Below are 55,189 nucleotides of genomic sequence, written 5' to 3'. Positions count from 1 at the left end.
ACCTCACTGTCGGAGAGCTTGTCGATGCCGCTCTCGAGCTCGGCCGTGTCGACGGATGTCGAGACGCCCACATCGAGACCGGAAGCCGCCACGTCGGCGCTCACCGCCTCGGCCGCCGCGACGGCACTCCGGGCCTCCGCGCGCGCGGACGAAGCGTCTGCGGTGATCTTCGCCAGAGGCTCGGCACCGGACAGTGCGGGCGCGGCGACGGCGATGGCCGGGCTCATGGCGGCCGCGGCGGAGGTGGAGGCCAGACCGACGCTGAGCGTGATTCCGACCAGGGTGGCGGCGGTCACTCCGAGGATGGTCATCGGGCGGCGGGCGGTGACGGCGGCGCGGGCCGACGCCGCGTCGGAGGCGCGCCGAAGCGCACGGGTTTTCTGAAGCATTGGGTTCGACTTTCGGGTTGTCGTACGCCCTTGCAGGAGACTCATCGGGAGCTCGTCCCGGGCGCAAGCCAACGAGTCTGCACCATCAACCTGAGTGAAAACCATCCCTGACCTGGGATTTACATGAGAAGAGGGCCCCGCGCTCGCCTTTCGGCGGCACGAGGCCCTCTTCTCGGAGCAGGCTCAGGCTCAGGAGCCGGCGTCCTGACGCTTCAGGCGCGCGGTGTCGCGGGCGCGCGTGTTCGCGTCGAGGTTCACCTTGCGGATGCGGACGACCTCGGGCGTGACCTCGACACATTCGTCGTCACGCGCGAACTCGAGGCTCTCCTCGAGCGTCAGCTGGCGCGGAGGCGTCATCGACTCGAAGGTGTCGGAGCTCGCCGCACGCATGTTGGTGAGCTTCTTCTCCTTCGTGATGTTCACGTCCATGTCGTCGGCGCGGGAGTTCTCGCCGATGACCATGCCCTCGTAGACCTCCTGCGTGGGCTGCACGAAGAACGACATGCGCTCCTGCAGGGCGATCATGGCGAACGGGGTGACGACGCCCGAACGGTCGGCGACGATGGAGCCGTTCTGACGCGTCGAGATCGAGCCCGCCCACGGCTCGTAGCCGTGCGAGATCGCGTTCGCGATGCCGGTGCCGCGCGTCGTGGTGAGGAACTCGCTGCGGAAGCCGATGAGGCCGCGCGACGGGACGACGAACTCCATGCGCACCCAACCGGTGCCGTGGTTCGTCATGTTCTCCATGCGGCCCTTGCGGCCCGCAAGCAGCTGGGTGATCGCGCCGAGGTGCTCCTCCGGCGTGTCGATCGTGAGGTGCTCGAAGGGCTCGTAGGTCTTGCCGTCGATCTTCTTCGTGACCACCTGCGGCTTGCCGACGGTGAGCTCGAAGCCCTCGCGACGCATGTTCTCGACGAGGATGGCGAGGGCGAGCTCGCCGCGACCCTGCACCTCCCAGGCATCCGGACGCCCGATGTCGACGACCTTGAGCGAGACGTTGCCGATGAGCTCCTTGTCGAGACGGTCCTTGACCATGCGAGCGGTGAGCTTGTGGCCCTTGACCTTGCCCATGAGGGGGGAGGTGTTGGTGCCGATGGTCATCGAGATGGCAGGGTCGTCGACCGTGATGGCCGGCAGCGGACGCACGTCCTCGGGATCGGCGATGGTCTCGCCGATGGTGATGTTCTCGAAGCCGGCGATGGCGACGATGTCGCCGGGGCCCGCGGATTCGGCCGGGTAACGCTCGAGCGCACGGGTCTTCAGGAGCTCGGTGATGCGCGCGTTCTGGTGCGTGCCGTCGGCACGGACCCAGGCCACGGTCTGGCCCTTCTTGAGCGTGCCGTTGAAGACGCGCAGCAGCGCGAGGCGGCCGAGGAACGGGCTGGAGTCGAGGTTCGTGACCCAGGCCTGCAGCGGGTGCTCGTCGTCGTAGGACGGCGCGGGCACGTGCTCGAGGATCGCCTCGAACAGCGGCTCGAGGTCGTCGTTGTCGGGCAGCGAGCCGTCGGCGGGACGGTTCTGCGACGCGGCGCCGGCACGACCGGAGGCGTAGACGACCGGCACGTCGAGCAGCGCGTCGACATCGAGGTCGGGCACGTCGTCGACCAGGTCGGAAGCGAGGCCCAGCAGCAGGTCGTGCGCCTCTTCCTCGACCTCGGCGATGCGGGCGTCGGGACGGTCGGTCTTGTTGACGAGCAGGATGACCGGCAGCTTCGACTCGAGAGCCTTGCGCAGGACGAAGCGGGTCTGGGGCAGCGGGCCCTCGCTGGCGTCGACGAGCAGCACGACACCGTCGACCATGGACAGGCCGCGCTCGACCTCGCCACCGAAGTCGGCGTGACCGGGGGTGTCGATCACGTTGATCGTGATCTCCTTGCCGCCGGCGTGCTTGCCCTTGTAAGTGATCGCCGTGTTCTTGGCGAGGATCGTGATGCCCTTCTCACGCTCCAGATCGTTCGAGTCCATGGCGCGCTCATCGACGTGGGCATGTTCGCCGAAGGAGCCCGTCTGACGCAGCATGGCGTCGACGAGAGTCGTCTTGCCGTGGTCGACGTGGGCGACGATTGCGACGTTGCGGAGGTCAGAGCGAAGGGCGTGCGCCATGCAGGTGTCCTAAAGAGTGTGGGATTTTGCCGGGAAGCCGACGTTCCAGGATAACGCAAGCTCAGGGCGAGTTCCTGAAAACAGGTCGTAGCATCGAGATCGTGACCCGACCGCAGGCCTCCGGAGACCTTCCCGAGCTCTCCCCCACACCCTCTCGCGCGCGGCTGCGGTGGGAGATCTCGATCGTCCTGGCGCTCGGACTCGGGCAGTCCGCCGTGTACGCGATCGTGCAGCTCGCCTACCGCCTCACCGACGAGATCCCGATCGCCGATCAGGTCGCGAAGCTGAATCCCTCGCGCAGCGACCGGGAGATCTTCGACCTCATCTACCAGGTGCTCGCGATCGGGTTCTCGCTCGTCCCCGTGCTGCTGGTGTGCTTCCTGCTCTGGCAGTCGCGCCGACCGCACCTGGGCCGGCTGGGACTCGACGGCACCAGGACGGGGCGCGATATCGGTCGCGGCATCCTGCTGGTCCTGGCCATCGGCGTGCCCGGCATCGGCCTCTACCTCGCCGGTCGCGCACTCGGGATGACCGTGGCGATCGATCCCGCGGGCATCGACGCCTACTGGTGGACGGTGCCCGTCCTCCTTCTCGCTGCCGCACGGGCCGCACTGCAGGAGGAGTTCGTCCTGCTCGGCTACCTCTTCACGCGGCTGAAGCAGCTCGGCTGGGGACCGTGGTCGATCATCATCGGCACGTCGGTGCTGCGCGCGAGCTACCACCTCTATCAGGGCTATCCCGCGTTCTTCGGGAATCTCGCGATGGGTCTGCTGTTCGGCTGGCTGTATCAGCGCTCAGGGCGCCTGATGCCGTTCCTGGTCGCGCACTTCCTGATCGATGCGGCCGCGTTCGTCGGCTACCCGTGGGCAGCGGCGATGTGGCCCGATCTCTTCGGATTGCCGGGCTGAGCAGAGGATTCGGGGTCAACCCGCGTTCGCCACGAGGACGGCCAGCACCGCCCAGACGACGATCACGACCAGCGCGATCGTGGCCGGACGATCCCAGCTGCGGCGGATCGGGGCATCTGCGGTGTCTGACGCGGCTTCCCAGCGCTCCTCGATCTCGGTGAGCGCACGGATGCCTGCGGGCATCTTCTCCTCGCCGTCGCCCCCGCGAGCGGGCATCCGGAACGGGCCGGCCTTGGCCGGTCCCCCGTAGCAGGCGAGATCCGTCCCGTCATCGAGCGAGAAGATCAGCTGCCACCGCAGGTCGACGGCGCGCACGCGCTGCCAGCCGAACGTGATGCGGCGGAGCAGGTTCTGCACCACCACACCGTCGTCGTCGATGCGCACGGCCGAGGCGAAGGAGCTCACATACACGAGCCAGAGCACCAGCAGCACCCACGGGGCGAGCAGGAGCATCGGCCCCCACCCTGCCCGCAGAACGGCATCGCCCAACAGGAACAGGGCCAGAAGCGAGCCGATCACGAGCGCGGCGGGACCGGAGGGCGCACGAAATGTCCGTACGCCCTCCGACCTGTCGTCCGTCGTCACCGTCAGTTGCTCCCGAGGGTGATCGACGCACCGGGAATCGCTTGGAGCAGTCGCTCCGTGTACTCCTGCTGCGGGTTCGCGAAGATGTCGTCGACCGTGCCGTGCTCGACCACACGCCCCTGCTCCATCACGCAGACCCGATCCGCGATCACCCGCACGACCGCGAGGTCATGGGTGATGAACAGATACGTCAGGTCGAGCTCGGACTGGAGTTCGGCGAGCAGGTTCAGCACTTGCGCCTGCACCAGCACATCCAGCGCCGACACGGCCTCGTCGAGGACGACGATCTCCGGCTTGAGCGCGAGGGCCCTGGCGATGGCGACTCGCTGGCGCTGACCGCCCGAGAGCTCGTTCGGATACCGGTCGGCCACACTCGACGGGAGCGCGACCTGGTCCAGCACCTCGAGAACACGCTTGCGGCGCGAGGAAGTGTCGCCGACCCCGTGGACGCGCAGCGGCTCCGCCACCGTGTTTCCGATGTTGTGCAGCGGATCCAGCGAACCGTACGGGTCCTGGAACACCGGCTGCATCTCGCGACGCAGTGCCTGCAGCTCGGGCCGCGAGAGCGTGTCGGTGTCCCGACCGTTCACCAGGATCGAGCCCGACGTCTTCGTCTCCAGACGCAGCAGCATCTTGGCGGCGGTCGACTTGCCGGAACCAGATTCACCGACGATGGCCATCGTGGAACCCTTGGGCACCTGGAAGGACATCTTGTCGACGGCCGTGAAATCGGTGGAGCGGAAGCCGCTCCCCCGGATCTTGTAGACCTTCGTCACATCACGGAACTCGATCACCGGCTCGGCCGGAACCGCCTCGGTGTGCGCGATCGATGCGAGATCGACCGTGCCCGTGGCCTCCGTGAGCACCTCGGCGAGAGGGTCGACGTGGCCCGTGACCGCCGTCTGGATGCGCTTCGACGCCAGGCTCGGCGCCGCGGCGACCAGCCGCTGGGTGTACGGATGCTGCGGGTTCTGCAGGATCTCGAGCGCAGGACCCGATTCCACGATGCGTCCGCGATGCATCACGACGAGGTTCTCCGCCCGCTCCGCGGCGAGGCCGAGGTCGTGGGTGATGAACAGGACCGCAGTGTTGCGCTCCTTCGTGAGGGTGTCGAGGTGATCGAGGATCCGCTTCTGCACCGTGACGTCGAGCGCGCTGGTGGGCTCGTCGGCGATGAGCAGCTTCGGATCGGACGACAGCCCGATGCCGATGAGCACCCGCTGGCGCATGCCGCCGGAGAACTCGTGCGGGAACTGCCGCAGACGCCGATCGGCATCCGCCAGTCCCGCCTCCTTCAGCACCTGGATCGCCTGCTTGCGCGCGGCCTTGCGGCCGTCGGCCTGCCCGTTGGCGAGGATGGTCTCCTCCACCTGGAAACCGATGCGGTGCACGGGGTTGAGGCTGTTCATCGGGTCCTGGGGAACCAGGCCGATGAGGTTGCCGCGCACATGCTCGATCTCGGAGCGTCCGAGTTTCGTCAGGTCGCGACCCTCGAACTTGACGGCGCCACCGGTGACCTTCCCGCTACCGGGCAGCAGGTTGATGATCGCGTGTGCGGTCGTCGACTTGCCCGAACCGGACTCGCCGACGATCGCCATGGTCTCGCCCGGGTAGAGGTCGAAGCTGACACCGCGCACCGCAGGGACGAAACCGTCCTGCGTCTTGAACGCGACCTCCAGGTTCTCGATCGACAGGAGCGGGACATCGGGGTTGTATTCGGCGGTCATCGCAGTGCCCTCGCCTTCGGGTCGAGCGCGTCTCGCACCGTCTCGCCGAGCATGATGAACGACAGCACGGTGAGGGAGAGAGCGATCGACGGATAGATCAGCGGCATGGGGTCGGTGCGCAGACGCTGCTGCGCCATGGCGATGTCGTTGCCCCAGGAGATGAACTCCGGCGGCAGACCGACACCCAGGAAGGACAGCGTCGCCTCGGCCGTGATGGCCGCAGCGAGACCGACCGTGCTGAGCACGATCACCGGGGCGATCGAGTTCGGCATGACGTGCGAGAACATCGTCCGCACACGGGAGACACCGAGGGCCTCGGACGCCATCACGAAGTCGGCCGAGCGCACGCGCAGGATCTCGGCGCGCAGGATGCGCGCGACCGACGGCCATCCGAAGAAGCCGATCGCGAGGGAGACCACGAGGATGTTCCGGTCGTTGAGGAACATCGACATGATGACCACGGCCGCCAGCACGTAGGGGATCGCGAAGAACATGTCGCCGATGCGCATGAGCAGCGAATCGATCCAGCCGCCGAAGAAGCCGGCGAACGCACCGATCACGATGCCCATGGCAGCGATGATGATCGTCACCAGGATGCCGACCGACAGCGAGGTGCCTGCGCCGTGCACGACTCGGGAGTAGACGTCGCAGCCCTGGAAGGTGTATCCGAACGGGTGTCCTGCAGACGGCCCGTCGTTCGAGAACTTCAGGTCGCACTGGAACGGGTCGACCGGAGCGAACAGGTCGGGGAACGATGCGATGACGACCAGCAGCACGACGAAGACGCCGGCGGTCCAGAACATCCAGCGACCACGGAGGTCACGCCAGGCATCGAGCCACAGGTTGCTCTTGCGCTCGCTGACACGGACGGCGTCGACGGCCCCGAGGCCACCCTCGTCGGCCTCGGCCACATAATGCGCCATACGGCGGGTACGAGTGTTATCGGACATAGCGGATCCTCGGGTCGAGCACACCGTAGAGCAGATCGATGAACAGGTTGACCAAGACGTAGATCACGACGAGCACGGTCACGATCGAGACGATCTCCGGACCATCGTGTTGATTGATGGCCTTGAAGAGCTCGTTTCCGATGCCGGGCACGTTGAACACGCCCTCGGTGACGGTGGCGCCGACGATCAGGATGCCGAAGTCGGCAGCGAGGTTCGTCGTCACAGGAATGAGCGAGTTGCGCAGCACATGCACCGGGATGACGCGCCGCGTGGGGAGTCCCTTGCCGAACGCCATCCGGACGAAGTCCTGCTGACGCGTCTCGATGACCGAGTTGCGCGTGAGCCGGACCACGTAGGCGAAGTTCAGTGCGGCGAGCACGATGGCCGGGAGTATCAGATCCGACCAGGGCGCCCCTCGGCCGACCGTTGGTCGGAACAGATGCAGCTCGATGGCGAGGAAGTACTGCGCGATGAAGGCCAGCACGAACACCGGGATCGAGATGAGCAGAAGGCTCACCAGCATCGAGGCGTGGTCGAACAGGCTGTTCTTGCGCAGGCCGGAGATCAGACCGACGACGACGCCGAAGACGAGTTGGATGACGATCGCCAGCAGCGCGAGGCGCAGCGTCACCGGGAACTTCGCGGCGAGGATCTCATTGACGCTCTGGCCGCGGAAGGTCGTTCCCAGGTCACCCTGGAACAGGTCGCCGAGGTAGATCAGGTAGCGCGTGAAGAACGGCTGGTCCAGGTGGTACTGCGCCTGCAAGGCGGCGTACTGCGCATCGGTCGGTGTCTTGTCACCGAACAGAGCGAGAATCGGGTCACCCGGTAGCAGGAAGACCATCGAGAAGATCAGGAAGGTCGCCCCGAGGAAGACGGGTATCGCCTGAAGAAGGCGACGAATGATGTAGGCAGTCATAGCGTGAACTCAACCGCGCCGTGCGGGGCGACGCTTGCGCATCGCCCCGCACGGCGGGTTCAGATCAGAGCGGGAGTGTTACTCGCCGGCCTTGGTGATCTCGTACACGATCGGCCAGCTGTCCCAGCCGTACTCGACGTTGTCGACGAGCGTGGAGAAACCGGCGTTGGTCGAGCGGTACCAGAGCGGCAGGACGGGAAGGTCCGTGAACAGGACCTCCTGCGCCTGCTCGAAGAGCTTGTTGCCCTCTTCGACCGAGGGCGCCGTGGAGCCCTTCGTCACGAGCTCGTCGTACTCGGGGTTCGAGTAGTCGCCGTCGTTGGAACCGGCACCCGTGATGAACAGCGCGCCCAGGATGTTGTACGCACCCGGGTAGTCGAACTGCCAGCCCGAACGCGTCGCAGCGTTCAGCGTGCGGTTCTTGATCTCCTCGCGGAGCGTCGCCAGGTCAGGGAAGGACTGACCGGCGGCGTCGATGCCCAGCGTGTTCTTGATCTGGTTCGACACCGCGTCGACCCACGCCTGGTGTCCACCGTCGGCGTTGTACGCGATGGTGAACGTGCCGCTCCACGGGGAGATGGCGTCGGCCTGAGCCCACAGGTCCTTCGCCTTGTCGGCGTCGGCGTGCGTGACCTCGGAACCGGCGATCTCGTCGTTCCAGCCCGCGATGACCGGCGAGGTGTAGTCGACGGCGGGCGTGCGGGTGCCCTCGAAGATCACGTCGGTGACCTGTTCGCGGTCGATCGCATAGGAGATGGCCTGACGACGCAGGTTGCCCTCTTCGTCGTTACCGAAGTGGGCGAGGCGGGCCGGGATGGTCAGGCCTTCCCAGATCGCGGCCGGCTGGTCGACGGCACGGTCGCCCAGGTCGTCCCTGTACGTGGCCAGAGCCGTCGGCGGCACGCCGGGGTTGAGCACGTCGAGGTTGTCCGAGAGCAGGTCGGTGTATGCGGCCTCGGCGGTCGCGTACATGGCGAGGTCGACTCCGCCGTTCTTCGCCTTGCGCGGACCGTCGTAGCTCTCGTTCGGAAGCAGCGAGATCACGGAGTCGTGCTCCCACTTGTCGAGCACGTACGGGCCGTTGCCGACCGGAGCCTGGCCGAACGCCTCGGGGTCGTCGAAGAACGACTCGGGGAGCGGCGCGAACACCTGGTAGCCCAGAGTGGTCGGGAAGTCCGACTGCGGAGCGGCGAGCTCGACCGTGAACGTCGTGTCGTCGACGACCTCGAGAGCGAGGGAGTCTTCCTTCACGGCGTCGGCGCTGTAGCCGGAGAAGTTGGCGAACCACCACTGGTTCTCGAAGGCGGGGTCGGAGGCGGCGTACTGCCATGCCTCGACGAAGGACTCAGCGGTCACGGGGGTGTCGTCGCTGAACTTCTCACCCTCCTTGATCTTGATGGTCCAGGTCTGGTTGTCGTCCGACTCGATCGAGTCGGCGAGGTCGTTGGCGAGGGCGCCGTCGGCTTCGTAGTAGACGAGACCGGCGAAGATGTTCTGCAGAACGAGTCCGCCACCGACCTCGTTGGTCACGGCGGGGAGGAGCGGGTTCTGAGGCTCGTTGCTCTGAACCGTGACGATTCCGGTCGACGCTTCGCCGCCTTCTTCACCACTGCCGTTGTCGCCGCCGGATGCGCAGCCTGCGAGCGCGATAGCGCCGACGGCGAGCAGAGCGGTGCCCGCGAGGGCAGTCCTGTTTCTTTTCACTTTTGTCCTCCTGTGGACACGGGGATTCTGCACACTCACCATCGAGCGGGCAGGGATACCTGAGCGTAACCCGCACCTCTTCGCCCGAGACGCTCAGCTAACGAACTGTTACTGAGTGGTGACCATACGTAACAAGGCCGAAACACCGGGAAAAGAGAGACGGTGCCGCACCCCACAACAGGGGTGCAGCACCATCTGCTCACATGAGCACGAGACTCAGGCGAAAGCCTCCACCGGAGGGCAGGCGCAGACCAGGTTGCGGTCGCCGTATGCCTGGTCGATGCGACGCACCGGCGGCCAGTACTTGCCCGCGATGAGGGCGCGCACGGGGTACGCCGCCTCTTCCCGCGAGTACGCATGGTTCCACTCCCCCGCGATGAGCGAGACCGCGGTGTGCGGCGCGTGCACGAGGGGGTTGTCGTCGGCCGGCCAGCGACCGGCGGCGACCCCCTCCGCCTCGGCCTTGATCATGACCATGGCTTCGATGAAGCGCTCGATCTCGTCGAGGTCCTCCGACTCGGTCGGCTCGACCATCAGCGTGCCCGCGACCGGGAACGACATGGTCGGCGCGTGGAAGCCGTAGTCGATGAGGCGTTTGGCGACATCGTCGACCGTGATGCCGGTGGCCTCCTTGAGCGGACGCAGATCGAGGATGCACTCGTGAGCCACCCGCCCGTTCTCGCCCGTGTAGAGCACCGGGAAGTGGGAACCGAGCCGCTCCGCCATGTAGTTGGCGGAGAGCACGGCTGCCGCGGTGGCGCGACGCAGTCCGTCGGCACCCATCATCCGCACATACGCCCACGAGATCGGCAGGATCCCGGCCGAGCCGTACGGCGCTGCCGAGATGACTCCGCCGTCGAACGTGTACCCGCCGAAGTGCTCCGCGCTCTGGGCGAGCGGGTGCGAGGGCAGGAACGGCGCGAGGTGGGCCTTCGCCGCCACCGGACCGATGCCGGGGCCGCCGCCGCCGTGCGGGATCGCGAACGTCTTGTGCAGGTTGAGGTGCGAGACGTCGCCACCCAGGTCGCCGAAGCGCGCGTAGCCGAGCAGAGCGTTGAGGTTCGCGCCGTCGACGTAGACCTGCCCACCGGCGTCGTGCACGGCTGCGGTGATGTCGACCACCTGCTCCTCGTACACGCCGTGTGTGGAGGGGTAGGTGATCATCAGAGCCGAAAGCTCGTCGGCGTGCAGCGCGATCTTCGCGCGCAGATCGTCGAGGTCGACGTTGCCGAGCTCGTCGGTCGCGACGACCACGACCTTCATACCGGCGAGGACGGCCGATGCGGCGTTGGTGCCGTGGGCCGAAGACGGGATCAGGCAGATCGTGCGGTGCTGGTCGCCGTTGGCGTGGTGGTAGCCGCGGATCGCGAGCAGCCCCGCGAGTTCACCCTGCGAGCCCGCGTTCGGCTGCAGCGACACCGCGTCGTACCCGGTGACCTCGGCGAGCCAACCCTCGAGCTGATCGATGAGCTCGAGGTAGCCCTGCACATCGGCCGCCGGAGCGAACGGGTGGATGCCCGCGAACTCGGGCCACGTGATCGCCGCCATCTCGGTGGCCGCATTGAGCTTCATCGTGCAGGAGCCCAGCGGGATCATGCCGCGGTCGAGCGCATAGTCGCGGTCGGCGAGGCTCTTCAGGTACCGCATCATGGCCGTCTCGCTGCGGTGTGCGTGGAACACCGGGTGCGTGAGGTACTCGTCCTGACGCCCCAGGTCCGACGGCAGGGAGTTGCTGCCACGCTGAAGGAAGCCGAATGCACGCTCCTGCGCGCCGCCGAAGACCATCGCCACCTGATGCAGCTCGGTCACCGTGGTGGTCTCATCGACCGAGATGCCGATCGTGTCGGCATCGGCCACGCGGAGCAGGATGCCGTATCCGTCGCGCGCCTGCGCGGCGTGCTCGGCCGCACGCCCCGGCACCCGCACCGTGACCGTGTCGAAGAACGCGTCGTGCACGACCTCGGCGCCCGCCTCGGTGAGCCAGGTCCCGAGCAGGGCCGCCTTCGTGGCTGCTTCTGAGGCGATCGCACGGAGCCCATCCGGGCCGTGATAGACCGCGTACATCGCCGCCATCACGGCCAGCAGCACCTGGGCGGTGCAGATGTTCGACGTCGCCTTCTCACGGCGGATGTGCTGCTCGCGCGTCTGCAGAGAGAGACGGTACGCGGGCTTGCCGTCGGCATCCACCGACACCCCGACGAGACGGCCCGGCAACTGACGCTCCAGGCCCGAGCGGACGGCCATGTAGCCGGCGTGCGGCCCCCCGAAGCCCATCGGCACTCCGAAGCGCTGCGTCGTGCCGACGGCCACATCCGCGCCGAGCGACCCGGGCGACGCGATCAGTGTGAGCGCGAGCAGATCCGCCGCTGCGACGGCCAGTCCACCCGCGAGGTGCGCGGCGTCGAACACGGCGGACGGATCCCAGACCCGACCCGATGCGCCCGGGTACTGGACGAAGACACCGAAGAGATCACCGGGAAGCTCCTCCCCCGCAGCGAAGTCGACGGACACGATCTCGATCCCGAGGGCTTCCGCGCGGGTCGCGAGCATCGCCCTGGTCTGCGGCAGTGCGTCGGCGTCGACGGCGAACACGTTCGACGACGACTTCGAGGCGCGCCGCGCCAGCAGCATCCCCTCGACGACGGCCGTGGACTCGTCCAGCATCGAGGCGTTGGCCGTGGTGAGCCCCGTGAGGTCGGAGACCATGGTCTGGAAGTTGATGAGCGCCTCGAGACGACCCTGCGAGATCTCCGGCTGGTAGGGCGTGTACGCCGTGTACCAGGACGGATTCTCCAGCACGTTGCGCTGGATCACCTGCGGCGTGATGGTCCCGTAATAGCCGAGGCCGATCATCGGGCGGTTCACGGTGTTGCGGGACGCGAGGGTCCGCAACTCTGCGAGCGCCTCGGTCTCACTCGCTGCCGCGGGGATGCGAGACGGCGTTCCCCCCTCGGCTTCGGGAGACGGACCGGTGTAGATCGACGCCGGCACGGCCTGACGCATCAGCGCCTCGACCGGGCTCAGCGCGTCGTCCGCTCCGGCGGTGTCGAGACCGAGGGCGGCGAGCATCGTGCGCTGCGCAGCATCCGTGGGTCCGATGTGACGATCGGCGAAAGTGACCACTGGTGAATCAGCCCTCCGTCAGCGCGACGTAGGCGTCGCGGTCGAGCAGACCGTCGAGCGCACCGGCGGCGACGGTGACCTTGAGCAGCCAGCCGCCCTCGAACGGTGCGGAGTTGACGAGCGACGGGTCGTCGACGGCCGCGTCGTTGATCTCGACGACCGTGCCGGTGACCGGCGCGTAGAGCTCGCCGACCGACTTCGTGGATTCGATCTCACCCACGACGGAGCCGGCGGTGACCTCGGCGCCGACGGCGGGGAGCTCGACGAACACGACGTCGCCCAGCTTCTCGGCGGCGTAGTCGGTGATGCCGATCGTCACGGTGTCGCCGTCAGCGGCGATCCACTCGTGTTCTTCGGTGTAGCTGAGGGCGGCGAGGTCGGTCATTTGGTCCTCCGATAGAAAGGCAGGGCGGTCACGGTCGCGGGGATCCTGGTCCCCCGCACATCAAGGAATACTGCTGTTCCCTCTTCAGCGGAAGAAGGGTGCACGTAGGCCATCGCGATCGGATGGCCGAGAGTCGGGCTGAGGGCTCCGCTGGTGATCTCACCGAGCTTCTCCCCTTCGCCGTCGACGACGGCGTAGCCGGCGCGCCCGGCGCGCTTGCCCTCGGCGACGAGGCCGACCAGCACGGGGGCGTCGGATGCGCCGGCCTGCTCGACGGCGACGAGCGCTTCCTTGCCGACGAACTGGTCCTTGGCAGTCACGACGACGCGTCCGAGGCCGGCCTGGACGGGTAGTGTGTCGAGGCTCAGCTCGTGTCCGTACAGCGGCATGCCCGCCTCGAGGCGAAGGGTGTCGCGCGCCGCGAGACCGGCGGGCACGAGACCGTGCGGTTCGCCGGCCGAGACCAGCGCGTCCCACAGGGCGGGCGCGTCAGCCGCCGAGACGAGCAGTTCGAAGCCGTCTTCGCCCGTGTATCCCGTGCGGGCGATGAGCAGCGGCTCACCGAGGAAGCGCGCGTCGGCCCACGCGTAGTACTTCTGATCGGCCCACGGCGTGCTCAACTCGGTGAGGCCGAGGGTCGCCTCGAGGATCGCCTCCGCAGCGGGCCCCTGCACGGCGAGCAGCGCGTAAGAGTCCGACACATCTTCCACATCGACGCCGCGGTCGCCGAGGAAGCCGGCGAAGCTGCGGTCCTCCCCCGGCGTCAGCGGTGGCAGCTCGCGCTCGATGAGCGAGGGGAAGTCGCGGACGCGCTTCGCGAACGCGGAGTCGACGAAGCCGCGGTTGCCGGCGTTCGCGATCACGAGGTAGCGGTCGTCCGCCAACCGGTACGCGATGACATCGTCGACGATGCCGCCGTTCGCCGCCAGCATCAGCGAGTACTTCGCCTTGCCCACCGGCATCGCGGAGATGCGGCCGGCGAGTGCGAAATCGAGGAACTCCGCTGCCTTCTCACCCGTGACGAGGAACTCCGCCATGTGCGAGATGTCGAAGATGCCGGCGGTGTTCCGCACGGCGTGGTGCTCGGCGAGGTCGGAGGTGTAGCGCACCGGCATCTGCCAGCCGCCGAAGTCGGTGAACGACGCGCCGAGCGCCTCATGGCGTTCACGCAGCGGGGTGTAGCGGGGGTCGGACATGGAGTTCTCCCGGGCTGTGACGGGCGGAACGGCGGCATCGCCGCTCCTCGGAACTCCCCCTCTGTCATAGGCCTGAGAGCTTCACCCGTGCACGGAGGCGGGGTTTTCACCGTCGGCGGATCCGCAGTTTCGCGGGATCGCTTTTCAGAGTGGCCGGAACCGCGCGGTACGCGTACCTGAGAGATTGGCGGGGAGGCTTGCTCCTTCGGTGCCCGGCTGCGTTCGCCGGGGCTCTCCCGCGTGGTTCATTCGGCCTGTCTTCAATTGTGGGTTCAGTCTAGCCCGTCCGATCCCTGGCGCCGGGTTCCCGGGACGCGCGTTCGAATCGCGCGAATGGTCCCACTCGGGGCTCCGAGAGGACCATTCGCGCGATTCGAAAGCGGGGTGGCAGGGCGTCAGTGCGCGATGCCGAGCTCGGCGCGCACCTCGTCGCGGAGGCGGCCGAGGTTGTCGGGCTCGGGTGCGGCGCCCAGAAGCGTCTTGGTGTATTCGTGCTGCGGGTTGAGGATGACCTCGTCCGCAGGCCCGCGTTCCACGACATCTCCCTTGTACAGCACCATGATCTCGTCCGAGAAGTGCCTCGCGGTCGCCAGGTCGTGGGTGATGTAGAGGACGCCGAGGTTCTCCTCGCGTTGCAGGTCCGCGAGCAGGTTCAGCACCCCGAGACGGATCGAGACGTCGAGCATCGACACCGGCTCGTCCGCGACGATGAACCGTGCTCCGGGAGCCAGTGCCCGCGCGATCGCGACGCGCTGACGCTGCCCGCCGGACAGCTCGTGCGGGCGGCGATCGGCGTAGCTGTCCCCCGGCGTGAGCCGGACGCGCTCCAGCAGCTCCACGGCCCGCTCCCGCACCTCGCCACGAGAAAGCTCCGGATGGTGCAGGCGGATCGGGCGCTCGAGGTGATGCACGATCGTGTGGAAAGGGTTGAGCGAAGCGAACGGATCCTGGAACACCATCTGCACATCGGCGCGGTAGCGTTCCAGCGCCCGGCCGCGGGTTCCGGACGGTTTCCCGTCCAACAGGATCTCCCCGCTGGTGGGGGTCTCCAGCTTCATGAGCATCCGCGCGATCGTCGACTTCCCCGACCCCGATTCGCCGACCAGCGCGACCGTCTTACCCGCCTCGATCGTGAAGGACACGTCTTTCACCGCGTGCAGGATGTTCGTCTTGAAACCGGAGCGCAGGGGGAAGTCCTTCACCAGGTTCCGCGCCTCCAACCGCGCCGGCTGCGGCGTGGTCGTGGCGGTCGTGTTCGCGCTCATCGGACGCCCTCCTGGCTGACACCGGTGCGGACGAAGTCGCCCCGTTCGCCCTTGAGCGACGGGAAGCTCGACAGCAGCCGTTTCGTGTACTCGTGCTGCGGGGTCCGGTAGATCTCCTCCGCCGTGCCCTCTTCGACGATCTGTCCCTGCAGCATGATCGCGATCCGGTCGCTGATCTCGATCAGCATGGGCAGGTCGTGGGTGATGAAGATCACCGCGAACCCGAGCTTCTCGCGCAACCGCATGATCTCGCGGATGATCCCGCGCTGCACCACCACGTCGAGCGCGGTCGTCGGCTCGTCCATGATCATCACCTGCGGATCGAGGGCGAGCGCCATCGCGATCATCATCCGCTGCCGCATGCCGCCCGAGAGCTCGTGCGGAAAGCTCGTCAGGCGGTTCGGGTCGACGCCGACCAGGGTGAGCAGTTCTTCTGCCCGCGCGGTCTTCGCCTTCTTGCCCATACCGGGGCGATGCGTGTCGAAGATGTCGAAGATCTGTGCCTTGACCGAGATCACCGGGTTGAGCGAGTTCATCGCACCCTGGAAGACCATCGAGATCTTGTCCCACCGGAACGCCCGGAGGCCCTCGCCGTCGAGGCCGACGATGTCGATGTCATGACCGTCGCGGTCATGGAAGACGATCTCCCCCGCCGTCATCAGGGCAGGCGCCTTGAGGAGGCGGTTCATCCCATAGGCCAGGGTCGTCTTGCCGCACCCGGACTCCCCCGCGAGACCCAGGATCTCTCCCCGGTTCAGTGTCAGGGACACGTCGCGCACAGCCTTCACCGGCGGGTCGACCTCGTACTCGATCGACACATTCCGCGCCGTCAGAACCGGCTCGCTCATGCGGTGACCCCCTTGGTCTTCGCGGCCTTGCGCACACGGCGCGCGGCATCGGGCGCGTTGCGCAGTTTCGGGTTGATGACCTCGTCGATCGCGAAGTTGATCAGCGCGAGGCCGGCGCCGAGGATGGCGATCATGATGCCCGGCGGGACAAACCACCACCACGCTCCGCGGCCGAGTGCCTGACCGGACTGGGCGTCGTTGAGGATGGTTCCCCAGGTGATCGAGTCCGTCGGTCCGAGCCCCAGGTACGACAGCCCGGCCTCGCCGAGGATCGCGAAGATCAGAGCGAAGAGGAACTGCGCGGTCAGCAGCGGCAGGAGGTTCGGCATGATCTCGACGAGGATCACTCGGAGCGATCGCTCGCCTGCCACCTTCGAGGCGTAGACGTAGTCGCGGGTGCGGAGGGAACGGGTCTGGAGGCGCAGGACGTAGGCGGCGCCGGCCCAGGAGGTGATGCCGAGGAAGATCGCGACCAGTTGCCAGGTGCGCTGCGGCACGAAGGAGGCGATCACCATGACCAGCGGCAAGGCGGGGATGACGATCATCACGTTGGTGATGAGGGCGAGCCCGTCTTCGCGCCAGCCGCCCAGGTATCCGGCGAGGACGCCGAAGACGAGCGACAGCACGATCGCGATCACGCTGGCGATCAACCCGACCATGAGCGATCCCTGAGCACCGATCGCGAGCTGGGCGAACATGTCGTTGCCGAGCTTCGTGGTGCCCAGCCAGTGCTCGGCCGACGGCGGCTGCAGTGCGGGGTTGTCGGTGCTGCGCGGGTTCTGCGTGAAGAACGGCGCGATGATCGCGAACAGCACGATCGCGAGCACGAGGAGCGAGCCGACGATGAACTTCGGCGATGTGCTCGGCAGGATGCGCCGCTTGCGGCCTCGGCTCTGCGTCGCGAGCGAGACGGTGCTGGCCGGCGCCGTCATGGGCGCGTCCTCGACGGTCAGGAGACCGGCGGTGTTCTGCGGATCAGACATTCTGGCGCGCCCTCGGGTCGATGAAGCCATAGACGAGGTCCATGAAGAAGTTGGCGGCGAGCACCGTGATGGTGATCACCAGGAACAGGCCCTGCATCAGTGCATAGTCGTTGTTCGTGACGGCCTGGAACATCAGTTTGCCGATGCCCGGATACGTGAACACCTGCTCCATGACGATGGAGCCGGAGACGACGAAGCCGAGCGTGATCGAGAATCCGGCGATCGACGGGATGGCCGCGTTCCTCGCGGCGTACGTCGTCATGATGCGGCGGTGCCGGAGGCCCTTGGCCTCGGCGGTGAGGACGTAGTCCTCGGCGAGGGTGGCGACCATCATGTTGCGCATGCCGAACAGCCAGCCGCCCACGGAGCTGATCACGATCGTGATCGCCGGGAGGAGCGAATGCGCGAGCGCGTCGGTGAAGAACGCCCAGGTGGGCTCCGGCCCGTCGGGGAAGTCGAACACGTCGTAGCCCCCGAAGATCGGGAACCAGCCGAGTCCGACCGCGAACACCGACACCAGGATCAGCGCCAGCCAGAAGTACGGGATGGACTGCAGCACGGTGGTCGCGGGGATGACGTGGTCGACCCAGGTGCCCCGCTTCCATCCGGCCCAGGCACCCAGCGCGACACCGAGGACGAACGAGATGACGGTCGCGGTGCCGACCAGGACGAGTGTCCACGGCAGCGCTCCGGCGATCAGTTCGGTCACCGGTGTCGGATACTTCGTCACCGAGATCCCGAGGTCACCGCGGAACATACGGCCCCAGTACGCGAGGTACTGGTCCCAGAGCGAGGAGTCGTCGCCACCGAGCAGGAGCTTGATGTTGCGGATCGTCGTCTCCGAGATCTCGCCGCCGGCCCGCTGCATCTTGGCGATCATGATGTCGGCGGGGTTCCCCGGCATGAGACGGGGAAGCAGGAAGTTGAGAGAGATCGCGGCCCACAGCGTGAACGCGTAGAACCCGATTCTTCGTGCATAGAACTTCATGTCACTCTTTCCTGACTTCCTGCTTCCCGTCTCCTCTTGATTACTTGGCCGGCTGCAGCTGCGTCAGGACGTAGCCTGCCGCGATCGCGCCCCAGGACGGCGGGAAGGCGTAGAGGTCCTCCTCCGTCGGCCAACCCGTGAAGTCCTTCGTGTTGTAGAAGGTCTGGGTCGCGTTGATCACCAGCGGGATGTAGGGCAGGTCGCGGACGATCTCGGTCTGGATCGTGCCGTACAGCTCCTTCTTCTCGGCCTCGTCATCGGTGCTGATCGCGGCCTGCACGGCAGCGTCGACCTTCGGGTTGTTGTACCGGCTGAAGTTCCAGCGACCGGCCGGGACCTCGGTGCCGACGGGGCTCGTCGACTGCACCGCGGTGCCGCCGAACCAGTCACGGTAGATCTGGAACGGGTCTGCCACCGACGTGCCGATCATGCCGCCGACGATGAGCTGGAACTCTCCACCCTGACGGGAGTCGGAGAACTCCTGCCACTGCACGGTGGAGACGTTGATCTTGATGCCGGCTGCGGCCGCCTGCTCGGCGATCAGCTTGGCGGCATCGTTGTAGTCCGTCCAGCCGTCGACCGAGGTCAGCGTCAGCTCGAGCGGCACGCCGCCCTTCGCGTAGAAGTCGCCGTCCTTCGTGTAGCCGGCGGCCTCGAGGATCGCGTCCGCCTCTGCGACGTTCGCCTCCTGCGGGCTGACCTCGTTGGCGGGATCAGCGACCCACTTCTCGTCGCGGGGCAGCAGGGCGTATGTCGGAGAGATGTCACCGGTGAGCCCGACGAACGCCTTGTCCTTGATGGTGGCGCGGTCGATCGCTGCGTTGAGCGCCTGACGCACGGCGACGTCGGTCTGCGGACCGGTGCAGCCGAGCTCTGCGTTCGAGCACGTGTACAGGACGGTCGGGTCCTGAGGGGTGTTGATCCAGTCGATCTTCCCGTTGCCCGTCACATCGTCGGGGTTCGGGATGAACATGCCGGTCCAGTCGAGCTCGCCGGCGGCGAGCAGGTCCTGCGCGGTCTGGTTGTTGTCGACCGCGATGTACTGGACCTTCTTGACGCCGAGCTTGTCGGCGTCGCGGAAGTTCTCGTTCGCGACGAGGGTGTACGACTCGCTGGTCGTCTTCTCGACGACGTATGCGCCGGAGCCGACGGGCTCCTCGTTGGCGAAGTTCGCGAAGTCGGTGACGTCGGCCCAGATGTGCTCGGGGAGGATGTACGTCGAGCCGAGACGCTGGAACTCGGTCGTGTACTGCGCGGACGAGTACGTCAGCACGACGGTGGTGTCGTCGGTGGCCTCGGCGGAGACCAGGCCGTTGCCCTCGGGGTTGTTGGCCTCGTACTTGAACGAGAACGCGACGTCCTTCGCGGTGAGGGGCTCGCCGTCGCTCCACTTGAGGTCGGGCTTGATGGCGATCGTGATCACCGTGCCGTCCTCGTTGTACTCGAAGGTGTCGCCGATCAGGCCGACGGGCTCGGTGTCGGCCGTCTTGTTGTAGAAGAACAGCGGCTCATAGATGGGGCCGAGCGCACCGTGGAGCACGGTGGGCGCGAACGGGTTGTAGTTCGCGGCGATCGGCGTCTGGCTGCCGGCCCAGACGCGAAGGGCGCGGTCGCTGTCGGCATTGTCGTCGCCGCTGCCGCCGGTGCCGCAGGCGGTGAGGCCCATGGCGAGGACGGATGCTCCGGCGATCGCGGTGAGCGCGATTCTGCGCTTTCCGTTTCGGATCATTTCTCTTGTTTCCTCTCGGTGCTGCACTGCAGGAGGGATCGCTCCGGACGGAGCGGGAACCCCGACTGTGGGGTTCGTGGGGCCCGAGGAGCTGCCTGATCGGCCTCTCCCGGAAGGGGTTTGTTAGGACAGTAACCTAACAAACCCCGATGCGGGTAGACAACCCTCCCGGAGCGTGCCAGATAACGTTTCGGCCTCGACGCGAGAAAGCGTCACATGCGCGCACTAAGGGTCTCGATGACACTAAGATCGAGAGCGGAGGTTAAGGTGTCAATGACTCAAAGCGGGGAGATCCGGGTCGCCGTCTCGACGGTCATCCTGACGCTGCGGCGTACCGACGACGCACGCGCCGTCCTCGCGCTGCCCCTCGTCCTGCGCACCCGCGAACCCTTCGCCGAACAGTGGGCCCTCCCCGGAGGCTGGCTCACCGCCACCGAGTCGCCCGTCGACGCCGCGGCCCGCACCCTCGCCGAGACGACCGGTCTCGCCCCCAGCTACCTGGAGCAGCTGTACGCCTTCGGTGCCGTCGACCGCTCCCCCACCCGGGTCGTCTCGATCGTGTACTGGGCACTGCTGCGACAGGATGACGTGACCGCGCAGATCTCGGCCCACCGGGCATCCGGTCATGCGCCCGAGAACGTGCGCTGGTTCGACGTCGATCAGTTGCCCCCGCTGGCCTTCGACCACACCAAGATCGTCGAATACGCCCTCTGGCGCCTACGCAACAAGGTCGGTTACAGCCGGGTCGCCCAGGGCTTCCTGCCGGCCGAGTTCACGCTGGCGGAGCTGCGCGAGGCGTATGAGTCGATCCTCGGCAAGAACCTCGATCCCGCCAACTTCCGCCGCCAGGTGGAGTCGGCGGGGAATCTGCTCCCCACCGATCGCTTCCGCACGGGAAGCCACCGTCCTGCACGTCTGTACCGCGACAACACCGATGTCGAGTTGGCCGACCGCGGCCCCCTCGGTCCCGAAGAAACGAGCACCCGATGAGCATCACCTTCGTCCCCGCTCCCGCCGTCCCGCCGCTGGACGCCTCGGTGGACCACGCGATCCAGGCGATCGTCGCCGGCGCGTCCACCGACCCGACCTGCGCCACAGACCTGGCCGCCGGGCCGTGGGACTTCGATTCCCGCCCCGGATACGGGCCCGGGTCATCGATGGGAGACGTGATCCCCACAGGATCCCCTCGACAGGGCGAGCTCCCGGTCGCGTATCGGGAGGCGTCCGAAGACGAACTCGACGCACGCATCCGCGCGGCGAAGGCCACTCTCGGCGACCGCGTCGTGATCCTCGGCCACTTCTACCAGCGGGAAGAGGTCGTGCGGCACGCGGACTACGTCGGCGACTCCTTCCAGCTCGCCACGGCGGCCAAGGGCAGAGCCGACGCCGAGGCCATCGTCTTCTGCGGAGTGCACTTCATGGCCGAGACGGCCGATCTGCTCTCGCAGCCCGAGCAGGCCGTGATCCTGCCGAACCTCGCTGCCGGATGCTCCATGGCCGACATGGCCGACATCGACCAGGTCGAGGAGTGCTGGGAGCAGCTGGCGGACGTGCTCGGCGATCTCGACACCCCCGACGCCGACGGCCGCGTGCCCGTGATCCCCGTGACCTACATGAACTCCTCGGCGGCGATCAAGGGCTTCGTCGGCCGGCACGGCGGGATCGTCTGCACCTCGTCCAATGCCCAGACCGTGCTCGAGTGGGCCTTCGAGCGCGGCCGGCGGGTGCTCTTCTTCCCCGACCAGCACCTGGGGCGCAACACCGCTAAGGCGATGGGCGTGCCGCTCGAGCAGATGCCGATGTGGAACCCGCGGCGAGCGCTCGGGGGCTCCTCGGCCGCCGAGCTCGTCGACTCCCGGGTGATCCTGTGGCACGGCTTCTGCTCCGTGCACCGCCGCTTCACCGTCGGGCAGATCGACCAGGCCCGCGCCGACCACCCCGGCGTGCGGGTGATCGTGCACCCGGAGTGCCCGATGGAGGTCGTCGACGCGGCGGACGAGGCCGGCTCGACCGAGTACATCCGCCGAGCGATCGACTCGGCGACCGAACCCACGACGTTCGCCATCGGGACCGAGATCAACCTCGTGCGCCGACTCGCGGCGCAGTATCCGCAGCACGAGATCTTCTGCCTGGATCCGGTCGTCTGCCCCTGTTCGACGATGTACCGCATCCACCCGGGCTACCTGGCCTGGGTGCTGGAGGAGCTCGTCGCCGGTCGCACGCCGAACCGGATCACGGTCACCGGCGACGTCGCCGATCCCGCCCGAGTGGCGCTGGAGCGGATGCTCGCCGCGAGGCCCCCGGTGACTGCGGGCGCCCGATGAACATCCTGGTCGTCGGTTCGGGCATCGCCGGTCTCACAGCAGCGCTCCATGCGCACGAGGCCGGACACGCGGTGACCCTCGTCACCAAGGGATCGCTCGGCGACGGGTCCACCGGCCTCGCTCAGGGCGGCGTCGCGGGCATCTACGGGCCCGATGACTCGGCGCAACAGCACGCCGCCGACACGATGGACGCCGGTGCCGGGCTCTCGGACCCGGGAGCGGTCGGCGTACTGGTGGCCGAGGGGGCTGAGCGGATCGCAGAACTGATCGCCCGCGGCGTCGGGTTCGATCGGACGGCCGAGGGGGCGCTGCAGCTCGGACGCGAGGCGGCCCACCGGCATGCGCGTATCGTGCACGCCGGCGGGGATGCCACGGGCGCAGCGATCTCCGCGGCGCTGATCGCTGCCGTGCGGCGCGCACCGATCACCGCGGTCGAGCAGGCTCTGCTCACCGAGCTCGTCGTGGCCGACGGCACCGTGCGCGGCATCCGTGTGCTGCGTGACGGGGACACCACCGCGCTCTACTCCGACGCGGTGATCCTCGCGACGGGTGGCGCGGGCCGTCTCTACGCCCACACGACCAACCCCACCGGCGCCACCGGGGATGGCATCGCCGTGGCCCTGCGCGCAGGAGCGGCCGTCGCCGACCTGGAGTTCGTGCAGTTCCACCCGACGATCCTGGCGTCGGGTCCGGCATTCCTCATCTCGGAGGCCGTGCGCGGTGAGGGCGCGACCCTGGTCGACGACACCGGTCGACGCTTCACGTTCGACAGCCATCCCGACGGCGAGCTCGCGCCTCGCGATGTGGTCTCCCGGGCCATCGCCCGGCAGGCGGCCACACAGGGGCGACCGGTGCAGTTGGACGCCCGGATGCTGGGTGCAGAGACCCTGTCCAGGCGCTTCCCGACCATCGATCGAGTGACGAGGGAGCGGGGATTCGACTGGTCGCGTGAGCCGATTCCGGTGACACCGGCGGCGCACTACCTGATGGGTGGGGTCGTGACCGACCTCGACGGCCGCACGACGCTCCCGGGACTCTTCGCCGTCGGCGAGGTCGCCCGCACCGGCGTGCACGGGGCGAACCGTCTGGCGTCCAACTCGCTGCTCGAGGGCGCCGTCTTCGGTGCGAGGGCCGCTGCTGCCCTGGCGCTGCCCTGGCGTCGGGTGCCCGCGCCCCCTGCCGGTGTCTCGCACCCGATGGAGGACCGCGGATCCGACGCACCCGCCTTCAGCCGTGCCGCACTGCAGCAACTGATGTGGGACGAGGTCGGGTTGCTGCGCACCCACGACGGCCTCGCACACGCACTGGCCACTGTGCGCACGTGGGCCGCGACCCTGGCAACACCGACCACGACCACCGAGCACGAGGATGCCAACCTTCTGCTCGTCGCCGAGGCGACTGCCGCAGCCGCGCTGGACCGCACCGTCTCGGTCGGCGCCCACCACCGAGTCGACGCCGCAGCCTCCGCGGACGCCGCGCCGGCCCGCCCCCGCTCATGGATCCTGGAGACCGTCTGATGCTCACCCGCTCCACCCTGACCCGCGTCGTCGGCGCAGCCCTCGAAGAAGACGCGCCGTGGGGCGACCTCACCAGCACGACGCTGCTTCCCGCTGAGGCGACAGCCACCGCCGACCTCGTCGCGCGCGAGGCGGGGGTGTTCAGCGGCGGTGAGGTCTTCACTGCCGCGTTCGCCCTCACCGACCCCACCCTGGCCGTCGACCTCCACGTCGGCGACGGCGACGAATTCACTGCGGGTGACGTGCTCGCCTCGGTCTCCGGATCGGCGCGCGGCATCCTCACCGCGGAACGCGTCGCGTTGAACTTCACCCAGCGGATGAGCGGCATCGCGACGCTCACCGCGGCATACGTCGCGGCTGTCGACGGCACCCGCGCGCGCATCGCCGACACGCGCAAGACGACCCCGGGCCTCCGTGCGTTCGAGCGGCACGCCGTCGAATCCGGCGGCGGCCGTAACCACCGGTACTCCCTGTCGGACGCTGTGATGACCAAGGACAACCACCTCGCCGTGCTCACCCGCTCCGGCCTCGACCTCGCCTCAGCGCTGCGCGAGGCACTGTCCCGTCTGCCGCACACCACTCACGTCGTGGTCGAGGTCGACCGTCTCGACCAGATCCCGGCGGTCCTCGACGGCGGCGCCCACACCGTGCTGCTCGACAACTTCTCACTCGACGACCTGCGCGAAGGCGTCGCCCTGATCGGCGATCGGGCCACGGTCGAGGCATCCGGAGGCGTGAACCTCGACACCGTCGGCGACATCGCACGCACCGGCGTCGACGTGATCTCGGTGGGGGCGCTCACGCATTCCGCGCGCGCTCTCGACCTCGGCCTGGACCTGCGGATCGACTGAGCATCGTGCTCTACCTCGACCACGCCGCGACATCCCCGGTGCGACCGGAGGTGCTGGAGGCGATGCGCCCGTACCTGACGGGCGTGTTCGGCAACCCGTCCAGCCACCACACCGCGGGAGAGGCTGCGGCGAGCGCCCTCGACGACGCCCGTGCCCGGGTCGCACGTGTCCTGGGGATGCGTGCCGGTGATGTCGTGTTCACCGCAGGCGGCACCGAGGCGAACAACCTCGCGGTCAAGGGCGTCGTGCTCGCGGCGCTCGAGGCAGGGCGACGACACCTGGTGATCTCCCCCATCGAGCACGAATCGATCCTGGAGTCGGCCGAGTACCTGAAACGCTTCCACTCCGTCGACGTGACCCTCCTGCCGGTGGATACCGGCGGACGGATCTCTGCGGATGCCGTCGCCGCGGCGATCCGCCCCGACACCGCGCTGGTCTCGGTGGGACACGCGAACAACGAGATCGGCACCGTTCAGGATGCCGCGGCGCTGTCGGCCGTCACCCGCGCCGCTCGCGTTCCGCTGCACCTCGACGCCGTGCAGTCCGCCGGGTGGCTTCCCCTGCACGGGCTCGGCGCCGACGCCGTGTCGATCGCCGGGCACAAGCTCGGCGCCCCCAAGGGGATCGGCGCACTCGCCGTGCGCGGACGTGTGCCCATCGAGCCGCTGCTGCACGGCGGCGGTCAGGAGCGCGGGCGGCGCTCGGGCACTGAGAACGTCGCCGGGGCTGTGGCGCTCGCGACCGCGCTGGAGCTCGCGGAGCAGGAACGGGCGACCGTGACGGCGCGGGTGGGTTCGGCCACCGCGCGGTTCATCTCTCTCGTTCTGAGCAGCGTCCCGGAGGCCGCACTCACCGGCGACGCCGTGCGCCGTCTGCCCGGGACGGCGAGCTTCACGTTCGCCGGCACCAGCGGGGAGTCCGTGTTGCTGGAGCTGGAGCGTCGCGGGGTCATCTCCTCCAGCGGCTCGGCATGCGCCGCCGGCAGCGATGAGCCTTCGCATGTGCTCCTCGCGTGCGGCGTGCCTCCCAAGGTCGCCCAGACATCCGTCCGGTTCACCTTCGGTCGGGAGGAACTGGCCGAGGACGCACCCGAGCGGCTGTCTGCGCTCGTCGCGGAGTCCGTGCGCGCGGCGCGAGGCTGATGCACAGCCATAGACTCGGCTGGTGACCGCCGCCGCCCCGATCGTGACCGTGATCGTCCCCGGACGCGACATCGCCGCCTTCGCCCCCGCCGCACTCGACTCGCTGCGGGCACAGACCGAGTCTCGATGGCGCGCGATCCTCATCGACGACGGTTCGACCGACGCCACCGGTGCGATCTTCGACGCGGCGGCCGCCGCCGACGACCGGTTCACGACCATTCGCCATGCCGCATCCCGCGGCCTGGGCGCCGCGCGCAACATCGCCCTCGACCTCGTCAACACGCCTTACCTGGGGTTCCTCGACGGCGACGACGAGCTCCGTCCCCACGCGCTCGCCCGGATGACGGGCACACTCGAAGCGACCGGGAGCGACTTCGTGGCGGGCGCCTACGTGCGCTCACGCTCGCAGGGAGCAGCGTATGTCGCCGGGCGCGTGCAGCCCTGGGTGACGGCGGCGACCTCGCCGGAACGTCTCGGCACCACGCTCGTGGCTCACCCGCAGGCGGTGTCGAACATCGTCGCGTGGTCGAAGCTGAGCCGCACCGAGTTCTGGCGCGACCTCCGCTTCCCCGAGGGGGTCGCGTACGAGGACCAGGTGGTCGCTCAGCTCATGTACACCCGGGCGCGGGCGTTCGATGTGATCCCCGACGTCGTCGTGCAGTGGCGACTCCGGGCCGACGGCACCTCGATCACGCAGGGCAAAGCACAGCTGCCCGTGCTGAGGGACTACCTCGCGGCGTTGCGTGGCGGTATCCGTGTGCTGCACGAGGCGGGTGCCCGACGCTCGGTCGTCGCCCGGCTCGACCTGATCCTCGCCATGGACATGCCGTCCCTCCTCGACATCGCGCACAGCCACCCTGACCCGGCATACGCCGCCGAGGTCGACACCTTCATCGCAGAGCTGCGGGCACTCCCCGAGTTCGCCGATGCCTCCCCCGATCCCACCATCACCGCCGCACTCGCGTGGTGACGCCGCACCGCCGAACGAACGACACGGATGACCGCATGAACGATTACCTCGCCTCCCTCTTCTCGCTCGAGGGCCGCACTGCGGTCATCACCGGCGGCAGCTCTGGAATCGGCCGCGGCATCGCCACGGCACTCGCCCGGTCCGGTGCCGCGACGGTCGTGGTCGCTCGCGGCGAGGCCCGCATCGAGGAGACCGTCGAGGAACTCCGCGCGCACGGCTGCCGCGCGGCCGGAGTCGTCGGCGACCTCAGCACGCGGTCGGGCATCCATGCCGTCGCGGAGGCCGCGGCCGAGCCGTTCGGGGAGCCCGACATCCTGGTCAACTCCGCGGGCATCAACATCCGTCCGCCGTTCGTGGAGATCACCGAAGACGACTGGGACGCGACGATGACCGTCAACGCCCTCGCGCCCTTCCTGCTCGGTCAGCGCTATGCGCAGGGCATGGCGGAGCGCGGCTACGGCAGACTCATCCACATCAGCTCCCAGCAGGCGCATCGAGCCTTCGTCGGCAGTGGCGTCTACGGCGCCTCGAAGGGGGCGGTGGAGTCGCTGATGCGCTCCGAGGCCGAAGCATGGGGAGGGACCGGAGTGACCAGCAACACACTGGTACCCGGGTTCGTGCTGACACCGTTGAACGCCCGGCTGCAGCAGGACCCGGCGAAGATCGCCGAGCTGGCCGCCCGCACGATGATCGGCCGCAACGGGCTCCCGAGCGACTTCGCCGGCGCGGCCGTCTTCCTCGCCGGAGCTGGTTCGGGCTATGTCACCGGCCACTCCCTGTTCGTCGACGGCGGACTGTCCGTGCACTGACACCCGGAGCGGTTCAGGGTTCGGGCGGGTAGACCCGTTCATCGGGGCGCGGCTCGGCGAGCAGCGGCACCGCAGCGGTGATGGCCGCGACGGCATCGGCGCCGGCGGAGTCCGCGGGCGCACGATCCGCACGGCGGTCGGTGAGCGCGGCCCCGACTCCCCCGGTCACGGCCTCTTCGACCGCGGCCTCGGTGTCGAGCACGCGCGATGCCGCGACCTGCTGAGCGGCGAGTTCCGCATACAACCCGCCCCGCGCGAGCAACTCGGAGTGGGTGCCCGACTCGACGATGCGCCCTGCCTCGAGCACGTGGATCACGTCGGCACCCATCACGGTGGACAGGCGGTGCGCGATGGACAGCGTCGTGCGCCCCTTCGCCGCCTCGTCCAGTGCCTCCTGCACCACGCGCTCCGACACGGTGTCGAGGGCCGACGTCGCTTCGTCGAGGAGCAGCACCGGAGGATCCTTCAGCAGCACGCGCGCGATCGCGATGCGCTGCTTCTCCCCGCCCGAGAGCCGGTACCCGCGCTCACCCACCACGGTGTCGTACCCCTGCTCGAACCCGGCGATGATGTGGTGGATGTTGGCCGCGGTGCACGCGGCGATCAGCTCCTGCTCTGTCGCATCCGGCTTGGCATAGCGGAGGTTCTCGCGGATCGTCGCGTGGAACAGGTAGGTCTCCTGCGACACGATGCCCACGTGGTCGATGATCGACTCCTGCGTGAGCGTGCGCACATTGGCGCCCGCGAAGAGCACCGAGCCGCCCTTGGCTTCGTACAGCCGCGGCGCGAGGTACAGGATCGTCGTCTTGCCCGCACCCGAGGGGCCGACGAACGCCACGTGTTGCCCGGGCTCGGCGACGAACGAGACGCCGTCCAGCGTCGGTCGGGCATCGGCCGAGGCGTCCGGGTAGCGGAAGAGCACATCGGCGAACTCGAGCCGCCCCTTGGGACCCGGTGCCTCGTCGACGGTGATCGCATCCGGAGCGTCCTGGATCTCGGGCACCAGGTCGAGGTACTCGAAGATGCGGGCGAACAGCGCCGAAGACGTTTGCAGATCGAGCGAGACCCGCATCAGGCCCATCAGCGGCATGAGGAGCCGCGCCTGCACCGTGGTGAACGCGACGACGGTTCCCGCCGTGATCGCCCCGGTGCCTCCGGCGATGAGGTAGCCCGAGACGAGGTAGATGACCGCAGGCACGCTGGCCATGAGCACCTGCACGACCGCGAAGAAGCCCTGACCGCTCATGGCCCTGCGCACCTGAAGAACGACCTGGTTGCGGTTCTCGGCCTGATAGCGCTCCGACTCCGTGCGCTGACGGTTGAACGACTTCGAGAGCAGCATGCCCGAGACGCTCAGCGTCTCCTGCGTGATCGAGGTCAACTCCGACAGGGACTCCTGCGTCTCCCCCGCGATCCGCGCCCGAACCTGGCCCACCTTGCGCTGGACGAAGATGAGGAACGGCATCATGATCACGGCGATGAGGGTGAGGCGCCAGTCGATCAGGATCATCGCGACGAGCGAGGCGATGACGGTCACGACGTTACCCAGGATGCTCGTGACGGTGTTGGTCAGCACTCCGGAGACGCCGCCCACGTCGTTTTGCAGTCGCGACTGGATCACCCCGGTCTTCGTCCGCGTGAAGAATCCGAGTTCCATGGCCTGGAGGTGCTCGAAGAGTTTCACCCGCAAGTCGCCGGTGACGCTGTTGCCGACAGTGGAGGTGAGCCACGTCTGCGCGACGCCGAGGACGGCGGAGAGCAGGAAGAGCACCACCATCGCGGCGACGAGCCAGGCCAGCAGCTCGAGATGCGGCCCGCCGCCGGCGACCGGGAACAGCGCGTCATCGAAGATGCGCTGCACGATCAGGGGTGGGATGACGGCGATCGCCGCGCCGACGACCACGAGCACTCCCGTGAGGAAGATGCGCGCGCGGTAGGCGCGGAACAGGGAGACGACCCGTGAACCGAGGCCGCTGATCCGCGGCGCCTCGGCATTCAGCTTCCGCTGCGTATCCTCATCGACCCCGCGGAAGCTCGCTCCTCCACCTCGTCCACCGCCCATGCTCATGGCGCCAGCGTACTCAGCCCTCACGACATCGAGACCGCCCGGATCTGCCGACAGCGGATTTCTGTGAGTTCGGAATGAAATGTCGGCGACCGCCGTTACGCTGAAGGACTCTTGCGAACTCTCGCGATATCTCCATTTCTTCTTCGCCCAGGAGGCCGCCCATGTCTGCCGTCGATACCGGCTCCATCTCGACGACCCCCGCACCGGCAGCGGGTTCGATCTCGCGCAAGGACATGCGCGTCATCTGGCTGCTGCTCGTCGCCGCGTTCGTCGCCATCCTCAACGAGACCACGATGGGGATCGCGATCCCGCATCTGAACGCCGATCTCGGCATCCCGCCCGAGCTCGGCCAGTGGCTCACCAGCGCCTTCATGCTGACGATGGCCATCGTGATCCCGACCACCGGGTTCATCCTGCAGCGGTTCACCACGCGTCAGGTCTTCATCGCCGCGATGATCGCGTTCTCGCTCGGCACGCTCGTCGCGCTGGTCGCTCCCGGCTTCTCGATCCTGCTCGTCGGGCGCGTCATCCAGGCCGCCGGTACCGGCATCATGATGCCGCTGCTGATGACGACGATCATGAACGTCGTTCCGCCGCAGTCCCGCGGCCGCATGATGGGCCGCGTCGGCCTGGTCATCTCGCTCGCCCCGGCGATCGGACCCACCGTCGCCGGTGCCGTCCTCGAGACGCTGAACTGGCGCGCGCTCTTCGCGATCATCCTTCCGATCGCGCTCATCGCGCTCTTCATGGGCGTGAAGTGGATGACGAACCTCGGGGAGACCCGCCTCGTCCCGCTCGACGTGCTCTCCATCCCGCTCGCGGCGCTCGGCTTCGGCGGGATCGTGTTCGGCCTCAGCCAGTTCGGCGGCGAAGGCGGATCGGGCGAGACCACGGGCATCATCGCCCTGGTCGTCGGCGCCGTGTCGCTGGCGCTGTTCGTGTGGCGTCAGCTCATCCTGCAGCGTGTCGACGACGCACTGCTCGACCTGCGCGTCTTCCGCTCGAGCAACTTCACGTTCTCGGTGATCATCATGACCATCCTGGCGCTGTCGATGTTCGGAACGCTGACCCTACTGCCGCAGTACCTGCAGAACGTCGCCGGCCTGAACGCACTCGAGTCCGGCCTGATCCTGCTCCCCGGCTCGGTGCTGATGGGTCTGCTCGGCCCGATCATGGGTCGCGTGTACGACGCACGCGGCACGCGGCCGCTGCTGATCCCGGGCACGATGCTCGTGTCGGCGGCGCTGTTCTTCTACTCGACGGTCGGCGAGCACACCGTGTGGTGGGTGCTCATCATCGTGCAGGCGGCCATGTCCGTCGGGCTCGCGATGTCGTTCACGCCCCTGTTCTCCGCCTCGCTGGGTTCGCTGCAGAGGTCGTTGTACTCGCACGGTTCCGCTGTGCTGAACACGCTGCAGCAGGTCGGTGGCGCGGCCGGTGTCGCTCTGCTCACGGTCACCTACTCGGCGATCCTGCATGCGGGCGAGGGCGAAGGCCTGTCACGAGCGGCGGCCGGAGCACCGGGTGCGCGCATGGCGTTCCTGATCGCCGCGATCATCTCGCTCGCCGCGGTGGCGCTCAGCCCGTTCGTGCGCAAGCCGGCCGACGACGCCGGCGAGGGCTTCCACGGCGGTCACTGACCCCAGCGCTCGCACGCGACGGCGTCTGCTTCTTACTCGGCCTTCGGGGCGGGGAAGTGGCAGACGCCGTTGCTGCAATAGCCGGCGGCATCGCCCTCGAGCAGGTCCAGGGCTCCCGGGAGCGGCTGCAGCCCGATGGGCGCTTCCTGCTGCACGGTGTCCTCCGGCGTCTTCTTCATCCCTCGATCGTACGCCTGCTCCGAGGTAGTGGCTCCGAACCCGCGCGCGGGGTGCGGAGAGCGGCTCGACAGCCGTTCTCCCCTACGGTTGATCCATGGTCAAACGACTCCTCGCCCGCATGTTCTGGGCGTTCAGCAGATGGACGCTCACGAGCGAGGCAGCACCCACGCGCCCGACCGTGCTCGTCGGCGCCCCCCACACCAGCAACTGGGACTTCGTCCTGATGCTCGCCATCGCCTGGCGCCTCGGCATCGACGTGCACTGGCTCGGGAAGAAGAGCCTCTTCCGCGGCTGGCGCGGTCCGCTCATGCGCGGACTCGGAGGGATCCCCGTGGATCGTGCGGACCCCGCGCGCGTGGTGAACGATGTCGTCGGGCAGGTGCACGCGGGAACGGTCTTCGGCCTCGTCGTCACCCCCGACGGCACCCGTGGCGGCAACGAGTACTGGAAGTCGGGCTTCTACCGCATCGCGCGGGAGACGGGGATGCCGGTCACGCTCGGCTTCGTCGATCGCACCACGATGACGACGGGTCTCGGCCCCACCCTCGACCTGACCGGAGACGTCGCCGCGGACATGGATCGGATCCGCGCGTTCTACGCCGACAAGGCCGGGGCACGACCGGAGCGACGCACCGAGCCGCGGCTTCGCGAGGAGCAGCCCACTCCGGATCCCGACGCCCTGGGGTGAATCACCACGGCTGCCGCCCGCATCAGTCGGCCGGCTCCTCCGCGTGTGCGCGGGCGTAGTCGAGGTCGTCATCGGTCAGGCTCTCCACCATTCCCACGACCGCTCCGGTGATGACGCGGATCTCCTCCCGAACGTCCGCGTCGAGGTGCGGAGAGTCGCCGTCGAGCACAGAGCGGCGTGCGTCCCCTGAGAGTTCGGACCACCAGTCGCTGATCGGCGGGAGCGTCATGGTGCCTTCTTTCGATCCGTCGGTGCAAGATCCTGGACATCGTGCGAGCGTCGGCACGACACTGTGATCATGACATCGGACCCTCCGCGCGGCGAACACGAACTCGATGACCGCAGGGACGGACGTGACGAGACTGCGAACGAGCGCGCGGATCGCAACTGGGAAGAACTTCTGCAGGAACTCCGCGTGATGCAGACGGGGACCCAGATCCTCACGGGATTCCTCCTCGCCGTCGCCTTCCAGCCGAGATTCACCGAGATGGACGAGTTCCAGCGCGACCTCTACGTCGTGCTCGTCGCCCTGTCCGCCATCGCGACGATCCTGGCGCTGGCTCCGGTGGGGATGCACCGTGCTCTGTTCGGCCACCGCCGTAAGCCCGAGCTCGTGCGGATCGCCTCGCGGATCGTGAGGATCGATCTGATGGTGATCGGTGCTCTGACGATCGGGGTGACGACGCTGATCGTCGATTTCACCGTGAATCGCACGGCCGGGCTTGTGGCGTTGATCTCGGCGCTCGTGCTGGTCGTCGCACTGTGGGCAGCGTTGCCGCGAATCATGCGCGGCCGACCCCGCGCCCCCGGAGCCGAGACGAACTGATCCCGGTCCGAGGGGCAGGGGCGATCTCAGCGACCGGCGGGGCTGCGGTTCTCGGCGCTGACCATCCAGGCGAACTGCTCGAGTCGTTCGATGACCGCGTGCAGGAGATCCGCCGACGTCGGGTCTTCCTCGTCGACGGCGTCGTGCACGTCGCGCATCGTCCCGACCGCCGCTTCCAGGCGCTCGGTCACCAAGTCGATGGTCTCGGTGGTCGAGACCTCCCCCGCGGGGAACGCGGGCAGAGTCGTGGTCTTGGCGATGGTCGCGCTGCGCCCGTCGGGCACGGCGTGCAGGGCGCGCATCCGCTCGGCGATCGTGTCGCTGAACGCGCGCGCATCGTCGATGATCTCGTCGAGCTGGCGGTGGGTGTCTCGGAAGTTGCGGCCCACGACGTTCCAGTGCGCCTGCTTCCCCTGAATCGCCAGTTCGAGCAGGTCGACGAGCACGAGTTGCAGGTTGCTCGCGAGCGTGGGCGAGGCGGTGAAGCCCTTCTCCGCATTCTGCTGGCGCGTGGTCTTCACGGCACCCTTCGTCGAGGTGCCGGTCTTCTTCGTCTTGCTATCAGCCATGTCTGTGACCTCCTGCCGGTGAGGATAACGGCGACCTGGGCCCGGACCCGAGGGGGTTGACACCGGAAGCGCGGAGCCCGAGTGTGGCGACCGGACCTGAATGCGCGACAGAAAGAGAACCCCGCATCGTGACAGAACAGAACGACCCGAACGACCGCGAGATCCTCATCTCCCCCCTCAGCGAAGCGGACGCCGGTGAAGTGCTCACCGTGCAGCGTGCGGCCTTCGTCTCGGAAGCCGCGATCTACGGGAGCGTGGACATGCCTCCCCTGACGCAGACCCTCACCGAGCTCGAGGCGGAGCTGCGCGCGGAGTCCGGCTTGGCGGCGCGCATCGACGGACGCCTCGTGGGCGCGATCCGCTTCGTGGAGAAGGACGGGATGCTCCTCATCGGGAGGATCGCGATCGCCCCCGACGTGCAGGGCGAGGGAGTCGGGCGGACGCTGCTCGATCACGCAGAGAGCGCATCCAACGCACAGGTCGCCGAGCTCTTCACCGGCAGCCTGAGCGAGGCGAACATTCGCCTCTACGAGAGGTGCGGCTACGTCGAGCACGAGCGCGTGCCGGACGGCGACGGCACGGAGCAGGTGTTCCTGCGGAAGAACCTGCGAGGAGGATAAGAGCCTCCTCCGAATCGGCACAAGGGGGTTGAGGTGATCGTCCGAGTTCGGCATCGTGGCCCGGACATGTTGCGACCGTGACATGCCCCGAACGGAAGGAGAGTCTCGTGCTCACCCTCACCGACAACGCCTCCGCCATCGTGACGACGCTCGTCAGTCGTCAGACCGACGCCCCGGATGCCGGACTGCGCATCCACTCGTCCGAACCTCAGAACGCGGAGGGCGGCGCGCGTCTCGCGGTGCTCGTCGCCGCAGATCCGGAGCCCCAGGACCAGGTCGTCGAGGTCTCCGGCACCCGGCTCTTCCTCGATGAGTCCGCCGTCGCCGCACTCGACGACAAGATCCTCGACGCGGGTGTGGACGACGAGGGCTCCGTGTCGTTCGCGGTGCTCCCTCAGGTCGCCTGACCGAAGGATTCCGGATGCCGCGGCCGATTCGGTCGCGGCATCCGTCGTGTCACGGAAGCGTCGGTTCTCACGATTCCATCTCGACGACACGCCCTTGCGCGATGCGGGCGCAGGTGGGCGCTACGCTCCGAACCATGCCACGTGTTCTCGCACCTGTCCTCGTCCTCACGGCCTCTGCGCTGCTGCTCCTCGGATGCAGTTCCCCGACGGCGGCCCCGTCCGCTTCACCTGCGGCCACGCCGTCCACGTCCGCGTCTGCGGAGCCCGAGGTCGAACCCCAGCTCGTCGTCACGCTCGACGGCCTCTCCTTCACGGACGACGGAGGCACCGCGACTGCGGAGTATGCGGATTCGGATGAGCTTCTCGCCCTGCTCGAGGATGCGACGGGTGAACTGCCGGAGCCCGAACCGGTCGAGGGGATGGAGGGCTACGACGTCGAGATGCAGGCCTATGTCTGGGACGGTCTGCGGGTGCTCACCGACCCCTCCGGCGCAAGCCCTGCGTCGATCGCGGTCACCGCGGCCGAGGTCGACGGGATCCCCGTGATGACGGAGGAAGGGCTCCAGGTGGGGTCGAGCAGGGCAGACCTCCTCGACGCAGGCGCCTGGGCACTGGTCGATGAAGAAGAGCCGGCGACCGCCACCGAACTAGGCCTGGGCCGACAGGAGGTGCCGGACACGCAATCGCTGACGCACCCCGGATCCGTCGGGATCCTCTACGTGCTCTTCCTGTTGGAGACGGACGCCGTCACACAGATCCAATCTCCCGCGAACGACTTCAGCGACATCTGACCGGCGGCTTCCACCGCGTAACCTGGAGTGGCTCGCAATCCCGTGCGAACAGTCGAAGGGCCACCGTGAAGATCTCTCTGCTCCGCCGTTTCGTCGTCCTCGCGGAAGAGCTCCACTTTCCGCGGGCGGCCGAGAAACTCGGCATCCCACTGGCCTCGCTGTACACGTCGATCGACAAGCTCGAGGCCGAGGTCGGCCATCCGATCGTCCACCGCGAGGGGCAGACCCGGCTGACGCACGTCGGTGAGCTCTTGCTGGTCGAGGCGAAGGCGGAGGTCGCCGCGGCGCCCGCGCCGGTGAAGAACGCCCCCGCACCCGCCGGCGGCAAGGCGAAGGCCTCGAAGGGCAAGGGCCGAACCCCCGCGGTGAAGGGTCAGCCGAAGCCGTACAAGAAGCGGCAAGACCGCTAGGGGCTCAGTCCCAGTCGAGGTACTCCTCGATGACGACCGCGGTCTCGATCGGGTGCGTCATCGGGAAGTGGTGGTCTCCCCCGTCGATGCTCTTCACGCTCGCACGCTCGGGCGCCGTCGACTGCAACTGCTCGCCGTTCGCGAACGGGGTGACGTTGTCTTTCGTCCCCTGGATGATCAGAACGGGCATCACTGGCGCGAGCGGGATGTCGAGCTCTTCGACGCCGAGCAGCGCCAGGCCGTTCACGCGGTCCGCGTGCGCGACGGCGAAAGCACGTGCGACGGTGCCACCGAACCCGTGTCCGCCGATCCAGGTGTCGCCGAGGCCGACGTGGTCGATCACGGCGAGCGCATCCTCGACGCGCTCGTTCAGCGACACCTCTTCGCCCTTGACCTCGGCGCGGTGACCGATCCGCAGCACGTGGAAGCCCGCCTCTTCGGCGAGGTAGTGCGCGACGACACCGAGGATGTCGGCCGGGAGGTCGCGCTCCTGGATCAGAACAAGCTTGACGGGACCGTCGCCCTCGTCGACGAAGGGGATCGCGCGGCCGTCGGGCTCGAAGATCTGGGTGTCGGTCATCGGCGTGAATCTCCTCGTGCCGTCGGTGTCAGGAATTCAGGCGGAACGTCCACGGCGGACGCCAGCGACCGGACCGCGACCGGAGCCGCCGTCCACCAGCGTATCCCGACCCGGCGGCCACCGAGACGAGGACTGCCGGAGCATCTTCGCCCGACGACTACCATGCTCGCCCGCGAAGATCTATCGTGCCTGCGGGCCACGTGCGCGGATTCGGGCCGAGCGCGAGGGTCAGGATCGGCGGCCCCGGAGGCTGTATGGCGGGACGACCGGTGCGGTCGATCGATCGCTCGACCGCCGAGATGCGGCGCCATCCGCACGATTCATAGAAGGAGACGACCTCCTCGCGGCAGCCGAGGTAGCCGAACTCGATGTCCCCGGCATCCGTCATCGACGCTGCCGCGTGTGTCAGGAGCCGGGCACCGACCCGCTGCCCACGTGCGCGTGGGGAGATCAGCACCCCACCGACTCCCGCGACCACGAGCTCCGCCGCACCGACACCGATGGTCCGCCGCGCCCAGCCGATGTGACCCACGATCTCATCGTCGGCGCGCGCGATCAGGTGATGGTCATGGGGCGCGTAGCCGTAGGGCTGATCCGGATCCCAGGCCCCGAACTCTGCGGAGTACTCGGCGTCGAACAACTCTCGCAGTCGCGCCACGTCATTCGCGGTCAGGCGACCGTGCGGGACGCTGTCGATGACGAGGGCCGTCATGCTTCGGCGACCTGCCCGGCCTCCACCCGCCAGTGCCGGTCGGTGTGCACCGTGGCGAGCATCCGCCGGTCGTGCGTGACGAGCAGCAGGGTTCCCTCGTACGACTCGAGCGCCTGCTCCAGCTGCTCGATCGCGGGCAGGTCGAGGTGGTTGGTGGGCTCGTCCAGCACGAGCAGGTTGATGCCGCGGGCCTGCAGCAGGGCGAGCCCTGCTCGCGTGCGCTCCCCCGGCGAGAGTTCATCGACCGCGCGCGTCACGTGATCGGCCTTGAGGCCGAATTTGGCGAGGAGTGTGCGGATCTCCGCGGATGCCATCTCCGGCACGAGCTCTTCGAACGCGACCGCGAGCGGTTGCGTTCCGACGAGCTGCGCGCGGGCCTGGTCGATCTCGCCGATCTGCACGCTCGCGCCGAGGCTCGCCGTTCCCTCATCGGGAAGCTGCCGCCCCAGCAGCCCGCGGAGCAGCGTCGACTTTCCGGCACCGTTGGGACCGGTGATGCCGATGCGCTCCCCCGCGTTCACTTGCAGCGACACCGGTCCGAGTTGGAAGGATCCCTGCCGGAACACCGCCGAGCTCAGGGTCGACACGACGGAGCTGGAACGCGGGGCCGAGCCGATCGTGAACTCCAGCTGCCACTCCTTGCGCGGCTCTTCGACCTCTTCGAGCCGGGCGATCCTGCTCTCCATCTGACGCACCTTCTGCGCCTGCTTCTCGCTGGACTCGGCTGACGCCTTACGTTTGATCTTGTCGTTGTCCGGTGCTTTCTTCATCGCGTTGCGCACACCCTGGCTCGACCATTCCCGCTGCGTGCGTGCGCGGGCGACGAGGTCGGCCTTCTTGTCGGCGAACTCGTCGTACTTCTCCCGCTGGTGCCGACGAACCGTCGCCCGCTCCTCGAGGTAGGAGTCGTAGCCACCGCCGAACACTCTGTTGCTCCCCTGGGCGAGGTCGAGCTCCAGGACTCTGGTCACGCAGCGGGCGAGGAACTCGCGGTCGTGGCTGACCACCACGACACCGCCGCGGAGCCCACGCACGAATGCCTCGAGCCGCTCGATGCCGTCGAGGTCGAGGTCGTTGGTCGGTTCATCCAGCAGCGCGATGTCGAAGCGAGAGAGCAGCAGCGCGGCGAGGCCGACGCGTGCCGCCTGTCCTCCCGACAGCGAGGTCATCATGGTGTCGGCAGGCTCATCGCCCAGGTCGAGTCCGAGGTCGGCGAGCACGGAGGGGACGCGTTCGTCGAGGTCTGCGGCACCGCTGGCCAGCCACCGATCCAATGCCGTGGAGTAGGTGTCGGCGGGGTCTGTGCCCGGAGCCGCGAGCGAGGGATCACCGAGGGCCGCGGCTGCGGCATCCATTTCTCTGGTCGCGGCGGCGCATCCGGTGCGGCGGGCGATGTAGTCGATGACGCTCTCGCCCACGATGCGCTCGTGCTCCTGCGGAAGCCAGCCCACGAACGCATCCGCCGGGGCAAGCCTGATCGTGCCCGCCTGCGGCTCCTCCACCCCGGCCAGCAGCTTCAGGAGGGTCGATTTTCCTGCCCCGTTGGCTCCGACGAGACCGACGACGTCGCCGGCGGTGACAGTGAGGTCGAGCGAGTCGAACAGGGTGCGGTGGCCGTACCCGCCGGCCAGCCCTTGGGCCACGAGTGTTGCGGTCATCCGTCAATCCTGTCACCCGTCAGGACGGTGCGCTGACCGGGTCGAGGAGGAGGCTGCGTGCATTCGCGGCCTATTTCTTCCGCAGCGGTAGGAGCGCTGACAGCAGCAGCGCCGGACCTCCGACGAGCGTCCAGGGCCCTGGACCGGCGGGCGAGAGGATGATCTCGGGGTGCACACGCAGCACATTGAACGCCATCAGGCCGCAGAGGACGCCCACCACAGCGATGAGCACGCGACTGACGCGCCAGCTTCCGCGATGTGAGAACCGCCAGGCGATGACCGCGACCGCCCACAGCACGAGGCTGACTCCGACGCCGAAGATCAGGAACATCGGCCAGGAGGCGTCCGTTTCCCCTGCGAAGCCGACGGCATTGGTCGCCGTATGCGCCACGCCCAGGCCGGCCAAGGCCAGAGCGCCGATACCGCCCGCCACACGGCGAGAACGGACGAACCTGACGGACGGGTCATCGGTGCTGCTTGTGCTTGTCGATGAGAGCATGCCCCCAGGCTGGCGCGTTCCGCGCGACCCGACCATCGCCCGGAGGTATCGGCGCCCTCCCCCGCGTGGGTGAGATCAGCGAAGACTAGTTGCCACAGCAACTAGTCTGACGTACGATCTAGTCATGAGTCCGGAACAGTGGCCGAGTGAGTGGATGAGAAGCGCGCTGGGCGTGTGCGTGCTGCGAGCCCTCCTCGAGGGCCCGAACTACGGGTACGCCATCACCCAACGCCTGGCGACCGCGGGTTTGGGCAACATCAAAGGCGGCACCCTCTACCCCCTCCTCGGGCGCTTCGAGGAGTCCGGGTTCGTCGAAGTCGAATGGCGTCCCGGCGACGGCGGCCCCGGCCGGAAGTACTTCTCGCTGACAGATCAGGGCCGCGCACATGCCCGGTCGATGGCCGAGCTCTGGGCCGACTTCACGAAGACCACCCGCGAGCTCACCGACGGAGCGCTCGAGAAGCGCCGAGAACTGACATGACCACCGGGAACCGAAAGGCAGCACCGATGAACCTGAGCAACAGGACGGGCTTCGGCTCCGTCGACACCTACACGCGACTGGCGCCGAGTGTCGAGCGGGACTGGATCGAGCAGTTCGTGCTCGAGCAGCGTCTCCTCGGCGTTCCGGGATCGCGGATCGGGGACTCCCTCGTGGTCGTGGAGAGTCATGTGTCCGAGTCGGGCGAGAGCGCCCTTGCCGCATTCGGCGAACCCCGTGCGTACGCCGCCGAGGACGCCCCGGAGCAGCCTCAGCAGTCACCTCAACGAATCGATCGCGAATGGGGCATCGCTCTCGTTCTGGGCCTCTTCGGCATGCTGCTCACCACCTTCAGCGCGCAGGCGGCATTCGCGGGCGAATCCGCTCTTGCCGTGACCGTCGGGCACCTCGTCCTGCTCGCGATCGCCTCGGGGGCGCTCGCGCTGCTCCTCTTCGCGTCGCACGTGCCTCTGCGGATGATCGCCCAGTATCCGGTACGGAGCTGGATCGGCTGGATGGCGCTGCTCATCGTGATGGTCGGCGCACTTCTCCTGCTGCCTCAGCAGATCGGAGAGGTGAGCGTCTGGATCGCCTCGGCCATCGGCGTGGTCATCCTCGCCGCCGGTTTCCTCCTGCAGATGCGCGCCTACCTCGGCGGTCGGGTGCAGGACGATCCCATCGTCGGGCCGGGCGAGCAGCCGGAGAGCGCCAGCGCAGGCCTGGTGACCGTCTTCGTCCTCCCGCTCGCGACCGTGGTCATGATCGGCTTCTCCTGGCTGCTCCAGCAGATTCCCGGGATGTTCTGACGAGCTCCCGGCCGCACGCGGAGGGCCTCGGACTGGGTATTCTGCCCGTGCGGGGCCCTTCTTCGGCTCCGACAGCAGCTGCCTTGATCAGAACTCTGGAGACGAGCGTGACGGAGACGTACCCGATCCAAGCCGAGCTCGCATCGACACTCGGCGCAGAGCGCGCAGAGCGACTGCTGACGAAGCTCGACGACTACTCGAATCAGCCGAACGCGGTGAAAGGTGCGGCGAAGAGGCCGAGCGCCCCCGAGATCGAAGCGGCCGCGCATGCGGCGTTCGCGGCAGCGACCCCGGAGGAAGCCGACTTCGAGCTCGACTCGATCGGCATCTGGGGACTTCTGACGCTCGCCGCCCGAGCCGACGTGACGATCCTCGACCGTCTTCCCGCATCGCGGGCGGATAACCCGAAGGTGGCCTCGATCCGGCGTGCGGCCACGAAGTATCGGAAGGGTCTGACAGACGCCGAGGCCCGACAGCCTGGTGCCGACTCTGCGGAATAGACGGCGCTAGTCGAACGATTCGTAGGTGCACTCAGCGGAGTCCCCCCACCACGACTCCGCGTTCGGGCACAGACTGTACTGCCATGCTGCCTCGCCCGCGAACTTGTCCCGACGAAAGTCCGCCCAGATCTCCATGCCTCCCGCAGGCAGAGCGCGGAGCCAGGTCACGACAGGATCGCCCTCATCGGTCGGACTCGTCAGGACGAGTTCCGCGCCGCCTGCACCGATCGCATTCTCCAGGCAGGCCGTAGCGGTGGCGGGAAGCTGCTCTTCCAGGCCGAGCGTGAACTCCCCGCATGAATGCAACGGGGCGCGCTCCAGAAACCCCTGGGGCGTTGGACCAGGCGTCGGCTGGATCTGCGGAGCGGCAGTACCGGTGGTCGCCGGCTCACCGGCGTCCGCGGTGCACGACGTCGTCAGGAGAGCTATCGCTGCGAGTGCGGGTAGCACAGTGTGTCGGCCCATGATGGTTACCTCCTGCTACATGGTGTAGCAGGACCGCGGTTCGTCTCACATGCGCATCGAATCAGGTCGGGCGGCCCGCTCCGAGCGTCTCCACCTGCAGATTCCTAGTTGTTGAAGCGGAATTCAACCACGTCGCCGTCCTGCATGACGTAGTCCTTGCCCTCGAGGCGAGCCTTGCCCTTGGCGCGAGCCTCGACGACGGAGCCCGTCTCGACCAGGTCCTCGAACGACACGATCTCGGCCTTGATGAAGCCCTTCTCGAAGTCGGTGTGGATCACACCGGCCGCCTGCGGGGCCTTCGACCCCTTGGGGATCGTCCACGCGCGAGCTTCCTTCGGACCAGCCGTGAGGTAGGTCTGCAGCCCGAGGGTGTCGAAGCCGATGCGGGCGAGCTGGTCGAGCCCCGACTCGTCCTGGCCGGTCGACGCGAGCAGCTCGGCGGCGTCCTCCGGGTCGAGGTCGATGAGCTCGGACTCGATCTTCGCGTCGAGGAAGATGGCCTTGGCGGGCGCAACGAGGGCGGCGAGCTCCGCCTTGCGGGCGTCGTTCGTCAGCACGGCCTCATCGACGTTGAAGACGAAGATGACAGGCTTCGCGGTCAGGAGGCCCAACTCGCGGATCGGTGTCAGGTCGATGCCCGCGACCGACAGCAGCACGCCACGCTCCAGGGCATCCTTCGCCGCGTTCGCGGTCTCGAGAACGACGGGCTCGATCTTCTTGCCGCGGACTTCCTTCTCGTACCGGGTGATCGCCTTGTCGACGGTCTCGAGGTCGGCGAGCATGAGCTCGGCGTTGATCGTCTCCATGTCGGAGGCGGGGTTCACCGTGCCGTCGACGTGCACGACGTCGTCGTCCGAGAAGCCGCGCACGACCTGAGCGATGGCGTCGGCCTCACGGATGTTCGCGAGGAACTTGTTGCCGAGCCCCTCACCCTCACTCGCACCGCGCACGATGCCGGCGATGTCGACGAAGGACACCGCTGCGGGGAGGATCCGCTCGCTGCCGAAGATCTCCGCGAGCTTGTCGAGGCGCGGGTCGGGCAGGTTCACCACGCCGACGTTGGGCTCGATCGTCGCGAACGGATAGTTCGCCGCGAGCACGTCGTTCTTGGTGAGTGCGTTGAAGAGGGTGGACTTGCCGACGTTGGGCAGGCCGACGATGCCGATAGTGAGAGCCACGGGGCACGAGTCTACCTGGCCCCACCCCCATCGCCCTGCGGAAGGCTGGGCAGCGGCCGGAGCGCTCGCTCTGCTAGCGGAACGAGGCGCGCTCGCTCTGCTAGCGGAACGAGGCGCGCTCGCTCGCGACGCACTCCGCGGTCGTCCGAGCCTCGGTGCTGACGCATGCTCCGTCGACCAACGTCCGCTGACCGATCGGCTCGCTCAGCGTGACCGTGACCGGTATGGCGTCGTTGCCTTGGCAGTCCGCGGCTTCCAGACGATTCGGCTTCGCGTCTATGCGGACGGTCACCTGCTCGGCCTCATAGGTGATGACCGGCGAGAGCATCTCGCCGGTCACTCCGTTCGCGCAGTCGAGACGGGTGACCTGCACCTCGAAAGCCATGCTGTCCGGGGTGACGCGGCTGTCGTCGGTCAGTTGCCACGTCGCCGGTGCGCCCGTTGGCACCGGCGTATCGCTCGAGGCGACCGCCGCAGGAGACGGCTCCGACGACGGCGTCGCCGCGCACCCGCTCAGCGCGATGGCTGCGATGAAGGTGAGCCCCAGCATGGCCCGCTGTCGATCCCGCATATCGCCACCGTACTTATGCCCCGAAAGGAAGGGAAGCGCAGCACTGCTTCCGGGCGGGGAGAGGCCGCTCCTCAGTCGCGGATGGCGCGGTAGGCCCGTGTCACGTACGGAAGGTCGATGGTCGTCTCGCCGTGCAGATCGAGCTCGTCGAACAGCGCGTCGAGGTCGCCCTGGATCCGAGCCTTCTCATCGTCGGAGGCGGTAATGATGTAGCTGCGCGACGCCGCCATGCGGTGCAGCAAGTCGCGCGTGATGGGGCGGACCCACTCCCAGCGCTCCTGTTCGAGCGAGCTGAACGGTGCAGCGACGACAGGATCTCCCTCGGCGAGCATGTTCTCGGCGTGGCTGCCGTGCATGATCTCGGTCAACCGGCGCACCCATGCGACCCGATCGTCGCGGATGTTCCAGACGAGGCCCAGCACTCCCCCGCTGCGTACGACCCGACCGATCTCGGCGGATCCGGCGACGGGATCGACCCAGTGCCAGGCCTGCCCCAGGACGACGGCGTCGACGCTGGCATCCGGAAGGGGCAGCCGCTCTGCCGACCCCACGAAGGTCGGCACGCCCGGCACGGCTCCGCGCAGCGTCGCGAGCATCTCGGAATCCGGATCGATCGCGACGACCTCGGCATCAGGCGCTTCCGTCAGGACCCGCGTGAGCTTGCCCGTCCCCGCGCCGACATCGGCGATGCGGCGGGTTCCGTGCGGCATCCGCTCGAGCATCCACGCCACCGCATCGAAGGGGTATTCGGGTCGTCCGACCTCGTAGTCCGCGGCCTGTGCTCCGAACGACGTCGCCATGTCCTCAGCCATGCGGCCAGCCTACGGCGAGTCTCCCGCGTGGTCGCCGACGTCGGGGTGAGAGTGGAGACGTGCCACTGGACTTCACTGCGATCGACTTCGAGACCGCGAACTCCAGCCCCGCCTCCGCCTGTTCCGTCGGACTGGTCCGTGTGCGCGGCGGCGAGGTCGTCGCCACCACCGGATGGTTGATCCAACCGCCGCCCGGTCACGACGAGTTCCAGGAGTGGAACGTGCGGATCCACGGCATCCAGCCGGAGGATGTGCTGTCGGCGGCCACGTGGGTCGACCAGTTCGATCGACTCTGCGCCTTCGCGGGGGCCGACGTGCTCGTCGCTCACAACGCCGGCTTCGACCTGAACGTGCTGCGCCGCGCCTCGGAGGCGACAGGCCAGCCCTGCCCGCCGTACCGCTCGCTCTGCAGCCTGCAGGTCGCACGGAAGACGTATGTGCTCGACTCCTACCGCCTGCCCGTCGCCGCAGCCGCCGCCGGGTTCGAGGAGTTCGCACATCACGATGCTCTCGCCGATGCACGTGCCTGCGCGCAGATCGTGATCGATGCCGCCGCCAGGGCGGGTGCCGCCGATGTGTTCGCGCTCGCCGACGCGCTGAGCCTGCGCGTCACCGCACCCGTCACGCCTGCTCTGGAGCGCGCCGTCGCCTGAGCCGACACCCCGCTCCCGTGCGCGGCGACCTCGTAATGTCCGATGCCGGCCGCATCATGAACACATGGATGCTCTGGCTGTGGTTCTCCTCCTCGTCGCCCTCGCGGTGGGTGTCGCTGTGGGCTGGTTCCTGCACGCAGGACGTGGGGCCGCTGATCTCGCGCGCGCTCAGGCCGAGCTGGCCGCCGCGCGAGACGACCGCGACCGACAGTACGACCTCTACCGCGATGCCGTCGAGCACTCACGGAACGAGCAGCGAGCCGAGGCGCAGCGCGTGCAGCAGCAGAACGCGGTGCTGACGGCGCTGGCTCCGGTGCGGGAGAGCCTGCAGCAGATGCAGACCAAGGTCACCGCGATCGAACGCGAGCGCCACGCCCAGTTCGGCACACTGGAGGAGCAGCTGCGACGCGCGCAGGAATCCGACGAGGCGCTGCGGGCGACCACGGAGTCCCTCGCCGGAGCGCTGCGCTCGACGGCCACGCGCGGAGTGTGGGGCGAGACGCAGCTGCGCCGTGTGGTGGAAGCGGCGGGGCTCACGCGTCACATCGACTTCGACCTGCAGGCGACGATCTCCTCCGACCGGGGCCAGGGTCGGCCCGACATGGTCATCCGTCTCGCCGGCGGCAGCTCCATCGCGGTCGACGCCAAGGTGCCGCTCGACGCGTATCTCGAGGCATCGGCGCTGTCGGCGGGCGACGCCCAGGAACCGCAGCGGCGATCCCTCATGCAGAAGCACGTCAAGGCCGTCCGCGTGCACATCGATGCCCTGGCCAAGAAGGCGTACTGGGCCGGACTCGACGCGAGTCCCGAGTTCGTGATCTGCTTCCTGCCGAGCGAGTCGCTGCTCGCCGCGGCCATCGACGAAGACCCCACCCTGCTCGACTACGCGTTCAGCCGACGAGTGGCTCTCGCGTCTCCCGTGAATCTCTGGGCCGTCCTGAAGACCGTGGCTTTCACGTGGACGCAGCAGGAGGTGTCGACCGAGGCACGCACGCTGCTCACTCTCGGCACGCAGCTCTACGACCGGTTGGGCACTCTCGCCGGGCATGCCGACGATTTGCGCCGCGCCCTGGAGCGCACGGTCGACAGCTACAACCGCTTCGCCGGCTCGCTCGAGACGCGCGTGCTCGTGACGGCGCGGCAGTTCCCCGGCGTCGACGCCGCGGCTCTCGTATCCGTTCCGGCGGTGACGGAGGGCACGGGACGACGGTTCACCGCTCCCGAGCTGATCGCCGCAGACGAGCACGGGGACGAACCCGTCGCCGAAATGCCAGAAGCCACGGATCACATCGGAGCGGCATCAGTGCGTGCGGACGTGGGCGAGGTACGGATTCGCCTCGACGAGATCTAGGGCCCACCGACGCTGTGCACCGCCGTCACGCCTGCACTGCGGCCTACGGCGTAGCGCGCGGACGAACTGTCGAGCAGCGCCTCAGGCGATGCCGGGAACGCCGCTGAGCAGCAGGATCACGAGGCCGCTGGTGGCGAGGAACGCTCCGATCATCCACCAGGCGCTGACCTCATGACCCTCGTCGCGGCGGACGCGGAACAGCACGTCAGCGCGGCGAGCCGGATCGGCGACCGCCGCCGGTGGGGTGGTGACGGACGGGGTGGCTGCGACGCCCTGCTCGGCGTCGGCGCTCACTCGGAGAATCCGTCCGGTGTTCGTCGTGATGATCTTCGTCGCGGCGGCCTTCGAGCCACTCGTGTGCTGCGTTGTCATCCGTTCGCCCTCCTGTGCCTGCGGTGCCTGACGGCTCCGTCCACGGCGACAAACCCAGTGACAATTGTGACACGGCGCTCCGGAAAGCGTGGCTCACCCCGCCCCGAGCCCATACCGGCTCGATAACGATGCCGTCGTCGCCGCCGGGAGAACACGCCCTCAGCAGGGCCGGGGAATGGGGAATCAGAGCCACTTCGAGACGAGGTGCTCCGAGGCGATGCGCCGGAGGGTTCCGGAAGCACCACGGAGCACGACGCTCTCCGTGTACACATAGCCCCGCTCACGGCGGACGCCCGCCACGAGCTGGCCGTCGGTGACACCGGTCGCGACGAAGATCGTGTTGTTGCCCTGCACCAGGTCGTCGGCCTCGTAGACCCTGTCCATGTCGAGTCCGGCGTCGATCCCGCGCTGACGCTCGTCGTCGTCACGTGGCCACAGACGACCCTGGATGTGTCCGCCGAGCGCCTTGATGGCGCATGCCGTGACGATGCCCTCGGGGCTGCCGCCGACGCCGACGCACATGTCGGTGCGCGCATCATGCCGGGCGGCGTTGATCCCACCCGCGACGTCACCGTCGCTCATCAGTCGGGTGCCGGCGCCCGCATCGCGGATCTCCTGGATGAGTTGCTCATGACGCGGACGGTTCAGCACCGACACGACGATCTCGTCGACGGGCTTGTCGAGCGCACCGGCGAGCTTGCGGATGTTCTCGCCGATGGGGAGCCGGATGTCGACGACACCGACGCCTGCGGGCCCCGTGACGAGCTTGTCCATGTAGAAGACGGTGGAGGCATCCAGCATCGTGCCCCGGTCGGACACCGCGATCACGGACAGCGCGTTCTGCCGACCCGCTGCGGTGAGGGAGGTTCCGTCGATGGGATCGACTGCGATGTCGCACAGCGGTCCGCGCCCGGTGCCGACGACCTCGCCGTTGAACAGCATGGGTGCGTTGTCCTTCTCGCCCTCGCCGATCACGACGCGGCCTTGGAAGTCGACGGTGCCCAGGAACGCGCGCATCGCGTCGACGGCCGCCCCGTCGGCGGCCTCCTTCGCGCCTCGACCGATGAAGGGGACCGCGCGGATGGCCGCAGCCTCCGTCGCTCGCACCAACTCCATCGCGAGGTTACGGTCGGGACGAAGAGGGCTCAGATCCGCAGTCAGACTCACCATGCGGTCAGCCTAGCTATCGAAGCGAGCGAACAGCCCGGTTTTCCGCCTCTATCCCGCGAAGGAATCGCGATTCTTAACGCCTGGGCACGAGCGACCGTGCGAGCGGTGCGGCCGACCTTCGATACGACTCCGGTGGCCCCGATAGAGTGGCACCTGTCCCGGCTTCCCCTATCGCAGGAGTTCTCATGCCCGTCGCCACCCCGGATCAGTACGCCGAAATGCTCGACCGCGCGAAGGCCGGCGGCTTCGCGTACCCCGCATTCAACGTCTCGAGCTCGCAGACGATCAACTCCGTCCTCCAGGGGCTGACCGAGGCCGGCTCCGACGGCATCATCCAGGTCACCACGGGTGGAGCCGACTACTTCGCCGGCCACACCGTGAAGGCACGCGCCACCGGTGCACTCGCCTTCGCCCGCTTCGCCACCGAGGTCGCCAAGAACTACCCGGTCACCGTTGCGCTGCACACGGACCACTGCCCGAAGGACGCCCTCGCCGGCTTCGTCGAGCCGCTGATCGCAGCATCCGAGGACGAGGTCAAGGCCGGTCGCAACCCGATCTTCCAGTCCCACATGTGGGACGGTTCGGCCGTTCCCCTCGCGGAGAACATCGAGATCGCGAAGGACCTGCTCCCCCGCATGAAGAACATCAACGCCATCCTCGAGGTCGAGATCGGCGTCGTCGGTGGCGAAGAGGACGGCGTGCAGCACGAGGGCTCGAACGACGCCCTCTACACGACGTTCGCCGACGTCGACCAGGCTGTGCAGGCCCTCGGTCTGGGCGAGCAGGGTCGCTACATCGCCGCCCTCACCTTCGGCAACGTGCACGGCGTGTACAAGCCGGGCGGCGTCAAACTGCGCCCGGAACTCCTCGGCGAGATCCAGGCCGAGGTCGCGGCGAAGTACAACACGGGCGCCAAGCCGCTCGATCTGGTCTTCCACGGCGGCTCCGGCTCGACCGATGAGGAGATCGCCCTCGCGGTCGCGAACGGTGTCATCAAGATGAACATCGACACCGACACGCAGTACGCCTACACGCGCGCGATCGCCGACTACATGTTCAAGAACTACGACGGCGTGCTGAAGGTCGACGGCGAGGTCGGCAACAAGAAGCAGTACGACCCCCGCGCCTGGGGCAAGATCGCCGAGTCGGCGATGGCCGCCCGCGTGGTCGAGTCGACCCGTCAGCTCGGCTCGTACGGCCAGTCGAAGAGCTGATCCGTCACGACTTCGATGAGAGATGCCCCAGCCGGTCGGCTGGGGCATCTCTCATTTCGCAGCGTGGCGCGGTCGGCCAGCCGGGCAGCCGTCAGCCTCGGCCGCGGTGGATCCGGACGATCGAGATCGCTGCATCGATCAACGCATCGATCACGAGCAGCAACCCGAGGGTCCTGCCCGCTCCCCGCACGCGAGACGTTACCCACGCTCCCGCGGCGAACTCCCCGAACGACAGGGCGAGGCCGACCACGGGACGGCGGCGGAGAGCCTCGCCGAGCGGGCGTTCCCGACGGGTGAGAGGCGTGAACTCCCCGACCCCGGCGATCGCCGTCTCCCGCACCGCGGTCCACCACCCCACCGGCAGGAACCGCCGTTGCGGCCGTGCGGTCGCCCCGCCGAACGCGGCGTCGATCAAGTCCGGCGCGACGCCGAAGGCGGCCAGGAAGGCTCGCTCGCGGGACTCGGCACCGATCACACCACCCAATGCCTCGGGAATCAGTGCGCGGTGGGCGGCATCCACGTCGAGCCTGACGGCGGCGGCCAGCTCCAGGAGCTCATCGCGGCTCCCGTCACCCTCGGTGAGCAGTCGACGGTAGATCTCCGCAGTCTCGGGAACACGGATGGCGTCGATGTCGAGCACGGGTAGGGTGTCGCGTTCCGCATCCGTCCAGAACGGCACCGGACCGCCGTTGCCCGCGGTCACCTCGAACCACACGTCGGCGTCCGCGCGATTCAGCTCGATCACGGGCACCTCTGCCCTGGAGGTCGACCAATCACCGGTCGGCTCCGAGGTCTCGAACTGCTGAAGCGACCAGTCGCCGGACTCCCGGTGATCGACGGGCATTCTGCGCGCCGTCGCCAGGATCCTCGCGATGCCGGGGCCGCGGTGCGAGAACGCGGAGACCCTCACCGCCGAAGCCGCGAACAGTGCGGAATCGATCGCGGCATCCTCCGACTCGTCGGCGCCCACCTCGGCCGAATCGTCGATGAGCTCGTCGACCAGTTCCTCCACCGGATCGAAGCCGAACGCCTCGTCCTCATCCACGTCCACGTCCACGTCCACGTCCAGCCAGAGCGTCAGGCCCTCCGCCTCGAAGGCTGACTTCAGCTCGCTCGTCGACAGGGTCGACTCGACCGTGTCCTCCTCGCTGAGCGTCAGGACGTGGCCGTCGTCCGTCACCGGGATCGCGAGTACGGCCTCCTCCCGGTCATCCCACGCGGCTGTCGCATCGCGCATACCGGCGGGAACACGCAACAGGGAGAGGATGTCTCGGGCCGCTGGCCGAGGGTCGGAGCCGTCGCCACGATCCACGGAGGCGTAGGAGAGCTGGATGCCGAAGCTGTTCTGAAGCATCCTTCGACAGTACGTGCTCCCGCGGCTACTGCCCGACGGTCGCGAGGTAGGCCACGAACGCCGGGTCGTTCATCATCGGCACCGAGATGCAGATCGTCACGACGATCATCGTCGCCAGCGCACCCGCGATCGGCACCCACCAGCTGATCCGTCGACGCCGCAGACGTCGGATCGACAGCGCCGCCGTGATCGACCATCCGACGGCGAGCACGATGGCCGCGATCGTCCCCCAGATCCGCCCCTGGGCGAAGTTCGTGAACTCCCCCTCGATGCCGAGGATCTTCATCGTCTCGTTCATCACGGTGGGCAGATCGAGATACGACAACCCGGTGATGATGATGTTCACCAGGCCGTAGGCAAGCAGCGCGATGGTCACGAAGCGGTCGACCGGGTGCGGACGTGCCGCCGGGGCGCTCGCGCTCGGATCGGGCACCGTCGGGCCTGCGGCCGGCGGTGCCGGCGGGGCGACGACGACCTCGTCGAGGGGCGGCAAGCCGGCGGCTCGCCGCTGCTCCTCGGGCGTGGCGAGTTCGCCGTACTGCGGGCGCTGATCGGTCATCCCGCCATGCTAACCGTCCCGACCCTGGGCGATTCACAGCGAGGGCGCGTGAAAACGATAGCGGCCCCGGAGAAGTGGGGACTTCGCGGGGCCGCGGACGTGAAGCGCTGGGGACGCTTCTCATCCAATTTGATCACCGGCGCTGGGGACGCCTGTGGTGATCAGTAGCGCTGATGCATGCCGCTACTCACCTGATCATAGGAAAACGTGTGCCCGAGCACCAGGGGTCAGACTTCAGATAGTGAACTCCGCGCCGTCGGAACCCGCGTCGAGGTTGTCGGCGCCGAGTTGCAGCGAGAGCCGTCTGGCCGTTCGCTGCAGCGTCGCCACCAGCTCGCTGTCCACCACTGCGCGGTCGGCCGGCAACGAGATCGCGAGCGACGCGGTGACGCCGGGGGCGATGACCGGCACCGCCACACAGGTCGCGCCGATCACATACTCCTCATGATCCACCGCCCACCCGGGCGAGTGCTCCAGCTGGGTCAGCAGTGTCGTGCGGTCGCTGATCGTGCGCGGCGTGAGCTCCTCCAGGCGATGTCGGGAGAGGTAGTCCAGTCGCTCATCATCGGGCAGGTCCGCCAGGATCTGCTTCCCCAAAGCCGTCGCGTGCGCGCTCGACTGCAGTCCGACCCACAGCTCCACCCTCGGGTTGCGCACCGCGTCGACGATGTCGACCAGGTGCATCTCTCCATCAGCGAACCGGGAGAGGTACGCGGTCGCCCCCACATCCTCCGTCACGTCCCGGAGGGCGGCTCGGACTCGAGCCAGGAAGACGCCCCGCGAGTCGATCTGCTGCTGGAACGAGGGGAACCGGGTCCCGAGCACCAATCCGTCGGGTTCGGAGCTCAGATACCCCTCATGGACGAGGGTGCGCACGAGATTGTATGTCGTGCCCGGCGTCAATCCCGTGATCGCCGCCAGCATCTTGGTCGGAAGCGGCCGAGGTGAATTGGCGACGATGTCGACCAGCCGCAGCGCGCGCTGTACCGACCCGATGAGGGTCGGCTCCGCTTCCGCGGCGCTCAACGCTACGCGCCTCCTCCAGTGGCGCGACCGCCGAGTGCACGATCGTCACGCTGACCGGAAGCATCGTGTCGAAGCTCCTTGGGCAGGGAGAACATGAGGTCCTCCTCTGCGGTCTTGACCTCTTCGACATCACGGTACCCGGCGTCGCCGATCGCATCCAGTACCTCGCGCACCAGTACCTCGGGCACGGATGCACCACTCGTGACGCCGACGGTCTCGACGCCGTCGAGCCACTCCTGCTGGATCTCCTCCGCGTAGTCGACGCGGTAGGCGGCCTTCGCGCCGTACTCGAGCGCGACCTCGACGAGGCGCACGCTGTTGGAGGAGTTCGACGAGCCGACGACGATCACGAGGTCGGCACCGGCCGCGACCTTCTTGATCGCGACCTGGCGGTTCTGCGTGGCGTAGCAGATGTCATCGGACGGCGGGTTGTGCAGCTCGGGGAAGCGCGTGCGCAGCCGGTTCACCGTCTCCATCGTCTCGTCGACCGAGAGAGTGGTCTGCGAGAGCCAGACGACCTTGTTGGGGTCCTTCACGACGACGGTGTCTGCCTCTTCCGGGGAGTTCACGACCGTGACGTGCTCCGGGGCCTCGCCTGCCGTCCCCTCGACCTCTTCATGACCCTCGTGACCGATGAGCAGGATCTCGAAGTCGTCGCGGGCGAATCGCACGGCCTCGCGGTGAACCTTGGTGACCAGAGGGCAGGTCGCATCGATCGCGTGCAGTCCACGATCCGATGCGGCGTTGACGACCGCCGGGGAGACGCCGTGCGCACTGAAGACGACGTGCGCGCCCTCGGGGACCTCGTCGACCTCTTCGACGAAGATCGCGCCCTTCTCCTCGAGCTCGGTCACGACATGGATGTTGTGCACGATCTGCTTGCGCACATAGACCGGGGCGCCGTAGCGTTCGAGCGCCTTCTCGACGGCGACGACGGCGCGGTCGACGCCGGCGCAGTAGCCGCGCGGCGCGGCGAGCAGGACCCGCTTGCGTCCGGCCACCGGGTTATCCTGAAGCCGTCCGGCCGCCGCACGAACACGTGGGAGACGGGGGACGGGGAGATGCACGGCAGTCGAAGTCACCCTTGGATTCTACCGCCGCGCGGCTGTGCGGGGCCGGAGAGACCAGGGTCAGGAACGGGAGCGGATGACAGTCTTCGAAGCGACGACGGGCCAGGGTGAGACGCCGCCCGCCGATTCGGTCGCCCCTCGCGATTCCACAGCCGATGCCCCCACCTCGGTCACGAGGCTCAACGCGACGATCCGCGACTTCATCGCCCGCTGGAACACGGTCTGGGTCGAAGGTGAGATCACGTCCTGGAACGTGCGCGCCGGCAACGTCTTCGCACGGCTGAAGGACACCCGCTCGGACGCGCAGATCTCGATCCGCGTGTGGTCGAGTGTGCGCGGACGCATCCCGTCCGACATCGGCATCGGCGATCACGTCGTCGTCGCGGTGAAGGCCGACTACTTCGTCAAAGCCGGAGACTTCAGCTTCGCGGTCTCCGCGATGAAGCACGTGGGGCTCGGCGATCAGCTCGAGCGTCTCGAGAAGCTCCGTGTGCAGCTGCGTCAGGAGGGTCTGTTCGACCCGGCCCGGAAGAAGCGCCTGCCGTTCCTCCCGCACGTCATCGGGCTGATCACCGGCGAGCGCTCGGACGCCGAGAAGGACGTGCACCGCAACGCCGAGCTGCGCTGGCCGCAGGTGCGCTTCCGCACCGAGTACGCCGCCGTGCAGGGTGATCGCTGTGTGCCCGACACCCTGGCGGCCCTCGCGAAATTGGACGCGGACCCCGAGGTCGACGTCATCATCATCGCCCGCGGCGGCGGTGACCCGCAGACGCTCCTCGGCTTCAGCGATGAGCGTCTCGTGCGGGCGGTTTCCGCGGCGACCACTCCCGTCGTCAGCGCGATCGGACATGAGAACGACCACCCCCTCCTCGACGATGTCGCCGACCTCCGCGCGTCCACCCCGACGGATGCGGCGAAGCGCGTGGTACCCGACGTCGGAGAGCAGCGAGCTCTGATCGCGCAGCTGAGATCCCGCGCGACGTCGCGCCTCACGCAGCGCCTCACGCACGACATCGCACAGCTTGAGCAGCTCCGCTCCCGCCCGGTCCTGCGCTCCCCCGCGCCGATCATCGACGCGCGCGCGCAGGAGCTGTGGCTCCTGCTGTCGCGTGGTCGTGACAGTCTCACCCGGCAGCTCGACCTCGCCGGACGTCGCACCAGCGAGCTGCGCGCCTCCCTGCGGGCGCTCTCCCCCGCGGCGACCCTGGCTCGCGGCTATGCGATCGCGCACCTCGAGGGCGGCGTGATCCTTCGCGATGCGGCGGATGCGCCGGCAGGCAGCGCCCTGACGATCACGGTCGATCGTGGATCGGTGGCTGCCCGCTCGGAGGGCGAGATCCCTGAGAACGACTGAGCCGGGCCGACACGACGCACGACGTAGGATGGAGGGGTGAGCGCCCTGAACGACATCCCCGTGGAGACGCTGTCGTTCGAGGCAGCCCGTGACGAGCTCGTGAAGGTCGTCGCCGAGCTCGAACAGGGCTCTCCGACCCTCGAGCACTCGCTCGCCCTCTGGGAGCGCGGCGAGGCGCTGGCCGCTCGCTGCGAGGAGTGGCTGCTCGGCGCGAAACGCCGTCTGGATGCCGCTCGCGCAGCCGCGTCGGACGACGAGACTCCTGGCGGAGACGCATGAGCAAGCAGCCTCCGATCATCGCCGAGCTCGGACGCCCCGAGACGCCGGACGAGACCGCCGCCCGCAAGGCGGCGTCGAGCAAGGCCTATCGATCCAGCCAGACCTTCCGCAATCTCATCGCGGCGCTGCTGGTCACCGTGGCCGTCGTCGCCGTCATCATCTTCGCCGTGCCCCGGGGCGAGCCTGTCGAGCGCAAGCCGCTCGACGTCGCGTCCGTGGCCGAAGGCGTGGAGTCCTCGATGCAGCGCCCCGTCCTTATCCCCGAGCTCGGCACCTTCTGGCGCGCGAACAAAGCGGAGATGCAGGGCGGCGCCACGGTCGTCTGGGAAGTGACGCTCGCCCCGAAATCCGACACCGAGCGCGGCTTCATCAAGGTCGCGCAGGCCTTCGACGCCGACGCGTCCTGGGCCCCGCAGCGTCTGAGCGGCATCGCTCCCACGGACACGGTGCGCATCGGCGGACTCGACTGGGACGTCTACAAGCCCGGTAGCGCCGAGTCCAACGCGAACGTCACCTACGCCATCGGCACTCAGGCGGGCGACGACTACATCCTGCTCTACGGCGCGCGCTCCGCAGACTCCACCGCGGAGCTCGCAGAATCCCTCATCCCGCAGATCCGCGACATCTCGGAGGCCTCATGACGCACCCCCTGACCCCGGCCGCAGCCTGGCAGCAGATGCAGGATGGCAACCGCCGTTTCGTCGCGGACGAGCCGCGTCACCCGAACCAGGATGTGCTCCGCCGCAAAGACCTGGCGGCGGCGCAGCACCCCGTCGCCACGTTGTTCGGCTGCTCCGACTCCCGTCTCGCCGCTGAGATCATCTTCGACCTCGGCCTCGGCGACCTGTTCGTCGTACGCAACGCCGGCCAGGTCATCGGTGAATCGATCGTCGCGAGCCTCGAGTACGCGGTCG

Annotated in this window: 57 protein-coding genes and 2 riboswitches (2 of these 59 cut by a window edge); of the genes, 25 read left to right on the top strand and 32 right to left on the bottom strand. The window is 68.1% G+C overall.

The genetic code is table 11. The features are described 5' to 3' along the window. Together HCX50_RS09260 and typA are read right to left on the bottom strand one after the other, a co-directional pair. Window positions 1-389: the beginning of a phospholipase gene (locus tag HCX50_RS09260; RefSeq protein WP_205828952.1), read on the bottom strand. Its footprint begins 517 nt before the window's first position; only the first 389 of its 906 coding nucleotides appear in the window; the start codon lies at window positions 387-389; the stop codon falls past the left edge of the window. 189 nt (window positions 390-578) lie between these two features. Continuing rightward, a complete protein-coding gene (gene typA, locus HCX50_RS09255; RefSeq protein ID WP_091034144.1) occupies window positions 579-2,492 on the bottom strand; it encodes a translational GTPase TypA in 1,914 nt (637 codons plus the stop codon). Between the two features lie 101 nt (window positions 2,493-2,593). Here typA and HCX50_RS09250 point away from each other — a divergent pair, with 101 nt between their 5' ends. Then, window positions 2,594-3,400, top strand: coding sequence for a CPBP family glutamic-type intramembrane protease (locus HCX50_RS09250; RefSeq protein WP_167633982.1), 807 nt, complete (start codon window positions 2,594-2,596; stop codon window positions 3,398-3,400). Window positions 3,401-3,415: 15 nt separating this feature from the next. Here HCX50_RS09250 and HCX50_RS09245 read toward each other — a convergent pair whose 3' ends face one another. From HCX50_RS09245 to HCX50_RS09185, 13 genes are all read right to left on the bottom strand, one after another. Next, a complete protein-coding gene (locus tag HCX50_RS09245; RefSeq protein WP_091034149.1) occupies window positions 3,416-3,985 on the bottom strand; it encodes a PH domain-containing protein in 570 nt (189 codons plus the stop codon). Window positions 3,986-3,987: 2 nt separating this feature from the next. After that, window positions 3,988-5,712 (bottom strand): ABC transporter ATP-binding protein, encoded by a 1,725-nt coding sequence (locus tag HCX50_RS09240; protein WP_167633980.1) that lies wholly within the window; start codon window positions 5,710-5,712, stop codon window positions 3,988-3,990. After that, on the bottom strand, window positions 5,709-6,662 hold the full coding sequence (locus HCX50_RS09235; RefSeq protein WP_167633978.1) for an ABC transporter permease: 954 nt from the start codon (window positions 6,660-6,662) through the stop codon (window positions 5,709-5,711). Before HCX50_RS09235 ends, HCX50_RS09240 begins: the two co-directional genes overlap by 4 nt. After that, entirely contained in the window at window positions 6,652-7,581 is a 930-nt protein-coding gene (locus tag HCX50_RS09230) for an ABC transporter permease (RefSeq protein ID WP_091034157.1), read from the bottom strand. The genes HCX50_RS09235 and HCX50_RS09230 overlap by 11 nt, the downstream gene beginning before the upstream one ends. Window positions 7,582-7,659: 78 nt before the next feature. Beyond that, a complete protein-coding gene (locus HCX50_RS09225; protein WP_337749407.1) occupies window positions 7,660-9,285 on the bottom strand; it encodes a peptide ABC transporter substrate-binding protein in 1,626 nt (541 codons plus the stop codon). A 216-nt stretch (window positions 9,286-9,501) separates the two neighbouring features. Next, window positions 9,502-12,354, bottom strand: a complete 2,853-nt coding sequence (gene gcvP / locus HCX50_RS09220; protein ID WP_237682431.1) for an aminomethyl-transferring glycine dehydrogenase — start codon at window positions 12,352-12,354, stop codon at window positions 9,502-9,504. Window positions 12,355-12,415: 61 nt separating this feature from the next. After that, window positions 12,416-12,793 carry a glycine cleavage system protein GcvH gene (gcvH, locus tag HCX50_RS09215; RefSeq protein WP_091034164.1) on the bottom strand — a complete coding sequence of 126 codons (378 nt, stop codon included), beginning with the start codon at window positions 12,791-12,793 and terminating at the stop codon, window positions 12,416-12,418. Beyond that, on the bottom strand, window positions 12,790-13,989 hold the full coding sequence (locus HCX50_RS09210) for a glycine cleavage system aminomethyltransferase GcvT (RefSeq protein WP_167633972.1): 1,200 nt from the start codon (window positions 13,987-13,989) through the stop codon (window positions 12,790-12,792). The genes gcvH and HCX50_RS09210 overlap by 4 nt, the downstream gene beginning before the upstream one ends. Before the next feature lie 54 nt (window positions 13,990-14,043). Continuing rightward, window positions 14,044-14,142: riboswitch (glycine riboswitch) on the bottom strand. Window position 14,143: 1 nt separating this feature from the next. Then, window positions 14,144-14,238: riboswitch (glycine riboswitch) on the bottom strand. A gap of 146 nt (window positions 14,239-14,384) precedes the next feature. Further along, window positions 14,385-15,254: an ABC transporter ATP-binding protein gene (locus HCX50_RS09205; RefSeq protein ID WP_091034169.1), complete on the bottom strand. Its 870-nt coding sequence runs from the start codon at window positions 15,252-15,254 to the stop codon at window positions 14,385-14,387. Then, window positions 15,251-16,102, bottom strand: a complete 852-nt coding sequence (locus HCX50_RS09200; protein ID WP_029262918.1) for an ABC transporter ATP-binding protein — start codon at window positions 16,100-16,102, stop codon at window positions 15,251-15,253. The genes HCX50_RS09205 and HCX50_RS09200 overlap by 4 nt, the downstream gene beginning before the upstream one ends. Further along, window positions 16,099-17,085, bottom strand: a complete 987-nt coding sequence (locus tag HCX50_RS09195; RefSeq protein WP_091034171.1) for an ABC transporter permease — start codon at window positions 17,083-17,085, stop codon at window positions 16,099-16,101. Before HCX50_RS09195 ends, HCX50_RS09200 begins: the two co-directional genes overlap by 4 nt. After that, on the bottom strand, window positions 17,078-18,073 hold the full coding sequence (locus HCX50_RS09190; protein WP_029262920.1) for an ABC transporter permease: 996 nt from the start codon (window positions 18,071-18,073) through the stop codon (window positions 17,078-17,080). Before HCX50_RS09190 ends, HCX50_RS09195 begins: the two co-directional genes overlap by 8 nt. Before the next feature lie 40 nt (window positions 18,074-18,113). Then, window positions 18,114-19,802: an ABC transporter substrate-binding protein gene (locus HCX50_RS09185; RefSeq protein ID WP_167633970.1), complete on the bottom strand. Its 1,689-nt coding sequence runs from the start codon at window positions 19,800-19,802 to the stop codon at window positions 18,114-18,116. Window positions 19,803-20,075: 273 nt separating this feature from the next. Between HCX50_RS09185 and HCX50_RS09180 the strand changes: the two genes are divergently transcribed. Genes HCX50_RS09180 through HCX50_RS09150 form a run of 7 tightly spaced genes read left to right on the top strand, consistent with a single transcriptional unit; the run spans window position 20,076 to window position 27,415 of the window. Continuing rightward, window positions 20,076-20,792: an NUDIX hydrolase gene (locus HCX50_RS09180; RefSeq protein ID WP_167633968.1), complete on the top strand. Its 717-nt coding sequence runs from the start codon at window positions 20,076-20,078 to the stop codon at window positions 20,790-20,792. Further along, window positions 20,789-22,126, top strand: a complete 1,338-nt coding sequence (gene nadA / locus HCX50_RS09175) for a quinolinate synthase NadA (protein WP_167633966.1) — start codon at window positions 20,789-20,791, stop codon at window positions 22,124-22,126. The genes HCX50_RS09180 and nadA overlap by 4 nt, the downstream gene beginning before the upstream one ends. Further along, window positions 22,123-23,643 (top strand): L-aspartate oxidase, encoded by a 1,521-nt coding sequence (nadB, locus tag HCX50_RS09170; protein WP_167633964.1) that lies wholly within the window; start codon window positions 22,123-22,125, stop codon window positions 23,641-23,643. The genes nadA and nadB overlap by 4 nt, the downstream gene beginning before the upstream one ends. Then, a complete protein-coding gene (nadC, locus tag HCX50_RS09165; protein ID WP_167633961.1) occupies window positions 23,643-24,494 on the top strand; it encodes a carboxylating nicotinate-nucleotide diphosphorylase in 852 nt (283 codons plus the stop codon). Before nadB ends, nadC begins: the two co-directional genes overlap by 1 nt. Window positions 24,495-24,499: 5 nt before the next feature. Then, window positions 24,500-25,636: an aminotransferase class V-fold PLP-dependent enzyme gene (locus HCX50_RS09160; RefSeq protein WP_167633959.1), complete on the top strand. Its 1,137-nt coding sequence runs from the start codon at window positions 24,500-24,502 to the stop codon at window positions 25,634-25,636. Window positions 25,637-25,658: 22 nt separating this feature from the next. Beyond that, window positions 25,659-26,606: a glycosyltransferase gene (locus HCX50_RS09155; RefSeq protein ID WP_167633957.1), complete on the top strand. Its 948-nt coding sequence runs from the start codon at window positions 25,659-25,661 to the stop codon at window positions 26,604-26,606. A 35-nt stretch (window positions 26,607-26,641) separates the two neighbouring features. Then, complete coding sequence (locus HCX50_RS09150; protein ID WP_091034552.1) at window positions 26,642-27,415, top strand: SDR family NAD(P)-dependent oxidoreductase; 774 nt, start codon at window positions 26,642-26,644, stop codon at window positions 27,413-27,415. Window positions 27,416-27,428: 13 nt separating this feature from the next. Here HCX50_RS09150 and HCX50_RS09145 read toward each other — a convergent pair whose 3' ends face one another. Further along, complete coding sequence (locus HCX50_RS09145; RefSeq protein ID WP_167634045.1) at window positions 27,429-29,477, bottom strand: ABC transporter ATP-binding protein; 2,049 nt, start codon at window positions 29,475-29,477, stop codon at window positions 27,429-27,431. 167 nt (window positions 29,478-29,644) lie between these two features. Here HCX50_RS09145 and HCX50_RS09140 point away from each other — a divergent pair, with 167 nt between their 5' ends. Continuing rightward, window positions 29,645-31,123: a DHA2 family efflux MFS transporter permease subunit gene (locus HCX50_RS09140; protein WP_167633955.1), complete on the top strand. Its 1,479-nt coding sequence runs from the start codon at window positions 29,645-29,647 to the stop codon at window positions 31,121-31,123. Window positions 31,124-31,155: 32 nt separating this feature from the next. Here the strand turns inward: HCX50_RS09140 and HCX50_RS09135 are convergent, their stop codons facing one another. After that, the gene (locus tag HCX50_RS09135; RefSeq protein WP_167381615.1) at window positions 31,156-31,302 is read right to left on the bottom strand and encodes a hypothetical protein; all 147 of its coding nucleotides are present in this window, start codon (window positions 31,300-31,302) and stop codon (window positions 31,156-31,158) included. Between the two features lie 95 nt (window positions 31,303-31,397). Here HCX50_RS09135 and HCX50_RS09130 point away from each other — a divergent pair, with 95 nt between their 5' ends. Beyond that, window positions 31,398-31,991, top strand: a complete 594-nt coding sequence (locus HCX50_RS09130) for a 1-acyl-sn-glycerol-3-phosphate acyltransferase (RefSeq protein ID WP_091034202.1) — start codon at window positions 31,398-31,400, stop codon at window positions 31,989-31,991. A gap of 22 nt (window positions 31,992-32,013) precedes the next feature. Here the strand turns inward: HCX50_RS09130 and HCX50_RS09125 are convergent, their stop codons facing one another. Then, window positions 32,014-32,220, bottom strand: a complete 207-nt coding sequence (locus HCX50_RS09125) for a hypothetical protein (protein ID WP_091034205.1) — start codon at window positions 32,218-32,220, stop codon at window positions 32,014-32,016. Window positions 32,221-32,289: 69 nt separating this feature from the next. Here HCX50_RS09125 and HCX50_RS09120 point away from each other — a divergent pair, with 69 nt between their 5' ends. Beyond that, window positions 32,290-32,817, top strand: coding sequence for a DUF6328 family protein (locus tag HCX50_RS09120; RefSeq protein WP_091034555.1), 528 nt, complete (start codon window positions 32,290-32,292; stop codon window positions 32,815-32,817). A gap of 26 nt (window positions 32,818-32,843) precedes the next feature. Here the strand turns inward: HCX50_RS09120 and HCX50_RS09115 are convergent, their stop codons facing one another. After that, window positions 32,844-33,386, bottom strand: coding sequence for a Dps family protein (locus tag HCX50_RS09115; protein ID WP_167633953.1), 543 nt, complete (start codon window positions 33,384-33,386; stop codon window positions 32,844-32,846). Between the two features lie 128 nt (window positions 33,387-33,514). Here HCX50_RS09115 and HCX50_RS09110 point away from each other — a divergent pair, with 128 nt between their 5' ends. The 4 genes from HCX50_RS09110 (at window position 33,515) to HCX50_RS09095 (ending at window position 35,614) form a co-directional block, all read left to right on the top strand. Beyond that, entirely contained in the window at window positions 33,515-34,006 is a 492-nt protein-coding gene (locus HCX50_RS09110; protein WP_337749401.1) for a GNAT family N-acetyltransferase, read from the top strand. Window positions 34,007-34,113: 107 nt separating this feature from the next. Then, window positions 34,114-34,413, top strand: coding sequence for a Fe-S cluster assembly protein HesB (locus HCX50_RS09105; protein ID WP_029262936.1), 300 nt, complete (start codon window positions 34,114-34,116; stop codon window positions 34,411-34,413). Between the two features lie 134 nt (window positions 34,414-34,547). Further along, window positions 34,548-35,204, top strand: coding sequence for a hypothetical protein (locus HCX50_RS09100; protein WP_140403349.1), 657 nt, complete (start codon window positions 34,548-34,550; stop codon window positions 35,202-35,204). Between the two features lie 65 nt (window positions 35,205-35,269). After that, complete coding sequence (locus tag HCX50_RS09095; protein WP_167633951.1) at window positions 35,270-35,614, top strand: LysR family transcriptional regulator; 345 nt, start codon at window positions 35,270-35,272, stop codon at window positions 35,612-35,614. 4 nt (window positions 35,615-35,618) lie between these two features. On the opposite strand, the gene HCX50_RS09090 is transcribed toward HCX50_RS09095, so the two are convergent. The 4 genes from HCX50_RS09090 to HCX50_RS09075 all read right to left on the bottom strand — a co-directional run bounded on the left by HCX50_RS09090 (window position 35,619) and on the right by HCX50_RS09075 (window position 39,063). Further along, the gene (locus HCX50_RS09090; protein WP_091034213.1) at window positions 35,619-36,194 is read right to left on the bottom strand and encodes an alpha/beta fold hydrolase; all 576 of its coding nucleotides are present in this window, start codon (window positions 36,192-36,194) and stop codon (window positions 35,619-35,621) included. 157 nt (window positions 36,195-36,351) lie between these two features. Next, window positions 36,352-36,906, bottom strand: a complete 555-nt coding sequence (locus HCX50_RS09085) for a GNAT family N-acetyltransferase (RefSeq protein ID WP_091034216.1) — start codon at window positions 36,904-36,906, stop codon at window positions 36,352-36,354. Further along, window positions 36,903-38,564 (bottom strand): ABC-F family ATP-binding cassette domain-containing protein, encoded by a 1,662-nt coding sequence (locus HCX50_RS09080; protein WP_091034218.1) that lies wholly within the window; start codon window positions 38,562-38,564, stop codon window positions 36,903-36,905. The genes HCX50_RS09085 and HCX50_RS09080 overlap by 4 nt, the downstream gene beginning before the upstream one ends. A 70-nt stretch (window positions 38,565-38,634) precedes the next feature. Further along, window positions 38,635-39,063, bottom strand: coding sequence for a hypothetical protein (locus HCX50_RS09075; protein ID WP_167633949.1), 429 nt, complete (start codon window positions 39,061-39,063; stop codon window positions 38,635-38,637). Between the two features lie 124 nt (window positions 39,064-39,187). On the opposite strand from HCX50_RS09075, the gene HCX50_RS09070 reads away from it, so the two are divergent. The 3 genes from HCX50_RS09070 to HCX50_RS09060 all read left to right on the top strand — a co-directional run bounded on the left by HCX50_RS09070 (window position 39,188) and on the right by HCX50_RS09060 (window position 40,847). After that, complete coding sequence (locus HCX50_RS09070; protein ID WP_167633947.1) at window positions 39,188-39,544, top strand: PadR family transcriptional regulator; 357 nt, start codon at window positions 39,188-39,190, stop codon at window positions 39,542-39,544. 26 nt (window positions 39,545-39,570) lie between these two features. Then, window positions 39,571-40,347 (top strand): hypothetical protein, encoded by a 777-nt coding sequence (locus HCX50_RS09065; protein WP_167633945.1) that lies wholly within the window; start codon window positions 39,571-39,573, stop codon window positions 40,345-40,347. Window positions 40,348-40,454: 107 nt separating this feature from the next. Next, a complete protein-coding gene (locus HCX50_RS09060; RefSeq protein ID WP_167633943.1) occupies window positions 40,455-40,847 on the top strand; it encodes a hypothetical protein in 393 nt (130 codons plus the stop codon). A gap of 569 nt (window positions 40,848-41,416) precedes the next feature. Here HCX50_RS09060 and ychF read toward each other — a convergent pair. The 3 genes from ychF to HCX50_RS09045 form a co-directional block, all read right to left on the bottom strand. Next, window positions 41,417-42,490 (bottom strand): redox-regulated ATPase YchF, encoded by a 1,074-nt coding sequence (gene ychF, locus HCX50_RS09055; RefSeq protein ID WP_105709560.1) that lies wholly within the window; start codon window positions 42,488-42,490, stop codon window positions 41,417-41,419. A gap of 100 nt (window positions 42,491-42,590) precedes the next feature. Beyond that, on the bottom strand, window positions 42,591-43,061 hold the full coding sequence (locus HCX50_RS09050) for a hypothetical protein (protein ID WP_167633941.1): 471 nt from the start codon (window positions 43,059-43,061) through the stop codon (window positions 42,591-42,593). 71 nt (window positions 43,062-43,132) lie between these two features. Then, on the bottom strand, window positions 43,133-43,873 hold the full coding sequence (locus tag HCX50_RS09045) for a class I SAM-dependent methyltransferase (protein WP_167633939.1): 741 nt from the start codon (window positions 43,871-43,873) through the stop codon (window positions 43,133-43,135). 59 nt (window positions 43,874-43,932) lie between these two features. Here HCX50_RS09045 and HCX50_RS09040 point away from each other — a divergent pair, with 59 nt between their 5' ends. Further along, on the top strand, window positions 43,933-44,526 hold the full coding sequence (locus tag HCX50_RS09040) for an exonuclease domain-containing protein (RefSeq protein WP_167633937.1): 594 nt from the start codon (window positions 43,933-43,935) through the stop codon (window positions 44,524-44,526). A 64-nt stretch (window positions 44,527-44,590) separates the two neighbouring features. Then, window positions 44,591-45,877: a DNA recombination protein RmuC gene (locus HCX50_RS09035; RefSeq protein WP_167633935.1), complete on the top strand. Its 1,287-nt coding sequence runs from the start codon at window positions 44,591-44,593 to the stop codon at window positions 45,875-45,877. An 81-nt stretch (window positions 45,878-45,958) separates the two neighbouring features. Here HCX50_RS09035 and HCX50_RS09030 read toward each other — a convergent pair whose 3' ends face one another. Both HCX50_RS09030 and glpX read right to left on the bottom strand, forming a co-directional pair. Further along, on the bottom strand, window positions 45,959-46,249 hold the full coding sequence (locus HCX50_RS09030) for a hypothetical protein (RefSeq protein ID WP_105709557.1): 291 nt from the start codon (window positions 46,247-46,249) through the stop codon (window positions 45,959-45,961). Window positions 46,250-46,432: 183 nt separating this feature from the next. Continuing rightward, on the bottom strand, window positions 46,433-47,419 hold the full coding sequence (glpX, locus tag HCX50_RS09025) for a class II fructose-bisphosphatase (protein ID WP_029262953.1): 987 nt from the start codon (window positions 47,417-47,419) through the stop codon (window positions 46,433-46,435). A 185-nt stretch (window positions 47,420-47,604) separates the two neighbouring features. Between glpX and fbaA the strand changes: the two genes are divergently transcribed. After that, window positions 47,605-48,633, top strand: a complete 1,029-nt coding sequence (fbaA, locus tag HCX50_RS09020) for a class II fructose-bisphosphate aldolase (RefSeq protein ID WP_091034247.1) — start codon at window positions 47,605-47,607, stop codon at window positions 48,631-48,633. A gap of 91 nt (window positions 48,634-48,724) precedes the next feature. Here fbaA and HCX50_RS09015 read toward each other — a convergent pair whose 3' ends face one another. The 4 genes from HCX50_RS09015 to HCX50_RS09000 all read right to left on the bottom strand — a co-directional run bounded on the left by HCX50_RS09015 (window position 48,725) and on the right by HCX50_RS09000 (window position 52,654). Further along, window positions 48,725-49,987, bottom strand: a complete 1,263-nt coding sequence (locus HCX50_RS09015) for a hypothetical protein (protein WP_167633933.1) — start codon at window positions 49,985-49,987, stop codon at window positions 48,725-48,727. A gap of 25 nt (window positions 49,988-50,012) precedes the next feature. After that, on the bottom strand, window positions 50,013-50,546 hold the full coding sequence (locus HCX50_RS09010; RefSeq protein ID WP_029262956.1) for a DUF6264 family protein: 534 nt from the start codon (window positions 50,544-50,546) through the stop codon (window positions 50,013-50,015). 234 nt (window positions 50,547-50,780) lie between these two features. Further along, window positions 50,781-51,572, bottom strand: a complete 792-nt coding sequence (locus HCX50_RS09005) for an IclR family transcriptional regulator (RefSeq protein ID WP_029262957.1) — start codon at window positions 51,570-51,572, stop codon at window positions 50,781-50,783. A 2-nt stretch (window positions 51,573-51,574) separates the two neighbouring features. Continuing rightward, window positions 51,575-52,654: a 4-hydroxy-3-methylbut-2-enyl diphosphate reductase gene (locus tag HCX50_RS09000; RefSeq protein ID WP_181156177.1), complete on the bottom strand. Its 1,080-nt coding sequence runs from the start codon at window positions 52,652-52,654 to the stop codon at window positions 51,575-51,577. A 64-nt stretch (window positions 52,655-52,718) separates the two neighbouring features. Between HCX50_RS09000 and xseA the strand changes: the two genes are divergently transcribed. The 4 genes in view from xseA to HCX50_RS08980 are tightly spaced (at most 36 nt apart) and all read left to right on the top strand, a layout consistent with a single transcriptional unit that may run on beyond the window. After that, complete coding sequence (gene xseA, locus HCX50_RS08995) at window positions 52,719-53,996, top strand: exodeoxyribonuclease VII large subunit (RefSeq protein WP_029262959.1); 1,278 nt, start codon at window positions 52,719-52,721, stop codon at window positions 53,994-53,996. Between the two features lie 36 nt (window positions 53,997-54,032). Further along, the gene (locus HCX50_RS08990; protein ID WP_029262960.1) at window positions 54,033-54,275 is read left to right on the top strand and encodes an exodeoxyribonuclease VII small subunit; all 243 of its coding nucleotides are present in this window, start codon (window positions 54,033-54,035) and stop codon (window positions 54,273-54,275) included. Beyond that, complete coding sequence (locus HCX50_RS08985; protein WP_167633931.1) at window positions 54,272-54,916, top strand: DUF4245 family protein; 645 nt, start codon at window positions 54,272-54,274, stop codon at window positions 54,914-54,916. The genes HCX50_RS08990 and HCX50_RS08985 overlap by 4 nt, the downstream gene beginning before the upstream one ends. Next, on the top strand, window positions 54,913-55,189 hold the start of the coding sequence (locus tag HCX50_RS08980; protein WP_167633929.1) for a carbonic anhydrase. It continues 407 nt past the right edge of the window; 277 of the gene's 684 nt are visible here — the first part of the coding sequence; it begins with the start codon at window positions 54,913-54,915; the stop codon falls past the right edge of the window. The genes HCX50_RS08985 and HCX50_RS08980 overlap by 4 nt, the downstream gene beginning before the upstream one ends.

This window comes from Microbacterium sp. B19(2022) (genome assembly GCF_012030385.1).
GTDB lineage: Bacteria > Actinomycetota > Actinomycetes > Actinomycetales > Microbacteriaceae > Microbacterium > Microbacterium oxydans_B.
Note: the sequence above shows the minus strand (reverse complement) of the source record. Positions and strands in the feature narration are given on the sequence as shown.

Coding starts and splice junctions, on each gene's coding strand:
- typA (WP_091034144.1), bottom strand. CDS start 2,492: ATGGCGCACGCCCTTCGCTCTGACCTCCGCAACGTCGCAATCGTCGCC.
- HCX50_RS09240 (WP_167633980.1), bottom strand. CDS start 5,712: ATGACCGCCGAATACAACCCCGATGTCCCGCTCCTGTCGATCGAGAAC.
- HCX50_RS09235 (WP_167633978.1), bottom strand. CDS start 6,662: ATGTCCGATAACACTCGTACCCGCCGTATGGCGCATTATGTGGCCGAG.
- HCX50_RS09230 (WP_091034157.1), bottom strand. CDS start 7,581: ATGACTGCCTACATCATTCGTCGCCTTCTTCAGGCGATACCCGTCTTC.
- gcvP (WP_237682431.1), bottom strand. CDS start 12,354: ATGCTCGCCGCCCTCGGTCTCGACACCGCCGGAGCGGACGACGCGCTG.
- gcvH (WP_091034164.1), bottom strand. CDS start 12,793: ATGACCGACCTCGCCGCCCTCAGCTACACCGAAGAACACGAGTGGATC.
- HCX50_RS09210 (WP_167633972.1), bottom strand. CDS start 13,989: ATGTCCGACCCCCGCTACACCCCGCTGCGTGAACGCCATGAGGCGCTC.
- HCX50_RS09205 (WP_091034169.1), bottom strand. CDS start 15,254: ATGAGCGCGAACACGACCGCCACGACCACGCCGCAGCCGGCGCGGTTG.
- HCX50_RS09200 (WP_029262918.1), bottom strand. CDS start 16,102: ATGAGCGAGCCGGTTCTGACGGCGCGGAATGTGTCGATCGAGTACGAG.
- HCX50_RS09195 (WP_091034171.1), bottom strand. CDS start 17,085: ATGTCTGATCCGCAGAACACCGCCGGTCTCCTGACCGTCGAGGACGCG.
- HCX50_RS09190 (WP_029262920.1), bottom strand. CDS start 18,073: ATGAAGTTCTATGCACGAAGAATCGGGTTCTACGCGTTCACGCTGTGG.
- HCX50_RS09185 (WP_167633970.1), bottom strand. CDS start 19,802: ATGATCCGAAACGGAAAGCGCAGAATCGCGCTCACCGCGATCGCCGGA.
- HCX50_RS09180 (WP_167633968.1), top strand. CDS start 20,076: ATGACTCAAAGCGGGGAGATCCGGGTCGCCGTCTCGACGGTCATCCTG.
- nadA (WP_167633966.1), top strand. CDS start 20,789: ATGAGCATCACCTTCGTCCCCGCTCCCGCCGTCCCGCCGCTGGACGCC.
- nadB (WP_167633964.1), top strand. CDS start 22,123: ATGAACATCCTGGTCGTCGGTTCGGGCATCGCCGGTCTCACAGCAGCG.
- nadC (WP_167633961.1), top strand. CDS start 23,643: ATGCTCACCCGCTCCACCCTGACCCGCGTCGTCGGCGCAGCCCTCGAA.
- HCX50_RS09150 (WP_091034552.1), top strand. CDS start 26,642: ATGAACGATTACCTCGCCTCCCTCTTCTCGCTCGAGGGCCGCACTGCG.
- HCX50_RS09145 (WP_167634045.1), bottom strand. CDS start 29,477: ATGGGCGGTGGACGAGGTGGAGGAGCGAGCTTCCGCGGGGTCGATGAG.
- HCX50_RS09140 (WP_167633955.1), top strand. CDS start 29,645: ATGTCTGCCGTCGATACCGGCTCCATCTCGACGACCCCCGCACCGGCA.
- HCX50_RS09135 (WP_167381615.1), bottom strand. CDS start 31,302: ATGAAGAAGACGCCGGAGGACACCGTGCAGCAGGAAGCGCCCATCGGG.
- HCX50_RS09130 (WP_091034202.1), top strand. CDS start 31,398: ATGGTCAAACGACTCCTCGCCCGCATGTTCTGGGCGTTCAGCAGATGG.
- HCX50_RS09125 (WP_091034205.1), bottom strand. CDS start 32,220: ATGACGCTCCCGCCGATCAGCGACTGGTGGTCCGAACTCTCAGGGGAC.
- HCX50_RS09120 (WP_091034555.1), top strand. CDS start 32,290: ATGACATCGGACCCTCCGCGCGGCGAACACGAACTCGATGACCGCAGG.
- HCX50_RS09115 (WP_167633953.1), bottom strand. CDS start 33,386: ATGGCTGATAGCAAGACGAAGAAGACCGGCACCTCGACGAAGGGTGCC.
- HCX50_RS09100 (WP_140403349.1), top strand. CDS start 34,548: ATGCCACGTGTTCTCGCACCTGTCCTCGTCCTCACGGCCTCTGCGCTG.
- HCX50_RS09090 (WP_091034213.1), bottom strand. CDS start 36,194: ATGACCGACACCCAGATCTTCGAGCCCGACGGCCGCGCGATCCCCTTC.
- HCX50_RS09085 (WP_091034216.1), bottom strand. CDS start 36,906: ATGACGGCCCTCGTCATCGACAGCGTCCCGCACGGTCGCCTGACCGCG.
- HCX50_RS09080 (WP_091034218.1), bottom strand. CDS start 38,564: ATGACCGCAACACTCGTGGCCCAAGGGCTGGCCGGCGGGTACGGCCAC.
- HCX50_RS09075 (WP_167633949.1), bottom strand. CDS start 39,063: ATGCTCTCATCGACAAGCACAAGCAGCACCGATGACCCGTCCGTCAGG.
- HCX50_RS09070 (WP_167633947.1), top strand. CDS start 39,188: ATGAGTCCGGAACAGTGGCCGAGTGAGTGGATGAGAAGCGCGCTGGGC.
- HCX50_RS09065 (WP_167633945.1), top strand. CDS start 39,571: ATGAACCTGAGCAACAGGACGGGCTTCGGCTCCGTCGACACCTACACG.
- HCX50_RS09050 (WP_167633941.1), bottom strand. CDS start 43,061: ATGCGGGATCGACAGCGGGCCATGCTGGGGCTCACCTTCATCGCAGCC.
- HCX50_RS09045 (WP_167633939.1), bottom strand. CDS start 43,873: ATGGCTGAGGACATGGCGACGTCGTTCGGAGCACAGGCCGCGGACTAC.
- HCX50_RS09035 (WP_167633935.1), top strand. CDS start 44,591: ATGGATGCTCTGGCTGTGGTTCTCCTCCTCGTCGCCCTCGCGGTGGGT.
- HCX50_RS09030 (WP_105709557.1), bottom strand. CDS start 46,249: ATGACAACGCAGCACACGAGTGGCTCGAAGGCCGCCGCGACGAAGATC.
- glpX (WP_029262953.1), bottom strand. CDS start 47,419: ATGGTGAGTCTGACTGCGGATCTGAGCCCTCTTCGTCCCGACCGTAAC.
- fbaA (WP_091034247.1), top strand. CDS start 47,605: ATGCCCGTCGCCACCCCGGATCAGTACGCCGAAATGCTCGACCGCGCG.
- HCX50_RS09015 (WP_167633933.1), bottom strand. CDS start 49,987: ATGCTTCAGAACAGCTTCGGCATCCAGCTCTCCTACGCCTCCGTGGAT.
- HCX50_RS09010 (WP_029262956.1), bottom strand. CDS start 50,546: ATGACCGATCAGCGCCCGCAGTACGGCGAACTCGCCACGCCCGAGGAG.
- xseA (WP_029262959.1), top strand. CDS start 52,719: ATGACAGTCTTCGAAGCGACGACGGGCCAGGGTGAGACGCCGCCCGCC.
- HCX50_RS08985 (WP_167633931.1), top strand. CDS start 54,272: ATGAGCAAGCAGCCTCCGATCATCGCCGAGCTCGGACGCCCCGAGACG.